A 53807-nucleotide genomic window follows, 5' to 3' on the forward strand; every position below is an offset into this window, starting at 1 on the left:
ACTATCCGGCCCCGGGCTGGGCTTGCCGGTTGCTTAACTGGACCCCCCGCGGGGGGGCGGGGGAGGGGGCCGCGGGGGGGGGGGGGCCGGCGGGGGGCGGCCCCCCCCCCCGCCCCCCGCCCCCGTCACCGACGCCCCGCGAGTGACTCAGGCGTCCCGTACGCCCCCGCCGTCCCGGTTTCCCCGGGGCCGGCGGGGGTACGGGGCGCCCCTTCCCCTGCCCTGATGCCGCTGACCGCCGACGCGGAGACCTCATGAACGTACTGCTCGACAATTTCCCAGAGTTCCGCGACGGCTTCATAGGAACCGTGTCGATCACCGCCGTCAGCTCGGTTATCGCCCTGGTCCTCGGTGTGCTCATCGCCGGATTCCGGGTCTCGCCGGTGCCGCCGCTGCGGTACTTCGGCACCGCCTGGGTGACGCTGATGCGCAACACCCCGCTGACGCTGCTCTTCCTGATCTTCTTCTTCGTCGTGCCCGAGATCCTCTTCCCGGGGATGAGCCCGTTCGTCCTCGGCTCGCTGGCGCTCGGCTTCTACACCTCCTCGTTCGTGTGCGAGGCGGTCCGCTCCGGCATCAACACCGTGCCGCTGGGACAGGCCGAGGCCGCGCGCTCGATCGGCATGACGTTCTCCCAGACGCTGCAGATCGTGGTGCTCCCCCAGGCGACCCGGACCGTGATCCCGCCGCTGAGCAGCATCTTCATCGCGCTCACGAAGAACTCCGCGATCGCCGGGGCCTTCAGCGTCGCCGAGCTGTTCGGCTGGCAGAAGCTGATGAGCGACAAGGGCTACGACATCGTCCCCGTCTTCATCTGGGTGGCCCTCGGCTATCTGGTCGTCACGTTTACCATCAGCGGCCTCTTCCGGCTGCTGGAGCGTCGCATGGAGGTCGCCCGATGAGCGCCAGCGTTCTCTTCGACGCCCCGGGTCCCAAGGCCGTCGTCCGCAACCGGATGTACGCCGTCGTCGGCACCCTCGCCATCGCGGCGCTGATCGCCGTCAGCATCGTGCGGCTCGCCGACAAGGGGCACCTCGCCCCCGAGATGTGGGACATCTTCAACTACACGGGCATCCGGCAGAACATCGCCGACGCCCTGATCGCCACGCTCAAGGCGTTCGGTCTGGCCGCGGTCGGCTCGCTGGTCCTCGGTGTGCTCCTGGTGGTGGGCCGGCTCTCCGACCACAAGCCGGTCCGCTGGGCGGCGACCACCTTCATCGAGCTGTTCCGCTCGCTCCCGCTGCTGATCACCATCTACGCCATCTGGGTCGGCTTCCTCACCGACTACTCGATGTGGGCGCTGGCGGCGGGCCTGTCCGTCTACAACGGCTGCGTGCAGGCCGAGGTGCTGCGGGCCGGCATCAACTCGGTGCCCAAGGGGCAGAGCGAGGCGGCGTACGCGCTCGGCATGAGCAAGACGCAGGTCATGGTCAGCGTCCTGATGCCGCAGGCCGTCCGGTCCATGCTGCCGACGATCATCGGCCAGCTCGTGGTGACCCTCAAGGACACCTCGCTCGGCTTCATCATCCTGTACCCGGAGCTGCTCCAGACCGCGCGTCTGATCGCCTCCAACACCCAGGTGAACGGCCAGTACCCGTACGTCTCCACGATCGTCGTCATCGGCACGATCTACATCGCGATGTGTCTGCTGCTCTCGGCGCTGGCGACGTGGATCGAGAAGCGCGGCCGTCGCGCCAAGACCGGTATCAAGGTGGCGCCCGGCGCCCCGGCCGCCGGCATCCCCACCGTGGGCGCGCTTCCCGGCGTGGACGTGGGGGGCGCAGGGGGCGCGGGCCCGACGGACGGCGGTGCCGGTGGGACCGGTGTGACGGGCAACTGACCTCCCCGGGGCCTTCCCGGCCCTTCCCGGCAGGAGCATTCGAGGCAGCGGCGCACGCGCCGCTGCCTCGGTCACTTGACGCAAGCACCACCAGTGGGTTGCATACGTTCTGTGATCACGCACCCGGCTTCCGCAGCCACGTTCCGCATGACCGTACGGGCCGGAGGGTACGCGCCGTGGACCCGGTGATCGTCGTCGGCGCCGGGCCCGTCGGCCTGACGCTGTCGCTGGCCCTCGCCGCCCAGGGCGTCCCCTCGGTCGTTCTCGACGAGGGCCCCGGCACGGAGGAACCCCGTCCCGCCCGCACGGTCGTGCTGCGCGAGGACACCGCCGGCCTGGTGGGCCGCCTCGGCTGCCGGGAGCTGGACCGGGTCGGGCTGCGCTGGGCCGGGTGGCGTTCGATGCGCCGGAAGCAGCTGGTCCGGAACGTGCCGCTGGTCGGGGGCCGGAGGGACGAGGAGGGCCGGGAAGACGGAGAAGGCGGGGACCCGCTCCCCGGGCTCCTTCCCGCGCCGCTCCATGTCCCGCAGCACGCTCTGAGCGCCGCGCTGCGTGCGGCGGTGGACAAGGCTCCGCTGATCAGGCTGGTGCCGATGAGCCGGATCGACACGCTGGAGCAGGACCCCGACGGCATCACCGTGCACACCAGGGAGCCGGGATCGACCTGGTGGCGCGGAAGCTATCTGGTCGGCTGCGACGGTGCCCGGTCAACCGTGCGCAAGCTGCTGGACATCCGGTTTCCCGGTCGTACGGCGGTGGAGCGGCATGCCGTCGCCGCGCTCCGGGCCGAACTGCCCTGGCCCGACGAGGCCGTCCTGCACCGGCAGCCGCCCTGGCGGACCGGGGGCGCCGAGGTCTCCGCCCGGCCGCTGCCGGACGGCGTCTGGCGGCTGGACTGGCTGCTGCCAGCCGGCGGTGAACTGGTCACCCCCGAAGCCCTGATCGCCCGCATCCGGGACACCCTGGCCGGCTGGTGCGGCGAGACCCCGGCGTACGAACTGCTGGACACCGGTGTCCACACGCTCCACCACCGGCTCGCCCGGCGCTGGCGCAAGCAGCGCGCCTTCCTGGCGGGGGACGCGGCACACCTGCTGGGCGCCCTGGGCACGCAGGGACTGGACGAGGGGCTCCGGGACGCCGAGAACCTGGCCTGGAAGCTGGCCCACGCCTGGCATCACGGCCCCGCCGAGCAGTTGCTCGACAGCTACCAGGCGGAGCGCCGGGCCGCGGTGGCCTCCCGGCTGCGCGCCGCCGACCAGTCGCTGCCGATACTGCGCGGCGGAGGCGGCCTGCGGACCCTGGTCCCGGGTGCCGTACGCGGTCACGACACCCTGCTCGCCGACGGCCATCTGGGCTGCGGAGCGCTGGGTGCGCCCCCTTCGTACTCGCACTCCCCCCTTTCACCTCCGCACGCCGAGGCGCACACCGCTGTCGGTACGCCCCCCGGTGCGCCGGTCGCCGACGTGACGGTGACCGCACCGGACGGAACGACGACGCGTCTGCGGGAGCGGCTCGGGCAGGGGCATCCGCTGGTGATCCTGGTCGCGCCGGGGACCGGCGTCTGGGACCGGCGGCACTGGCGGACCGCGGGCGTGATGCCCCGTCTCACGGACGCCGTGGCGGCCCTGCCGGGGACGACGGAGCTGCTGGTCACCGAGAACTACCCGGGGGCATCGGCCCATACCGTCCTGCTGGTCAGGCCGGACGGGCACCTGGTGGCGGCCTTCGGCGGCGTACGGCCGGCGGAGCTGTTCACCGCGGCACAGGCCGCTCTGGGCGGCGCGCCCCGGGGTGCGCGGGAGCCCGTGGAACCGGAGGACGGCGGGGACGAACGGGGTGCGGGGCGCGAGCAGCGGCCCCAGGCACGGGCACGGGTCCACGCCGACGGGACCGCCACGATCACCTGACCGATTGACCGTCACAGGCGCGCATGGTGTACTCCAGATCATGACCGACACCGATGTGCGCCTGTGGCGGAGGGTCCATATGGACCTCGTCCGTTACGCGGGCTGCGTGTGTCGCCCGTCCTGCTGAATCGCCTCCCTCCGGCCGGTCCGTGCCGCTTTCCGCACGGCCGGAACCCCGCGCGAACTCTCAGGACGGTCCTCGTGTCTTCCCCTCACTACTCCGCCGTACCCACGGCTGCCTCTGTGCCTTCCCCCGCCGCCCCCGTGGCCGCCCCCGTGGCCTCTTCTTCCGCTTCTTCTCCCGTTTCTTCTCCCTCTTCTTCCTCTTCTACTTCCGCCGCGCCGACGCTCGCGGAGCTGATGGACTTCGTCCGCGGCGCCGCCCGGGACGAGGAGCTCATCGCCTCGCTCCCCCTCGATCCGGAGGGCCGCACCTGGATCCGGCTCGACGGACCGGGCGGCAGCGAGGCGTGGCTGATCGGCTGGCCGCCGGGCACCGGAACGGGCTGGCACGATCACGCCGACTCGTTCGGTGCGTTCACCACCGCGGCCGGTGCCCTCAAGGAGCACTCGCTGGCCGTGCGGCTGCCCACCGACGGCTGGAAGACGCTGGAGCTGACGGAGGGGGTGGACCGGTCGAGGGAGCTGGCGACCGGTCAGGGCAGGGCCTTCGGGCAGAACCACGTCCACGAGGTCCTCAACGAGTCCGCCGACACGCACGCGGTCTCCGTCCACGCCTACTACCCGCCCCTGCCGCGGATCCGCCGGTTCAGCCGCACCGGTGCGGTGCTCCGGCTGGAGCAGACCGAGCGCCCGGAGGACTGGCAGTGAGCGAGGACCCCAGGACGAACGGGAGCGAGGCCGTGCGGGACGCCTCGGCGCCTGTGGGCATCGACGAACTGCTGGAGCGGGTCCGGGCCGGCTACGACCGGATCGGCCCGTCCGAGGCCGCCGCGGCGGCGGAGGCCGGGGCCCTGCTGGTGGACATCCGGTACGCGGCGCTCCGCGACCGGGACGGGCTGATCCCGGGCGCGCTGGTCGTCGAACGCAATGAGCTGGAATGGCGGCTCGACCCCCGAGGCAGCCACCGCGCCGCCGAGGCGGTCGGCCACGATCTCCGGGTCGTCGTCATCTGCAACGAGGGTTACGCCTCCAGCCTCGCGGTCGCCTCGCTGCGGCAGCTGGGACTGCACCGGGCCACCGACCTGATCGGCGGCTTCCAGGCGTGGCGCGGGGCGGGACTCCCGGTCACCTCCACCTGACACCAGGGACCTGACGCCTGACGCCTGAGTCCTGACGCCTGACACCTGAGCTCAGGTGTCAGGCGTCAGACCCGTTCGGGTGCCACACACCCGAACGCCACGTTCCACTAGAGCAATCGCCGTGCGTGACCGACATTCGCCTCACACAGAGGACCGAAATGTACGGAGATGACGCACTTATGGCGACGGCTCTCCTCACCCCCGAACAGCTCGACGGCCAGGCCTCCCGGCTGCACGACACCCAGGCGTGGCAGCAGATCGTCACGGGGTGGGAGTGCACCGCCCCCGAGCCCGCACTCACCCCGGCGGTTGTGGGGGAATCTTCGCCCGCCGGGCCCTCCGACTGGCGGAACCTGCTGTCCGTGCCCGTGGATCGGCTCGTCGACGACACCCTGCGGACGCTGCCCGCCGCGCCCCCGCACGAGCGCCCGCTGCCCGGGCGGCTGGGCGCGATGCTGCCCGACCGCGTCCACCTCTGGCGGCGGGTCGGGCAGGGCGACCTGCGCCCCTCGACCCACCTCGGCTACGCACGGCAGATCCTGGCCGAGTGGGGCTGGCAGAACACCCCGTACCGGCTGCGGAACGCCCGGGGCGCACGCTGCGTCTGCGGCGCCCTGATCTCCGCGCACCGCCTCGGCTACGGCTCCCTCGACACCGTGGACCGGGCCGGCGCCTGGCTGATCACGGAGCTGCGCGCGCAGGGGTGGCCCGGGCTGATCGGCCCCTGGAACCGCGCGCCGGGCCGCACCGCGGCGGACGCGCTGGCCCTCGTCGACGGGGCCGCCCGCCGCGCGGCCTCGGCCGGACACTGACCGGCCGGACGGACGGTCCTGATCCCCGCTCTCCTCAGAAAGGCTCGTCCAGGCCTTCCGTGTCCTCGCCCTCCTCCTCCAGCGCCTGACGCACCACCCGCAGGGCCATGCCCTCCCCGTATCCCTTGCGTGCGAGCATCCCCGCCAGACGGCGCAGCCGCTTGTCACGGTCCAGGCCCCGCGTGGAGCGGAGCTTGCGGGCCACGAGCTCGCGGGCCGTCTCCTCCTCCTGGTCCGCGTCGAGCTGCCCGACCGCCTCGTCGATCACGGCGGAGTCCACGCCCTTCGTCCGCAGCTCACGGACGAGGGCACGGCGCGCGAGCCCCCGGCCGTGGTGCCGGGACTCCACCCATGCCCCGGCGAACGCCGCATCGTCGATCAGCCCGACGTCCTCGAAGCGCGCGAGCACTTCCTCGGCCGCCTCGTCCGGGATCTCCCGCTTGCGCAGGGCGTCCGCGAGCTGCTTGCGCGTGCGCGGCGTCCCGGTGAGCAGGCGCAGGCAGATGTTGCGCGCCTGCTCGACCGGGTCACGCGGCTCCCCCTTCTCGGCCCTCGACGAGGAAGGGGAGCCGCTGCTTCTGGAACCGGAGCGGGCACGGCGACCCGCCCCTTCACCGAATGCAGGGCCGGACTCAGGGCTGAATTCGGGGTCGCCGCCGGGCTCGGCAGGGCTGCCCGGCCACTCCGTACGACGCGTCACGGCCTAGCTCTTGGCCGCCGCGGTCTTGGCCGGCTTGGCCTTGGTGGCAGCGGTGGTCGCCGGCTTCGCCGCCCCGTCGGCCGCCGGTGCCGCGGCGGCGTCCGTGGCGGGCTCGCCCGTCTCGGCGTCCGGACGGACACCGACACCCAGCTTCTCCAGGATCTTCCTCTCGATCTCGTTGGCGAGGTCGGGGTTGTCCTTGAGGAAGTTGCGGGCGTTCTCCTTGCCCTGGCCGAGCTGGTCGCCCTCGTACGTGTACCAGGCGCCGGCCTTGCGGACGAAGCCGTGCTCCACGCCCATGTCGATCAGTCCGCCCTCGCGGCTGATGCCCTGGCCGTAGAGGATGTCGAACTCCGCCTGCTTGAACGGCGGCGCGACCTTGTTCTTGACGACCTTGACGCGGGTACGGTTGCCGACCGCGTCGGTCCCGTCCTTCAGCGTCTCGATCCGCCGGATGTCCAGACGCACCGAGGCGTAGAACTTCAGCGCCCGGCCACCGGTCGTGGTCTCCGGCGAACCGAACATCACACCGATCTTCTCGCGCAGCTGGTTGATGAAGATCGCGGTGGTCTTGGACTGGTTGAGCGCACTGGTGATCTTGCGGAGCGCCTGGCTCATCAGGCGGGCCTGCAGACCCACGTGCGAGTCGCCCATCTCGCCCTCGATCTCCGCACGGGGCACCAGGGCCGCCACGGAGTCGATCACGATCAGGTCCAGGGCGCCGGAGCGCACCAGCATGTCGACGATCTCCAGCGCCTGCTCACCGTTGTCCGGCTGGGACAGGATGAGGTTGTCGATGTCGACGCCGAGCTTCTTCGCGTACTCCGGGTCCAGCGCGTGCTCGGCGTCGATGAACGCCACCGAGCCACCGAGCTTCTGCGCGTTCGCCACGGCGTGCAGCGTCAGCGTCGTCTTGCCGGAGGACTCCGGCCCGTACACCTCCACCACACGGCCGCGCGGCAGACCGCCGACGCCGAGGGCCACGTCGAGCGCGGTCGATCCCGTGGGGATCACCTCGATGGGCTCGTTCGGCCGCTCGCCGAGGCGCATCACCGCACCCTTGCCGAACTGTCGTTCAATCTGTGCGAGCGCGGCGTCCAGCGCCTTCTCGCGGTCGTTTCCTGCCATGGGTTCCACCCGATTTGCTTGAGTCGATCGCTTCACGTCTCAGACGCTAACCCCTGCCACTGACAATGGGCCTCGACGTCCTCCCGACCTGTGGACAACTCCACGGTCGGGCCCGGCAAAACCCGGCCGGAATCCCATCAGAATGGATGTTCGATTTTGGTGTCAAGCGCACCACGCGGCCCCCGCACCGACTGACGAGTGCCGCTCAGGACGCGATCGAGGGCCGCCCGGCCCGCCGGCCCCCAGGTCGGCTTGCCGCCGGGAAGGCCCTGGTCCCCGTTCCGGCCCACGAGCAGGAGGACCAGGCCCTTCAGGACGGCCAGCCCGCGGGCGCGCCGGATCGTCCCCTCGTCCGCCTGCGCGTACACGTCGAAGAACCGCGATGCGGCGCCCGCCGGAAGGATCACCCAGGCGGCCGCCAGATCCCAGGCCGGGTCACCGGCGAACATGTCACCGAAGTCGATCACGCCGGAGAGCGTCCCTTCCGCGACGACGACATTCGCGGGGTGAAGGTCACCGTGCACCCATACCGGCGGGCCCTCCCACTCGGGGGCCGCGACGGCGTCGGCCCAGACGGCCCGGACCTCGTCGGCGATGTCGTCGGGGGCGACGGCCTCGAAGAAGTGGTCGAAGCCCTCCGCGCACATCCTGGGGTGAGCACCGCGGTCCGTACTGACCGGCGCCCCGGCGGGCGCCTCCACGTGAAGCGCCCGGAGGAAGCCCGCCAAAGCGTCGGCCGCGTGGTCGCCGCGACTGATCGAGGTGTGGTCCAGGGGCTCACCGGGGACCCACGTCATGATCGTCCAGGGCTTCGGGAAGAGTGCGGACGGTTCACCGGTCCGCACGGGGTTCGGGACCGGGAGAGGAAGGCGCGGGGCCAGGACGGGCAGCCACTGCCGCTCCTTGAGCTGGAGACCGGGCGCGCGTTCGGTGCGCGGCATGCGCATGGCCAGCTCGTCCCCGACGCGCCACTGCTGGTTGTCCCAACCGCCTGCCACTTCGCGGACGGCCAGCCCCGCGAGGTCCGGATGCTGCTCCCGCAACAGGTCGCGAACCAGCTCTGCGGTGATCTCGATCTCGGCATCGGTCATGCGAAGCCACGGTACGGGAGCGGTCGGAGCGGCTCCCGCCCCTACCCGCCGGCACACGGCCGAGCCTGCGCACCGGAACGTATCGCCCTATATTCGATCGGTATGGGAGCGACTGCGGAACCCGGAACACCCCACGGAGGGCAGGCCCCCGGATCCGACCTGGCCGGCCGTGTGGCGCTCGTCGCCGGAGGCACCCGCGGGGCCGGCCGCGGGATCGCCGTCCAGCTCGGCGCCGCCGGGGCGACCGTGTACGTGACCGGTCGTACGAGCGGGTCCGAGCGCTCCGAGATGGACCGGCCCGAGACGATCGAGGAGACCGCGGCCCTGGTCGACGCGGCGGGCGGACGGGGCATCGCCGTCCAGGTCGACCATCTGGTTCCCGACCGGGTCAGGGCGCTCGTGGCCCGCATCGCGAGCGAGCAGGGGGCGCTGCACATCCTGGTGAACGACATCTGGGGCGCCGAGATCGAGTGGAACAAGCCGGTGTGGGAGTCGTCGCTCGACACCGGGCTGCACACCCTGCGGCTGGCCGTCGACACGCACGCCATCACCAGTCACTTCGCGCTGCCGCTGCTGATCGAGACACCGGGCGGCCTGGTCGTCGAGATGACCGACGGGACGGACGAGTACAACGCGTCCACCTACCGGGTCTCGTTCTTCTACGACCTGGCCAAGGCCGCGGTGAACCGGATGGCCTTCGCCCTCGGCCATGAGCTCGCGCCGCACCGCGCGACGGCCGTGGCGCTCACCCCGGGCTGGCTCCGGTCCGAGGCCATGCTCGAGGCCCACGGGGTGACCGAGGCCACCTGGCGCGACGCCGTCGCGCACGCACCCCACTTCGCGATCTCCGAGTCCCCCGCGTACGCCGGCCGCGCCGTGGCCGCCCTCGCCGGCGATCCCGAGGTGGCCCGCTGGAACGGCAGGTCGCTCTCCAGCGGGCAGCTCGCCCAGGAGTACGGCTTCACCGATGTGGACGGCAGCCGGCCCGACGCCTGGCGGTATCTGACCGAGGTCCAGGACCCCGGCCTGCCGGCCGATGTGACCGGCTACCGCTGAGGCGCCCCGGTGCGACGGCTCACCGCTGGGGCGGCCCCGGCTCCGGTTCGCCGCCGGCGGGGCGGGGCCCGTTCACCAGGCGGCGTATCCGTGACGGCAACGGCCTCCGGGGAACGCGGCTGCTGCCCCCGTGCACGCGTGGGTCGTCGGTGACGTCGTACCGCTTCACATAGGCGCCGAGGAACGCCTGGAGCGTGGCGACGGCGGGGATGGCGACCAGCGCGCCGACCGCGCCGAGCAGGGCCGTGCCGGCGATGACCGATCCGAAGGCGACCGCGGGGTGGATGTCGACGGTCTTCGCGGTCAGCTTGGGCTGGAGCACATAGTTCTCGAACTGTTGGTAGATCACGACGAAACCGAGCACCCACACCGCGTACCAGGGGTCGACCGTGAAGGCGATCAGCATGGGCAGGGCGCCCGCGAGATACGTGCCGATGGTGGGGATGAACTGCGAGACGAGTCCGACCCAGACCGCGAGCGCCGGGGCGTAGGGCACCCCGAGGATCACCAGCAGGATGTAGTGCGCGACGCCGGAGATCAACGCCATCAGACCGCGCGAGTAGATGTACCCGCCGGTCTTGTCGACCGCGATCTCCCAGGCGCGCAGCACCTCGGTCTGCCGGGCCGGCGGCAGGACGGAGCACAGGGCCCGGCGGAGCCGGGGGCCGTCGGCCGCGAAGTAGAAGGAGAACAGGAAGATCGTCAGCAGCCGGAACAGTCCGCCGAGGACCGTGGTGGAGACGTCGAGCACTCCGGTGGCGCTGTTCTGGACGTACTTCTGCAGCCAGTCGGAGTGCAGCAGGCTGTCCTGGACCTCGACCCGGGAGAGTTCGGTGTGGAAGGTCTGGTTGACCCAGTTGATCACCGAGTCGATGTACTTGGGGAACTCGTCGACCATGTCGACGATCTGGCCCGCGAGCATCGACCCCAGCAGCACCACGAATCCGACGCCGAAGATCATCAGGCCGAGGAAGACGAGGAACGTGGCCAGCCCGCGGCGTATGCCGCGACTCGCCATCCGGCCGACCGCGGGCTCGATGGCGAGCGCGAGGAAGAACGCGATCAGCACGTTGGTCAGCAGCCCGATGAGCTGGTCGAACGCCCAGCTGCTGAGCTGGAAGCAGGCGTAGAGCGCCAGGGCCATCACCATCGCACGCGGCAGCCAGCCGGGCATACGGACCCCGCCGGCGCCGGACGGCGGCACGGGTGGTGCGGCCGGCGGGGCGGGCGGGGAGGCGGACGGCTGGACCGGGACGGTCTCGTCTGTCGATGGCACGGGACAAGTCTGGCCTATGCCTCCGGCCACCGGTCCCCCGCCCCGAGTCGACCGTTCCGGTTCCGCTCCCGCCGCCCGGATCGGAGCTCCCGGGCGTTCAGCGCGGGTCCGCCGGGACCCGTACGACGTTCAGCGCATGTCCGCCGGGACGTCCGTGGCCGCGCAGACCCCGCGCCAGACATCCTTGGCGTCCCAGCCCGCGTCCAGGGCCTGGTGCACCGTGCGGCCGCCGAGTTCGGCCATCACATGGTCACGGGCGAAGGAGTCCGCGTAGGCCGCACCGAAGTGGTCGGCCATCCGCTCCCAGAAAATCGTCAACCGCATGCCACCAGTATCCCGCTCCTGAGAGTGCAGCCCGTCCGCCGGACATGTGCCCGGCTCCTTTCCCCTCTACGGTCGGTCCATGGCTGGAACCGGAGCAAACACCCTCGCCCGCGCCGAGCAGTTCATCTGGCTCACGGCCCGCGTCCTCGAACAGCGGAGGTTCGCCCACGGCTTTCTCGGCGGAGATCCGGACGCCGTCGAGACGGCCCTCTCCGCCTATCTGAACGAGGACGGCGGCTACGGTCACGCGCTGGAACCCGATCTCCGGGGTCCGGTCAGCCAGCCGCTGCACACCGCCCATGCGCTGAGCGTTCTTGATTCGATCGACCGCTGCGACGGACAGCGCGTGGAACGGATCTGTCGCTATCTGACCGATGTGTCGACCAAAGAAGGCGCGTTACCCGCTCTGCTCCCCACGCAGCGCGGCTATCCCGCGGCACCGTTCATCCCGATCGTGGACGACCCGCCGGCGGAGCTGCTCGCGACCGGACCGGTCGTCGGGCTGCTGCACGGCAATCAGGTGTGGCACGCCTGGCTGTTCCGGGCGACGGACTTCTGCTGGAGCGCCGTCGAGGCGTTGGAACAGTCCCATCCTTATGAGGTCGAGGCCGCGGTCGCCTTCCTGGACGGCGCCCCGGACCGGGCCCGCGCCGAGGCGGCGGCCGACCGGCTCGGCCGTCTGGTGCGCGAACAGCGGCTCGCCGTGCTCGATCCCTCCCGGCGGGCGGAGTACCCGGTGGCGACGGGTTACGCCCCGGGCGAGCATCACTTCCCGCACGACTACGCCCGTACGCCCGGGTCCCTGGCCCGCCGCTGGTTCACGGACGAGGAGCTGGAACGCTCGCTCGACCACCTGGCCGCCGAGCAGCGGGACGACGGCGGATGGCCCGTGACCTGGCGTCAGTGGGCCCCGGGAACCGCACTGGAAGGACGCCCCCTGGTGACGCTCAGGGCCCTGGGGACGCTCCGCGCGTACGGTCGCCCGCTCGGCTGACCACCGCGGAAGCGCGCGGCCGGCCGGGCGGATGGCACGGGGCCACTCGCTCAGGCCAGCGCGCGTACGCCCGCCGTGACCAGGACGCCCGCACCGACGACGACCAGAAAGGGAGCACGGAGGACCAGGGCGAGTGCCGCCGCTGCGAGACCGGCGGCACGGGCGTCGAGAACGAGCTGCTGGCCGTCGCCGAAGGTCTGCTGCGCGGTGAGAGCCGCCAGCAGCGCCACGGGCAGCAGCGCGGCCATCCGCTGGACCAGCGGTCGTTCCAGCGCGCCCGCGGGCACCAGCAGGCCCAGGAGCTTGGCGAGGTAGCAGCCCGCCACGGTCAGTCCGATGGCGATCCAGACGTTCATGAGTGTCGCTCCCCGTTCTTCCGCCGCGCGGCCGCGTCGTCCTTGGTCTCCGCTCCCCGCTTCGTCCGTCCCATCAGGAAGAGGACGACAGGCGCCGCGAGCGCCGACAGCAGGACGGGCACGCCCGCCGGCAGAACGGGCAGCAGCGTCAGGGCCAGCAGGACGGCCAGGCCCGCCGTGACGCGTTCGGTGGTGCTCTTGAGCATCGGCGCGAGCAGCGCGAGGAACACCGCGGGACTCGCCGCGTCCAGACCCCACGCGTCGGTGTCGCCCAGCGCGTCGGCACCCAGAGCCCCCACCAGGGTGGTGAGGTTCCACAGCACGTACAGGGTGAGCCCGGTGACCGTGAAGCCGATGCGCGCGGCCCGCCGGGTGGGCTGCGGCAGGGTGACCGCGGTCGTCTCGTCGATGACCCAGTGGGCGGCGAAGGGCCGTACCGCACGGGGAAGGGCGAGCTGCTGGGAGAGCCGCAGACCGTAGAACGCGTTCCGCACGCCCAGGAAGAACGCCCCGGCAGCCGCGGTGTAGGGGTTGCCGCCCGCGGCCAGCGCGCCGACCAGGGCGAACTGCGAGGCGCCGGTGAAGACGAGAAGACTCAGGACGCAGGTCTGGAGCAGGCTGAGGCCGGAACCGGCGGAGGTGACGCCGAAGGCGAAACCGGAGAGCCCGACGGCGATGCCGACACCGAGCGCGTCCCGGACGACGGCCGCGTCCGGCTTGTCGGGTCGGGCCTCGGCCGCCGGACCGGGCGGACCGGCGGATATGGCACCGGGTGCGCCGGCGCTCTCTGGGGGTGCTGTCTGTTCTGCCACGCCCGGAACGCTACGGGGATCGTTCGGGCCTGGTCTTGTACGTTCTTGCACACCCGCCGACACGTTCTTGCACACCCACCGACCACCGGTTCCCATTCCCGGCACCATCGGGTTTTCACCCACCGGCCACCGGGTTCTCACGCACCGGGCCGCAGCACCCCGCGCTCGCGCTGGTAGGCGCCGGGCGGCACCCCCACGATCCGGGTGAAGTGGCGATTGAGGTGCGGCTGGTCCGTGAAGCCGACGGCGGTCGCGGCCGCGGCGGGGGCGACACCGGCGTCGAGCAGGCGGCGGGCCCTGCGCACCCGGGCGTCGGTGAGCCAGGTGTGGGGCGGCATCCCGTACTCCTTCTTGAAGGCCCTCAGCAGCGCGAACGGGCCGGTGCCCAGCTCGGCGGCGAGCGTCTCCAGCGTGGGCGGGGCGGCCATGCGCTCCTCCAGCGCGGCGCGGGCGCGTACGGCGTGCCTCGCGCCCCCGGCGTGCGTGGTCAGACCGGGCAACGGGCTGCCGTGCCGACTGAGGAGCCGGGTGACCAGGACCCGCAGCAGGCTGTCGGCCGCCAGCGCGTTGCCCTCCTCCGCCGCGCGGTGCACCTCGGTGATCAGCCGGGACGCGTGGGGATCGGTCACCCGGTTCTCGGCGAAGCCGACCGTGCCGCGCAGGGACGTCACCTCGGCCGCGATGTCGTTGACGACCTGGGCCGACGGGTAGAGCGTGGCGTACGCCCAGCCCTCGGGCGCCCCGGAGCGGGCGGTGTGCGGCACCTCCGGGTTGATCATGACGACGGTGCCGGGGACCGCGTGGACGGTGCCGCCCGGCAGCCCGACGTCCTCCACCCCACCGGTGACCGCGCCGAAGACGTAGCCCTCGTGACTGTGCCGGGGGAAGGTGTGGCGGACGTACCGGGCGCGCAGCAGATCGAGGTCGGGCAGGGCGGCGTACTGCCAGTGCCGCGCCCATTCCGCCGTGCCGTCCGTTCCCGTCATGGGGACATTCTCGCAGGTCCCGGCCGTGTGCCACGGGGTGAGCGGGCCGTCGCGGGCGGTCGTTCCGGCCGGTTGTCAGTGGCGGGGTGCACGATGGGGGACATGACCGGCTCCGCTCTCGACGCCTTCTCGCCCGCGACCCGCAGTTGGTTCGCCGGGGCCTTCAGCGCGCCCACCGCCGCGCAGGAGGGTGCCTGGCGGGCCATCGGCGAGGGCAGCGACGTCCTGGTCGTCGCGCCGACCGGTTCCGGGAAGACGCTGGCCGCGTTCCTCGCCTCGCTGGACCGGCTGGCGGCCGAGCCACCGCCCGCCGAGGCGAAGAAGCGCTGCCGCGTGCTGTACGTGTCCCCGCTCAAGGCCCTCGCGGTCGATGTCGAGCGCAACCTCCGCTCGCCGCTGACCGGCATCCGCCAGGAGTCGGTGCGCCTGGGGCTGCCGGAGCCGGAGGTGCGGGTCGGCATCCGGTCCGGGGACACCCCGCCCGCCGAGCGGCGCTCCCTGGTGACCAGACCGCCGGACATTCTGATCACCACGCCCGAGTCGCTGTTCCTGATGCTGACGTCCGCCGCCCGGGAGGCGCTGGCAGGCGTCGAGACGGTGATCCTCGACGAGGTGCACGCGGTCGCCGGGACCAAGCGCGGTGCCCACCTCGCCCTTTCCCTGGAGCGCCTCGACGAGCTGCTGCCCCGCCCCGCCCGGCGCATCGGTCTGTCCGCGACGGTCCGGCCGGTCGACGAGGTGGCCCGCTTCCTGTCGCCGCAGCGCAAGGTGGAGATCGTCCAGCCCCGGTCCACCAAGGAGTTCGACCTCTCGGTCGTCGTCCCGGTCGAGGATCTGGGCGAGCTGGGCGGCTCCCCCGCCACGGACGGCGACTCCGGGCAGGCGGACAAGCCCTCGATCTGGCCGCATGTCGAGGAGCGCATCGCCGATCTCGTGCAGTCGCACCGCTCCACCATCGTCTTCGCCAACTCCCGACGGTTGGCGGAGCGGCTGTGCAACCGGCTGAACGAGATCGCGTACGAGCGGGCGACCGGCACCGCGTTCGACCCCGACAACCCGGCCCCCGCCCTGCCGGAGGCCCACGCCCCGGCGGAGGTCATGGCCCAGTCCGGGGCGGGCCGGGGCGCCCCGGCCCTGCTGGCCCGCGCGCACCACGGCTCGGTCTCCAAGGAACAGCGGGCCCAGGTCGAGGAGGACCTCAAGGCGGGCCGGCTCCCCGCCGTGGTCGCCACCTCCAGCCTGGAGCTCGGCATCGACATGGGCGCGGTCGACCTGGTGATCCAGGTGGAGTCCCCGCCCTCCGTGGCCTCCGGCCTCCAGCGGGTGGGCCGGGCCGGGCACCAGGTGGGCGCGGTCTCCACCGGCGTGGTCTTCCCGAAGTACCGCGGCGATCTGGTGCAGGCCGCCGTCGTCACCGAGCGGATGCGCGTAGGGGCCATCGAGGCGCTGCGCATCCCGTCCAATCCGCTGGACGTCCTGGCGCAGCAGCTGGTCGCCATGGTGGCCCTGGACAGCTGGCAGGCCGACGATCTGCTGGCCCTGGTCCGGCGGGCCGCCCCGTTCGCCTCGCTCCCCGAGTCGGCGTTCACCGCCGTGCTCGACATGCTCGCCGGACGCTATCCCTCCGACGCCTTCGCGGAGCTGCGCCCCCGGGTGGTGTGGGACCGCGTGGGGGGTACGGTCACGGGCCGCCCCGGCGCGCAGCGGCTCGCCGTCACCTCGGGCGGCACCATCCCCGACCGGGGGCTCTTCGGGGTCTTCCTGGCCGGGGCCGACCCGAAGAAGGGCGGCGGCCGGGTCGGCGAGCTGGACGAGGAGATGGTCTACGAGTCCCGCGTCGGCGACGTCTTCACCCTGGGCACCACGTCCTGGCGGATCGAGGACATCACCCGGGACCGGGTCCTGGTCTCGCCCGCCCCGGGCGTTCCGGGGCGGCTGCCGTTCTGGAAGGGCGACCAGCTGGGCCGCCCGCTGGAGCTCGGCCGCGCGCTGGGGGCCTTCCTCCGTGAGATCGGCGGCCTGTCCGACGAGGACGCCCGGCTGCGCCTGCTCGCCGCCGGACTCGACGCCTGGGCCGCGGACAACATCCTGGCCTACCTCGACGAGCAGCGCCGGGCCTGCGGCCATGTGCCGGACGACCGGACGATCCTGGTCGAGCGGTTCCGGGACGAGCTGGGCGACTGGCGGGTGGTCGTGCACTCCCCCTTCGGCGCCCAGGTGCACGCGCCGTGGGCGCTCGCCCTCTCCGCCCGCCTCGGTGAGCGGTACGGCATGGACGCCCAGGTCATGCACGCCGACGACGGCATCGTGCTGCGGCTGCCCGACGCGGACATGATGGGCCTGGATCTGCTCGACTTCGACGCCCCGCCGGCCCCGGACACCGGGAACGGCGGACCGGCGCCGGGAGGCGTGGCGTACGACAGCGACCAGCCTCCGGTAGCCGCCGCCGACGTCGTCTTCGACCAGGGCGAGGTCCAGCAGATCGTCACCGACCAGGTGGGCGGATCGGCGCTGTTCGCCGCCCGGTTCCGGGAGTGCGCCGCGCGCGCCCTGCTGCTGCCCCGGCGCTCCCCCGGCAAGCGGACCCCGCTCTGGCAGCAGCGCCAGCGGGCCTCCCAGCTCCTCCAGGTCGCCTCGGAGTTCGGCTCGTTCCCGATCGTCCTGGAGGCCGTCCGCGAATGCCTCCAGGACGTGTTCGACGTCCCCGGGCTCACGGAACTGATGGGCGACCTGGAGGCGCGCCGGGTCCGGCTGGTCGAGGTGACCACCCAGGAGCCCTCGCCGTTCGCCCGCTCGCTCCTCTTCGGTTACGTGGCGCAGTTCCTGTACGAGGGCGACTCCCCGCTCGCCGAGCGGCGCGCCGCCGCCCTCTCGCTGGATTCCCATCTCCTCGCCGAGCTGCTGGGCCGGGCGGAGCTGCGTGAGCTGCTCGACCCCGAGGTCCTCACCGAGCTGGAGCGGGAGCTGCAGTGGCTCACCGAGGACCGGCGGATCAAGGACGTCGAAGGCGTCGCGGACCTCCTGCGCGTCCTGGGCCCCCTGACCGACGCCGAGCTGGCCGAGCGGGGCGCCGAGCCGTCCTGGGCCCCGGAGCTGGCGGCGGCCCGCCGGGCGATCCAGGTCCGGATCGCCGGCGCCGACCACTGGGCGGCGATCGAGGACGCGGGCCGACTGCGCGACGCCCTGGGCACCGCGCTTCCGGTCGGCGTCCCCGAGGCGTTCACCGAGCCGGTGAAGGACCCGCTCGGCGACCTCCTCGCCCGCTTCGCGCGGACACACGGCCCGTTCACCGCCGCCCGGGCCGCCGAGCGCTTCGGGCTGGGCACCGCCGTCACCGACGGCGCGCTGCAACGCCTCTCGGCCTCCGGCAGGACCGTCCAGGGCGAGTTCCATCCGGCGGGCATCGGCCAGGAATGGTGCGACGCCACGGTGCTGCGCCGGCTCCGCCGCCGTTCGCTGGCCGCGCTCCGCCAGGAGCTGGAGCCGGTGCCGCCCGCGGCCCTCGCCTCCTTCCTCCCGCAGTGGCAGCACTTCGGCTCCCACAGCCTGCGGGGCATCGACGGGCTGGCCCGTGCCGTCGAGCAGCTCCAGGGCGCGCCCGTTCCCGCCTCGGCGCTGGAGAAGCTGATCCTGCCGAGCCGCGTCTCGGGCTACAGCCCGGCGATGCTCGACGAGCTGACGACCACGGGCGAGGTCGTCTGGGCCGGGGCGGGGGCGCTGCCCGGCAAGGACGGCTGGGTCTCCCTCTACCTCGCCGACAGTGCGCCGCTGCTCCTGCCTCCGCCGCACCCGCTGGAGCTGTCGGCGCTCCACGAGTCCGCGCTCACCACGCTCTCCGGCGGATACGGCCTCTTCTTCCGCCAGATCGCCGACCAGGTCCGGGCGACCACCCACCCGGACTGCACGGACCAGCAGCTGGCCGACGCCCTGTGGGACCTGGCCTGGTCCGGGCGGCTCACCAACGACACCCTGGCCCCGCTGCGTTCGCTGCTCGGCTCGGGACGGACGGCGGGCTCCACCGCCCACCGCTCCCGGCGGAGCGTCCCGCGCGGGCGTTACGGCTCGCTCACCGCCGCCGCCCGCCCCGCGTCGCGCACCGGCCCGCCGACGGTCTCGGGCCGCTGGTCGCTGCTGCCCCCGGTCGAACCGGAACGGACCCACCGCGCCCACGCCCTGGCCCGCACCCTCCTGGACCGGCACGGTGTGGTGACCCGGGGCGCGGTGCAGGCCGAGGGGGTGGAGGGCGGCTTCTCCACGACGTACCGCGTCCTGGCCGCCTTCGAGGACAACGGGCAGGCGCGGCGCGGCTATGTGGTCGAGGGCCTCGGGGCCGCCCAGTTCGCGATGGACGGCGCGGTGGACCGGCTGCGGGCGGCGTCCACGGCACGGGACCGCCGGGATCCGGACTCCGCGCCCCAGGCCCTGGTGCTCGCCGCCGCCGACCCGGCCAACGCGTACGGCGCGGCCCTGCCGTGGCCCGAGTCCCCGGACGGCGCCGGGCACAAGCCGGGCCGCAAGGCGGGGGCGCTGGTGGTCCTCGTCGACGGCGAGCTGGCGCTCTACATGGAGCGCGGCGGAAAGACTCTCCTGGCCTGGCCGTCCGACCCCGAGGCCCCCGCCCTGCGCGCGGCGGCCGAGGCCCTGGCCGCCTCGGCCCGCGCCGGCGCCCTGGGCACGGTGACGGTGGAGCGGACGAACGGCGTCTCCGCCCTCACCTCGCCGCTGGGCCGGACGCTGGAGGCGGCCGGGTTCCTCGCCACCCCCAGAGGCCTGCGCCTGCGCGCCTGACCGCCGCCGGATCGCGCCCCGGGCCGTGGGCGAGCCCGGGTCCGGCGCACAACCGCCCCGGCGCAGCCATCATGGAGGCATGCCCGAAGGAGACACCGTCCTGCAGACCGCCACCCGGCTGCACGAGGCACTGGCGGGGCAGGTGCTGACCCGGTCGGACCTGCGCGTCCCTCGATTCGCCACCGCCGACCTCACCGGCCGGACCGTCCTGGACGTCACCGCGCGCGGCAAGCACCTGCTGACCCGGATCGAGGGCGGTCTGACCCTGCACAGCCACCTCCGGATGGACGGTTCCTGGCGGGTGTACGCCCCGGACGAGCGCTGGCGGGGCGGTCCGGGGCACCAGATCCGCGCGATCCTCGGCACCACGGAGCACACCGCGGTCGGCTACCGGCTCCCCGTGCTGGAGCTGCTGCGCACCAGCGAGGAGAGCCGGGCCGTGGGCCACCTGGGCCCGGACCTGCTGGGCCCCGACTGGGACCCCGGCCTCGCCCTGGACCGACTGCTCGCCGCACCGGAGCGCCCCCTCGGCGAGGCTCTCCTGGACCAGCGCAATCTGGCGGGCATCGGCAATGTCTACAAGTGCGAGCTGTGCTTCCTGGCCCGCGTCACCCCCTGGCTCCCCGTGGGCGCCCTCCCCGACGGCGTACTCCTCCGGCTCGTCACCCTGGCCGAGCGCCTGCTGCACGCCAACCGCGACCGCCCCACCCGCACCACGACCATCACCTCCGAACTCCGCACCCCACCGGCCCCGCCGGACCCGTCTGCCCCGTCTGCCCCGTCTACCCATCCCATCCGGGCAGCCGTTCGCGTACAGGAGCGGCTGTACGTCTACGGGCGCGCCCGCCGCCCCTGTCCGCGCTGCGGCGCCCCGATCCGTCTCGCCGACCAGGACGACCGGCCCACCTACTGGTGCCCCGGCTGCCAATCAGGCCCGACCCCCTAGTTGACGCCCCGCCCTGGTTGACGCCCCGTCAGATCCGGTCGTACGGTCCCGTCATGTCCCTCTCCGCGTACGACCTCACGGGCCGCGCCGCGTTCATCACCGGTGCGGCGAGCGGTATCGGGCGGGCGAGCGCCCTGCTGCTCGCGGAGGCCGGAGCCACGGTGCACTGCGCGGACCGTGACGAGACGGGGCTGCGCCGCACGTACGACCTGATCACCGACGCGGGCGGCAGCGCCCGGACCCACCGCCTCGATGTCACCGACCGCGACCAGGTCCGGGCCGCCGTCGGCGCGGCCGGGCATCTCGACATCCTGGTCGCCGTGGCCGGGGTCATGCACACGAGCAGCGTGCTGGAGACGGCGGACGAGGATCTGGACCGGGTGCTGGCGGTCAATTTCAAGGGGGTGCTGTACGCCTGCCAGGAAGTGGCCCGCTCCATGACGGCCCGCTCCGCGCCCGGCTCCCTGATCACGATGGCGTCCGGTGCCGTGGACTCCGCGAGCGCGGGTCTGCTCTGCTACAGCGTCGCGAAGGCCGCCGTGGTGCAGCTCACCAAGACGCTCGCCACGGAGCTGGGGCCTCACGCCATACGGGTGAACGCCGTCGCGCCCGGCTGGATCCGTACGCCGATGACCGACCGGCACGATGCCGCCGGTCAGCACCGGGCGGAGGCGACGATGGCCCGGATCTCCCCGCTGGGCCGGGTCGGCGAACCGGAGGACGTCGCCCATACCGTGCTGCACCTGGCCTCGGACGCCTCGGCCTTCATGACCGGTCAGATCCTCCGGCCGAACGGCGGCGTCGCCATGCCCTGGTAGGCCACCACCCAGCCGAAGACCCCACCGGACTCACCGGACTCACCGGACCCACCGGCACGATCGACGCGACGTGCACCGGCAGCAGGCTCAGCCCCCAGCCGCCCGCCGCCACCGCGCCCTCCACCAGCCCCGCCTGTTCCGGATGCAGCACCAGCCGGAGCACCGCCCACCACCACAACCCGCCGAGGACCAGCGCCGGCACCCAACGCCGTTCCATCGCTGCCTCCCGCGGCCGACGTCCTTTCCGGCAGTTTCCCCCGGCAGCGGCGGCGGTGCATCCAGAACGTCCGGCCGAGGAGCCACCCACACAGGAGTGCCCCCGCCGATTCGGCGGGGGCACTTCGACTCACTCGAACCCTGGGGCAGGCGCCGAGAAGGCCGCAGGACTACCGGTCGTCGTCACCACCGAGAGAGTCCTTGACTCCCTTCACCTTGTCACCGGCCTCGTCCACCGCGTCCTTGGCCCGGCCCTTGGCCTGATCGGTCTTGCCCTCGGCCTCCTTGCGGTGGTCGCCGGTCAGCTTGCCGACCGCTTCCTTGCCCTTGCCCTTGAGCTTGTCCATGGCGCTGTCACCACTCACGATGTCGCTCCCTTTCACTCGGATCACGCAGATCGCACGGATCATGCGGGTCATGCGTGGGTCATGCGGGTCACTCGGGTTGCTCAGATCACTCGGACGCCCTTCGGGCGCCGGTCAAGCGCTTTCCGCCTGGAACATCCACGCGTGATGTCGCGGACTACGCCCTGAGCTGGGCGACTACCCCAGATCCAGACCGGGATTCCGGAATCCTTCCGCCCGTCCCAGAGGATTCCGTTCCGCCAGTCTCACCCGGCTCGGCCCACGCCGCATCCAGAACATCGCGCGTCCGCTCCTCCGCCTCCGCAAACAGGTGCGCGTACGTGCGGAGCGTGGTCATGACGTCCTTGTGCCCGAGCCGCTTCTGCACAACCTTCGGGTTCTCCCCGCCCGCGATGAGCACCGAGGCGTAGTGGTGGCGCAGCTCGTGCCAGTGCCGCGGGCCCAGCCCTGCCTTCTTGCAGATCGCCTTCAGGGCGAAGGCGATCGTCGACTCCCCGATCAGCCCGGCGGCCGGCATGGTGAAGATGAGCCCGGCCCCGGGCCCGGCGGTGGGTACCGGGTGCCGCTCGATGTACGCGGCGAGCACGTCGACAACCCGCTTGTTCAGGGGGAGGGTGCGGAGCCCGGCGCCCGTCTTGAGCTCGTCGAAGTACATCCCCTTCCCCTTTTCGTGCACGAGCTGTTGGTCGACGAGCATCGTGCGCCGCAGGAAGTCGACGCGCGCGAGGCGCAGGCCGCGGATCTCCCCGGAGCGGAGGCCGGTGAGGGCGGTGACCTCCAGCATGGTGCGCCACCGGTCGATGTTGGCGGCGGCGATGAGCTGCTTCACTTCGGTGACGTCGGGCGGCTGGACTGCGGTCTCGTCCAGGGCGGGAGCCGAGATCTGCTCAAACGGGCTGACGGGGATCACACGGTCGATGACGGCCAGGCGGAACACTCCGCGAACGTAGCGAGCGACCCGGTTCGGGTAGGTGCCGCTGAGTTCGTATTTGCTGATGAGGAGCTTCTGCCAGGCGCCGGCCTCGGATGGCTTGATGGATCGAATCTCCCGGTGCCCCCACTCGGGGAAACAGTAGCGCCGCAGCGCACCCAGGTACTCGGTCTCCGACCGGCCGATGATGGACTGGGCAGGCAGCCACGTGTCGAGGGCAAACCGTTCAACGGTGACGCGCCCGGCCTTCGGGTCCAGCCAGCTCCCGGTCTGCTTGGCCGCCTCCTGCTTGTTGATCTCCCGCTCGGCCTCGACCTTGGTGGCCCACAAGCTGGTGACCTCGCGTCCGTTCGGGGCGTCGTACCGGGCCTGCCACCGCTTGCCCTTCCCGTGAGCGGCCGAGGGCACCATGCCCTTGTGCTGCCCGCACTCTTCCTCGTCCGGGCCGGGCCGGGTCTTGTGCCAGCGGTCAGCGACGTACCCCATGGATGGCTCCCAGTGTGCGGCCGGCGTCCATGCCCGCACCGACCAGGGCGATGGCTGCCTCTGTGCAGATGCGGGGGTCGGTGCGGGCCAGAGTGTTGATGACGGCGGTGGGCCGCCCGTCGATGCGGCAGGTGAGCGCGGCCACGTGCGGGCCCAGGGCTACAGAGATCACGATCGGCTCAGGCATGAGGGTCCCCGTTCTCGTCCGGAGCGGCAGGCTCCGGGGACCAGTGAGAATATGCCGTGTGACCACTTGGTGACTATGGGTTCGTACTTTTTGTTGAAGGTTGCACGCCATTCGTCTCGGCAATCAGGCCTTGGCGACGGAAGGCGTCCAGGATCAGCCGCGTTGCCTCACGGATTTCTGCCGGGGTGGCGTTCTCCGTCGCTCGGACCATGGCGCTGGTAACGATCCCCTCCGCGACCTCCTCGTCCACCTGCCGCTGTACCGAGACGTCCCGCCACTCATCGGCGGGCGCGCCCACGGTCGGCTCGCCGCCGGCGAGTACCTCCTCGATGGCCCCCGCCTTCCATCCGAGCGCCGTGGCGATGGGGCCCAGCGTGATGGGCATGCGGGCTTTCGGGACGGTGCCAGCTTCTGCTGATTGGACGCTGGCGAGGCTGACGCCTGCGAGGTCGGCGACGTCGCCCTGCTTGAGGCCGCGGGCGAGGCGGGCTTGCTTGAGCAGGTGGCCGAGCCGGGCCCATGCGTGTGGGTCGCGGTTCATGGGGGTGGCCTTCCGTTTGTAGTCGACACCTATCGGCGGGCACCGATAGGCACCGTTGGGCACCAGATTAGAGGTAGGCGGCCCTTAGTGCCACGGCGCATCCAGCCACCTTGGGGTCGCACAGAGCGAACCTTCACGCGCCCTGCACACGTCAGGGCTCGTCAACTGTCCCTGCGTTTCAGCTTGCGTCGTTGGGCTTCGTTACGTATCGTTCTCGGTGTGCAGCCAGACGGAACAGAAATCCGGAGGCAGCGCGAACACCGCGGCTACGGCCTGCGTAAATTCGCCGCCGCCGCCGGAATCAGCCACACGCACCTGTCCCGCATCGAGCGAGGACTTAAGGGCGCGCAGCCCGAGGTCATGGCCCGCATCGCGAACATCATCGGATGCCGGATCAGCGACATCGAACGAGACCGAACGGAGCCCAACGATGAGCGTGACGAACACCGCCTCGCGCTTCATGACCACGAAGGAACTCGCCGCCGAACTGCGGATGACGCCTAACGCTGTCCGGATCATGCGGCACCGCGGGCAGGGCCCGGCCGGTGTGCGGCTCGGACAGGGCGTCTTGTACGACCGCGCGGTGGTGGAGGCGTGGATGGCCGCGAGGTTCGCGGCGGACCCGCTGGCGCAGCGCGCCGCCGCCTGACCCACCACATGAAGACGGGGCCGGCCCGGACGGCTATCCGGACGACCCCTCGGCACCCTCACCAACCAGAGAAATCGAGGACACCGTGAAGCACAACCTTACCTTGCAGGCGCAGGGCTCCCCTGTCCTGCTGCTGGCCTACCTCCATCGGGAGAACAGCTACCTGCCGGCCGCCGAGTTCCACCTGTCGCCGATCTACGCGGAGCGGCTGGAGATCTCGCTGCACGACGATCTGCCCGGGTTCGAGGTGTGGCGTGTGGCGTTGGGGCTGGAGGTGCCGATGCCGCGGAACCGGGACGAGACGTCGTGGGTGGTGGTCGACGGTGTTGTGGACGACGTGCGGGTTCGGCTGACGGGGTTCGCGTCGGCTGACGAGGTCACAGCGTACGACCTGGCCGAGTCGGCGGTGTCGGCGTGAACGCCCGTCGGGTGAACGCGGCGGCCGGGGTGGTTCTGGCGGCGCAGAAGCAGCGGCAGACGGCGGCGGGTATCGCGGCGGCGTTGGAGGCGGCGGGGCTGCTCCAGTCCCCGGAGTCGGCGTCCTCCCCGTGGGAGCGAGCGGTGGCCGGGCTCAACGCCCTGGTCGACGCGGACGTGATCTTCCACGTCGAGCCGGACGGGCACATCAGCGCCCCGTTCAGTGACGAGCACATCGAGTGGGACCTGAAGGCGAAGCGCTGGGTCCTCACCCACGACGACGAGGACGACGAGCTGCCCCCGGTCAGCTGCCGTGACCTGCGTCCAGGTGCCGAGGCGGCCCGCCGGATGCTCCGCGACCGCACCGTTGCCGAGGACCCGCACGACTCCCCGCTGCACCAGTCGTACGCGCTGGGCCGGGACCTCCCCGAGGTGACGTCGTGAGGACCACGGCCGAGGCCCGCCTGATGGTGCTCCGTGCGCTGGTCCGCGATCACGTCGGGGACATCACGACCCGCATGGTCCAGCACCTGTACGTCGCCAAGTTCGGCCCCGGTGACTGGCGTGGCAAGGCCCGCCAGGATCTCGCGCAGCTCGTCGGCGAGGGGCTGCTGATCTGCGACGACTCCGACCCGGGCCGCCGGGTCCACCGCTTCAACCACGCGAAGGGCGGCCACGTTCATGGGTGACTTCTACGAGCCCGGCCACACCTACTCCGAGACCAACCCGGCATACGACTGGGCGTTCCGCTGCGACACGGTCACCGCCCACCCCGAGGACGGCGAGCGCACCGCGCTGGGCTGGCGTCGCTTCAAGGGCGTGTGGGAGCCGTACGCGTACGGCGAGGACGACTGGGACCTGCACGCGCTCGTCGGTATCAACCACCCGCAGGAGGCTCCCCGTGGCTGACACGTTCGGCGGTCCCCACCGCCGCCCCCGCGCCGACGGTGTCGGCCACTCCCAGCGCGAGTTGGGCGAGCGGGCCAGCTTCGACCAAGCCCCCCGTGCCGGGGTGTCCTGCCTCCTCATCGCTCTCCCGATCAGCCTCGCCCTGTGGGCCGGGCTCATCGCCGGAGCGAACGCCCTGTACGGGGTGATCGCGTGAGTACCGAGACGGTCACCCGGCGGGAGTGGCTGGCCGCGTACCTGGCCGCGCACCCCGGGACGTACACGACGCAGACCGCCGCCATGGCGCTCAGCGACAGCCCGTTCGCCGCGCACCGCAACACCGCCCGCAAGGACATGCGGGCCCTCACCGCCGCCGGGATCGTCACCGCCCACGACACCGGCGGGCGCCGCACCTACCGCACCGGAGCCACCACATGAGCGCCGACCTCGAAGACCAGATCGACACCCTGAGCGAGCAGAACGACGAGCTCGCGAACCAGGTCGCCCAGCTCACCGACGAGCGCAACGAGCTGACGCGGGAGGTCGAGCGGCTCACCGAGAAGCTCGACACCGCCCGCGACGAGATCGAGGAGACGCTGCGGGGGCTGAACCGATGACCGACACCGCGCTGGCCGGGGCTTCGGCCCCGGCCGCCGGGATCGCTCCCGGCCTGTACCCCGACCTCCCGATCGACACGTACCACGGCGACCGCACGTCGCTCTCCTCGTCCGGCGCCCGGTCGCTTCTCTCTCCGTCGTGCCCGGCCCGGTTCCGGTACGAGCAGGACCACCCCCGCCCCCGCAAGGCCGTATGGGACTTCGGGACCGCCGCCCACCGCGTCGTCCTCGGAGACGGCCCCGACCTCGTCGCCATCGAGGCGAACGACTGGCGCACCAAGGCCGCCCGCGAGGAACGCATCGAGGTGGAAGCCGCCGGTGGTGTCGCGCTCCTCGCCGCCGAGTACGACCAGGTCCACGCCATGGCCGACGCGATCCGCCGACACCCCGTCGCCAGCGCCCTGTTCGCGCCGGGCTCGGGCCGGCCGGAGGTGTCGGTGTTCTGGGACGACGAGCGATCCGACGTTCGCCGCCGGGCCCGGTTCGACTGGCTGCCCGACCCGCGTACCGGGCGGCTGATCATCCCCGACTACAAGACGTGCCGGTCCGCCGAGCCGGGCGCACTGGCCAAGGCCGTGCACGAGTACGGCTACCACCAGCAGGCCGACTGGTACCGGTCCGCCGCACTCGCCGCCCAGCTCGGCGGTGAGGACACGGCGTTCGTCTTCGTCTGCCAGGAGAAGACCGCCCCGTACCTGATCACCGTGTTCGAGCCGGACATGCCCGCGTACCGCATCGCGGCGGCGAAGAACCGCCGCGCCATCACCACCTTCGCCGAGTGCACGGAGACCGGCTACTGGCCTGGCTACTCCGACGCCATCGAGTACCTGTCCCTGCCCCCGTACGCCGAGCGTCGGGACGAAGAGGAGTACCTGTGAGCTACCAGGAGATCGAGCGCATGACCCCCGCCACGGCACCGTCGCGGGTCGGGCAGGGCACCGCCGTGGAGCAGTCCCGCGCGGTCGCCGAGGTTCAGGCCGCGGTCCTCGTGGCCCGGCAGTTCCCCCGGAACGAGGCGGTGTGCATCGCGAAGATGCAGACGGCGTGCGCCCAGCAGGAGCTGGCGCAGCGGGCGTTCTTCCGGTTCCCGCGCGGCACGTCGAACGTGTCGGGCGAGACGATCCAGCTCGCGAAGGAGCTGGCCCGCTGCTGGGGCAACATCCAGTTCGGGGTTGCCGAGCTGCGCCGTGACGAGGAGTACGGCGAGTCGGAGATGCAGGCGTGGGCCTGGGACATGGAGTCCAACGAGCGCTCGTCGACGACGTTCATCGTGCCGCACGCCCGTTGGGCGAAGGGCAAGGCCGAGAAGCTCGCGGACTTCCGGGACGTGTACGAGAACAACGCCAACAACGGTGCCCGCCGCCTCCGGGAAATGATCTTCACGGTGCTGCCCGTCTGGTACATCGAGCAGGCCAAGACCGCCTGCGCCAATACCCTCGCCAACGGAGCCGGGGACGTCCCCCGCCCGCAGCGCATCGCCCAGGCGATCGGCTCGTTCGAGGGCATCGGCATCACCGCCGACCAGATCGAGACCAAGCTCGGCCGCAAGTCGGACAAGTGGACCGACGTCGACCTCGGCCAGTTGCAGGTCATCTTCCAGTCGATCCAGCGCGGCGAGGTCACCAAGGACGAGGAGTTCCCCGCCCCGCGCGTGACCACCGACGAGATCACCGGCGCGAAGGCGGGTGCGTGATGCCCGTCTCCCGCAGGAAGTACAACGCCCTCGCCGCCGACTACGAGCGGGTGTTGGAGCAGCGCGACGAAGCCCGTCGTGCCGCCCGCGCCGCTGGGTCCGTCAGCCGTACGGCGGCCGGCCAGTTCACCACGGCCGACGAGACCCTGACCCGCGTCCGTCTCGCCCGCATCCGGGACGCCGTGGTGTACCGGCAGCGGATCACCCGCCTGGTCCGCGCGGTCGTGACCCTCCGGGCGGCGTACGCCGCCGCCGAGCGCCGGGCCCGCCAGGTGCAGGCCGCGTACGACCACGCCGTCGGCCTCGACAACCCGTCGCTGGCACACGGCGCGAGCTGGCAGACCCGCCGCAGCGACAAGCCCCGCACGGAGGTGTCCTCGTGAAGATCCGCACCGACATCGCCGACATGCTCCGCAACGGCGCCACGCAGCAGGACATCATGCGCACCCTCCACGTCGGCTACAAGACCGTCACCGCCCACCGGATCGCGCTCCGCCTGCCCACCCCCAAGCGCGGCGGCCACATCCTCCGCCCCATCGAGACCGAGTTCTACGCCCGCACCGAGCCCATCGACGGCGGACACCTCCGCTGGGCCGGACACCACGCCAACGGGGTACCGCGGCTCGGCCGGCAGGGCAAGCACCCGTCCGCGTACCAGGTGGCGTTCCAGATGCACCACGGGCGCAAGCCGATCGGCCACGCCAAGCCCGGCTGCGGCTATCCGCAGTGTGTCGCTCCGGCGCACCTGGAAGACCGGCCGATGCGCGAGCAGCTCCAGTCCCAGATGAACAGCATCTTCGGAGGTGCCCTGTGATCCCCACGTTTCACGCGACGGTCAGCCACACCGCCCCCGACACCGGCGATCGCTCGGCCGACTGGCGCGACGGTGCTCTCTGCCGCAGCCACCCCGACCCGGAACTGTGGTTCCCGAAGGGCACCGACGCCGTGTCCATGGCCGACGAGCGGGAGGCCAAGCGGATCTGCCGCCGCTGCCCCGTCATGGCCACCTGCCTCCAGTGGGCCACCGAAACCCGGCAGGACTCCGGCGTCTGGGGCGGACTGTCCGAGCAGGAGCGGGCCAGCATCCGCCGCCTCGGCCGCCTCCCGAAGAAGCGCACCCCCATCCAGGCCTTCCCGTCGATCACCGACGCGTACCAGTCGCTCACGGAGAAGGACGGCGCCCACGTCCTGTGGCACGGCGGCTCCGAAGTGCGGATCGGATCGAACCGGCTCACGCCGAACCAGGTCGCCTGGCGAGCCACCCGCAAGGGCGCGCCGGTGGGCCGGATCTACAAGGGCTGCGAGGTCGGCAGGTGTGTCCGCCACCTCGTCGACCAGGCCACGCGAGACGCACACGCCGCCGCCTGACCCCTCGGCCCGGGGCCGCCGCGCCCCGGGCCACCACCCGCACCACCGCAACCGAGAGAAGCCGCACATGCCCTGGGTCAAGCTCGACGACCGGTTCCCGACGCACCGCAAGGTCGCGCTCCTGTCCGACCGGGCATTCCGGCTGTACGTCTCCGGCCTCTGCTGGTCCTCCGAGAACCTCACCGAGGGCCGCATCCTCACCCGCGAACTCCCCTTCATCGCCCGCGTCCGCGGTCTGAAGGCGGTCGCGAAGGAGCTCGAGGACGCAGGCCTGTGGGACCCGGCCGATGGCGGCGGCTGGATGATCCACGACTACCTCGAATACAACCCCGACCGGGCCAAGGTCCAGGCCGAGCGGAAGAGCAACGCCGAGCGGCAGAAGGCGTGGCGCGAGCGGAAGAGGGAGGAGCGGGAGGCTGCCCGTAACGCCGTTACGGGTGGGGCTTCTTCGCAGGGAAACAGCACGACGGCGACACGAACGCAGCACGACGGCGACACGACGGCGCTTCGAAACGGTGCCGAGAATCGATCGTCATCGCAGGTCAACGCATTTCGTAACGGCGTTAGTAACGGCACCCCGTCCCCTGCCCCCTCCCCTACTCCTTCTCCTACGGAGAAGGAGCTAGCAAGCAGGACGCACGCGAGCGGGATCCCCGACCAGGCCCGACCCCTCGTCGACCACCTCACCGCCGCCGGCGTCATCGTCCGCTGGCCCTTCCGCGGCAACGAGTGGTTCCCCCTCCTCGCCCTCATCGCCGACCGCGGCATCCCCGCGATGGTCGACCACGCCACCAAGGTCGCCGCCCGCACCTCAGTGGAGTCCGCGAAGTACTTCCTCAACGGCTGGGCCGAACTCCCGCCCATGCCCGAACCCGGCAACCGGCCCGCGCTCCGCACCGTCGGCACCCCCACCGCACCGGCCACACCGCAGGCAGCCCGACGCCAGGCCAGCCGCGACGTCCTCGACCAGCTCACCGAACAGCTCCGCGCTGGAGGCCAGCAGTGACCCCCGACCAGATCCCCCAGCTCCTCAAGCAGGTGTCGTACGCCGACCCCCGCGTCCTCCCCGAGGACCCGAAGGAAGTCGCCGGCCTCGCCGCGCTCTGGGCCACCGTCCTCGCCGACGTGCCCGTCCAGTTCGCCATGCAGGCCGTCGGCATCCACTACGCCCGCAGCCCGTACCCGATCAAGCCGTCCGACATCAGCACCCGGTGGCAGGCCGTGGTCCGCGACCGCATGCAGCGGGACGTCGACCCCGCCCCGCCCGTCGACCCCGACAACGAAGCTGCCTACCGCGAGCAGCTCGCCGCACACCGTCGCGCCGTTGCCACCGGCCAGCAGCCCCCTGTCGAGCACAAGGCGCTCACCTCCGGGCCCGCCGCGGCTGAGGCCGAGCGCCGCCTGAAGGCGTTCGGCCGGTACATCCCCCCGTCCGTCGATGACGTCCTCGCCGCGTACCGGCCCCGGCGTGCCGCCCGCATCGCCACCATCCGCGAAGGCCGCCCCGACGCCCTCGCAGTCGCCTGCCCCGTCGAAACCTGCCGGGCCGCGGTCGCCATGCCGTGCACCCGACCCGGCAAGGGGCAGACCCGGCACCGACTTGCCGGCCCGCACCCGTCCCGTGTCGACGCTGCTGCCGTGAGCGCCGTGTGACGGCCGCCCTGACCCGGGCCCGCGCCCTCCTCGACCAACCCCCACCGCAGCCCGTCCCCGGGCAACTCGACCTCCGGAGCAACGACGTGACCGCCCTCCCGCCCCGCGTTCCCAACGGGCTCACCGTCCTCGACGCCTGCTGCGGTGCTGGTGGCCTGTCCATGGGCTACTACCTCGCCGGATACGACGTCACCGGGGTGGACATCAACCCGATGCCGAACTACCCCTTCACCTTCCACCAGGCCGACGCCGTCCAGTACGTCACCGAGCACGGTGCCGACTTCGACCTAATCCACGGGTCTTGGCCTTGCCAGTACTTCGCCCGCGTCACCGCCTGGCGCGGCAACCGCGACGACCACGAGAACCTCATCCCCGCCGGCCGCGAAGCAATGCAGTCCACCGGCCGCCCCTGGGTCATCGAGAACGTCCCCGAGGCCTCGTGGTGCGGTGCCCTCCGACCCGACTACCTGCTGTGCGGATCCCAGTTTGGCCTCAACGTCCGCCGCCACCGCGCCTTCGAGACCTCGTGGGGCGGCGGCGGGGACCTCCTCCCCCCGTGCTGGCACCACAAGGGGCTGCTGCCGTTCGAGCACAAGGGCGAGCGGGCCTACGCGGACGCCATGGGCTGCACCTGGATGAACAAGACGGAGGCCCGCCAGGCGGTACCGCCCGCGTACACGGAGTGGATCGGCCGGCAGTACCTCGACCACCACCACACCGCGGCCACCGCCGCGTGACCACGTAGTGCGCCCGCCGGGTCGTAGCCGGCGGGCGCCCCACCACCGTACCGACCACCGAGGAGCCCTTGATGCCCATCACCCCTGACCGCCCCGCCGACCAGCTGCGCGCCGCCGCCGAGAAGCTGCGGGAGGAGGCCACCCGCGCGCACCGTGCCTCACCGAGCCCGTGGGCGGTGACCGACGAGCACGTTGTTCGCTGCGCCGACGGCATGATCGTTGCGGACCGGAGCGGCACGGACCACCCGGCCGAGCGCGCCGACCTGCCGTACATCGCCCTGATGCACCCCGGGGTCGGCCTCGCCCTGGCCGACTGGCTGGACCGTGCGGCTGTGGAGCACGACGCCACGGTGCACGGCGCGGCCGGGGTTTGGTCTGAGCCTGGCGAGGAGCGCGAGCGGGACGCCTGGGTAGAGCGGCAGACGAACCGGCACGCCCTGGCGGTGGCCCGGCAGCTCCTCGGCGCCAGCGTGTGCCCCGAGTGCGGGACCAGCGGGGCGTGCAACGGCGGCCCGTGCCCGCTGACCGCCGCCGACGAGGAGCTGGAGCCGGTCCAGCTGCGGTGGGGCCTCGACGACGTCATGTACGGCGACGACGACACCACCACCGTCCTGCTGTCCGGGCCCGGCCGTGAGCCGTACTGGGTGGAGCTGGACCCGGAGCGCACAGCGGCGCTCCGGGACGCGCTCGCGGGGACCGCCGTCCTGCCCGCGCCTGCCGACCGGGCCGCGATCCTCACCGAGGCCGCCGACATCGCCGAGTCCCTCCGCGAGTTCACCCCCGCCTACGGCCCCCGGAAGGACGCCCAGGTCTCCGAGAACGTCGGCATTCTCCGCGTCGCCGACCACCTCCGCCGCCTGGCCACCAAGAGCACGCCCGCCCACGAGCACGTGCCGGTGACCGCCCTCGACGGCGACGACCGCCCGGCATACGACGAGGCGGGGCGCACCTGGACGCACTGCGGGATCTGCGGGCAGAAGCTCGACGCCTCCGGGGTACGGCAGCCTGCGCCGCGCATCCGCTGCGCGCACACCGACGTGCTGTACGGACAGTGCGTCAGGTACCTCGACGACCACGACGGCGACTGCCAGCACGAGCACCAGCCCACCACCCCTGCCGTACCCGAGGAGCCCACCCCGTGAGCGCCGCCGCCTTGGCCCCGCACGCCGTGCTCCTCGCCGCCCTGGTGGCCGTCACCGTCCTCGTCCTCCGGGAGGGCCACCGCACCCGCCACCACCCCACACACGGGCGTACACGGCCACACCACCGCCACACCGGCACCGCCCACGACGACACAGCCGCCATCACGCGGCACGACAAGGAGCGCCCCATGTACCCCACCCTCTTCACCAACCCCGGCGTGAAGCAGTTCGCCGAGGAGGTCGACGCCGAACGCACCCGCCAGCTCGCCAAGTTCGGCGAACAGCACCACCCCGACATCGAGCCCCGCGACATCCCCGCCGTCACCCACCCCTACTACGCCCAGCGCGCCGACATCTGGAAGCAGGTCAACTCCGAACGCGCCACGCCGAGCAACAGCGGCCGGTGCCTCGCGCACTGCGCTGACAAGGACGGCGAACTCCACACCCACACCGCGTGGGACGGGGTCCTGCTGGAGGAGGTCTACGAAGCGCTCGCCGAGCCTGACCCGGCCAAGCTCCGCACCGAGCTGGTCCAGATCGCCGCCGTCTGCGCCGCCTGGGTCCACGACCTCGACAGCCGCACCGCGCCGACCACCCCCGCCGTCTGACGCCCCTGCCCCTGTGGCCGCCCCACCCGGCGGCCACCCCGAACCCGGAAGGACCCACGACATGGCCACCGAGCTAGACCACCTCGTCGACCGGGCCACCCGCAACGTCCTTCTCCCCGCCGAGGCCGACCGGCTCCGGGAGCTCGTCGGCCACCTCGTCGCCGCCCAGTGCACCGACCAGCTCGCCGTCTGCAACACCCACCACCAACCCCCGGTGGCCGGCTGCCCGTACCCCCGCTGCCAGGCCGCACGCGCCACCCAGCGCGCAGCCACCGCCTGACCACCACCCGCACCCGCCCCACCCCGCACGAGGAGCCCGCCGCGATGGACACCACCTGCACCCACTGCCACACCCCCGACCCCACCGGCAGCACCCTCTGCATCCCCTGCACCACCCGACTCACCGACCAACTCCACCAGCTGCCCCGGATGTACGCCGAGCTCGCCGGGCACCTCACCCCCGGATCGGCCAGCGGGCAGGGCCGCGCCGGGAAGGGCGGGCCCGCTCCGCTCCCGCTCCGCGTCGACGTCCTCGACCTCCGCAGCGAGTTCGAGACCGTGTGCGGCTGGCTGGGAGCCGTACACGACGACCGGCACCTCCCAGCCCCCCAACTCGCCGGAGACACGCTCACGCGCCTCCACACCGCCGTCGCCGGGCTCCTCGCCCACATGCCGTGGATCGCCGTATCCTGGCCCGCCGCCGGAGACCTCGCCCAGGAGGTCAACGACCTCCACCGCGCGGCCGCGTCCGTCGTCGACCCCGACCCCCGACCCCGCGGCCGGCGCATCGGCCACTGCCCCGCCGCCCACCCCGACAGCACCATCTGCGGAGCCGTGCTCACCCTCCAGCCCGGCGAGACAGTCGTGAGCTGCCCGTGGTGCACGGCGTCGTACCCACCCGCACTGTGGGCCGGGCTCAAGCAGCTCATCGACGCAGACGAACGCGTTGCCGCATGAGCGAGCAGCACAGGATCCGGGCAACACCCGGGTGGCCGCCCATCGCGATCCCCGGAATCCCCGGCTGGTACCGCCACCACATCAACGGCCAGCAGGTTGACCTACCGACCAGCACGCCACCAGACAGCAAGGACGGACCCCAGTGACCATGCGGCTCACACCACAGAACGCCACGATCACCACAGCTACCGTGGCCGTGAAGACCCTCACGATCGGAAGCAAGCAGGTCACCCTCGCGGTCTACCGGCAGCTGCAAGAGCAGCGGATGGCTTCCACGGCTGTTCCGTGGGGGCGGATCAACCACTGCCCCAACAACGCTTGCAGGCAGCCTGCGCGAGACCGCGGCTTCGGCTTGTGGCCCGACCACTGCCACGTGGTGTGGCAGCAGGGCGACGAACTGAGGCGGGCCACCGTTTGGCGGAACGCCATCTCAGCCGACTACGCGCGAGACAGGCCGAGCACGGGGCAGGTTGCGGACCCCGAAGGTTGGCAACGGGTCATGGCCCTTCCGCAGCTCTTTATCGCCGCCTGACTCACCCCTGGCTCGGCTGAGCTACCCCACTAGCTCAGCCCTCACAAACCGTGACGAAGCATCAACTACCGTGCTATAGTCCCGCGTTAGAACACAAAAAAGCGGCCCCCGCCCAGTGCTACCAACACCGGACGAGAGCCTCACCACCGAGAGACCTGGAGATCTCGCCGTGGCTATCCGTGATCGTATCTCGCACCTCACGCGCCGTGACAACCCCGGTGCCGTCCTTGCTCAGCCCCTTGCTCGCACCCCCTGGTGGGTCCGCGCCTTCACCGCCGCCGGCCGACCCATCGTCGCCGTCGTCGTCCTCATCATGTGCGCACCCGGCGAACACCACCTCGCCGTCCTCGCCGGATGGGACGACCGCCTCGCATGGGGCATGGCCGGAGTCCTCGCCGCCTACGCCGGGATCGCCGCCGCCGTCGCCAGCGCCCGCCCCGCCGGCGCCCCCGGGCAGAAGTCCGCCGTCGCCGGAGCGATCCTCTCGCTCGGTGCCGCCATGGCCGCCCAGCCCGTCAGCCACATGTTCGTCACCGGGCATCTCAGCAGCGAGCCCCGCACCCCCCTGTGGCTCGTCGTCGCCGTCTCATGCGTCCCGCCGCTCGTCCTCGGCCACCTGCTCCACCTCGCCGCCACCCCCATCAAGGCCGCGACCCCCGTTCCGGCCGAGCAGGCCCCCGAGCAGCCCGCCACCGAGCCCGAGCAGGACGAGAAGGACGCTGAGCCCGCCGAGTCGGAGCCCGAGCCGACCGAGCAGCACGACGAGACGGCTGAGCCGCCCCGCTTCCTCACCACCGGCGAAGTCGCCGACCGCTTCCACGTCAGCCCCAGCACCGTCGGCACCTGGAAGCAGCGCGGCAAGATCCGCCCCGCCCTCGTAGACCCCTCGCTGGGCAACCTCTACGACCCCGAGACACTCCCCGCCGCAGGCTGAGACCCCCACCCGTCTCATGGCCCTCTTCGGCCTGCTCTGCGCGCTCGCAGCTGTCTCAGCGCTGCTCGGTCTGGCCTACGTGGCCGCCGACGCCGTCCCACCCGTCACCGGGACCGTCGCCCTCGTACTCACCATCGCCGCCCTCGGGCTGGCCATCCTCCACTGAGGACCCCATGAACCTCGCACCAGCCGGCGTCAGCCTCGGCGGCGCCGTTATCGGCAGCATCATCCTCATCCTCGTCCTCCAACGCTGGTGGCTGAAAGGCTCCAAGGGAAAGGGCAAGGGTGATGACGGCGGCGGTGGCCGCTCCCTGAAGGCCTTGATCCCGTTCGCCCTCGGCACCCTCTACGGCATGCTGATCATCCTGTGCGCTGGAGGCATCGTCGCCGCCATCGCGGGCTTCGCACTCTGGGGCGCCAACGGGCTCGGCGACATGGCTCTCATCTGGGGCGTCGGTGGTGAAGCACCCATGGTGTCCCGCGCCCGACAGATCGCCCTCACCAACGGCGGCTACGCCATCGTCCTCATCGCCACCGCCCTTATCGGCGGCGCCTGGCGCTGGTCGAAGAAGTTCCCCCGTCTACAGGTCGCCCTCGGCGTGCTCTGCGGAATCTGCCTCGGCCTCAACGGCGGCGTCGCCGGAATGATGGCCCTGCCCCTCGCCAACACCGTGAACATCGCCGGTGGCTGGTGGACGGGAACGATCCTGTGAGCGCCCTGGACCGGCACTGCCGGCGCACCGTCACCGGGTCCAACCACCTGCTCCGCACCTACGGCCAGTGGCTCACCCCGGGGGAGTGGCGGCAGACCGCCGCCCGCGTAGCCGGGTCCGCCTGCACCGGCCTGTTCGTCAGCTCCATGGCCTACGGCTCCCCAGGCCTCCTGTGGCCGCTCACCGGGTGGTGGGCGGTCGCCGGGTGGCGTGCTGGACGACAAGCCGAAGCGGGAGACGAGTCCGACGACGACACGGTGGAGATGACCGCCGACGACATCACCGCCCTCATCCGGGCCCTCGTCGGCGACGCGAAGGGCGTCCTCCTCACCGCGGTCCGCGACCACCTCGAACAGCTCGCGCCAGCCGGGTGGACCACCAAGGACGTACGGGAGCTCCTCAACGACTGCGAGATCCCCATCCGCCCCGGCGTCCGCACCCCGGCGGGCAACGGGCCGGGCATCCACCGCGACGACCTGCCCCCGCTCCCCGCCACTCCCCCGACCCCTTCCGATGTTGTTGCCGCAGGTCAGGCCGCCAACACCAACACCAACAACGTCCGCGTGGAGTCCCACGCGGGAGGGGCTCACATCACCGTCACCCCCGCCCGACAGGAGGCCACCCGATGATCTGGACCCTGCTCCGCAACACGTACTGCGCCAAGTGCGGCTGGTGGACCACCGGCTGCGGCCACTGACTGTCACACCCCCGCAGTAGCCTGAGCCCATCAGCACCACCCATCCGGATCGCGAGCTGGCTGCCGCGCTACGGGACCGAGGCCCCGGCCGTCATGACGACGACCGGGGCCTCACCCACGAGAGGATGACCCCATGGACGACCTCGTGCAGTTCCTTCGTGACCGCCTCGACGAAGACGAGCAGGCGGCCCGCGCCGTCGGCTACGAGCAGATCGAGACGGCAGACCACCTATGGGGCACCAAGTACCTCGTGCTCTCGGCCGAGCTGGGCGGCCTGAGGGCCACCACGGAGTTCGACGCCGACCTCGCTGAGCACATCGCCCGCCATGACCCGGCCCGCGTCCTCGCCGAGGTCGACGCCAAGCGGCGGATGATCGAGACCTTCATGCGCCGGTACGAGGCCAAGATGGCCAGCACTACCTCCACAACCCTGGGACTTGAATGGGCAGTACGCGCCGACGTGCTGCGCCTGCTCGCCCTGCCCTACGCCGACCACCCCGACTACCGGGGCGACTGGCGGCCGTAGAGCACACTGAGCCCATGACCCTCGTCGACCTCTACGCCGCCCACGCAGCGACCGGCATCCGCCCCGGCACCCTCCGCGTCTGGCTCCACCGAGGCAAGATCACCCACCACGGCCACGACCGAGCCGGACGCACCCTCGTCGACCTCGACGAACTCACCACCACCACTGTCAACGCCGCTTGACGCGCACGATCACCGGGTGTAACACTCAAGGGGCGTTCGGCGTGCCCACCTACCGCCAACGCCCCAAGGCCTCGCTCCTCACGGACGGGGCCTTCGTCGTATCCCGGACACCAACACCCCCAATGCCCGATGATGACCCCCTCATCACGCAACGTCCTGGGGGGACCATGCGCACCAGAACCACTCTCGCCACGCTCACCGCAGCTGGCCTGCTCGCCACCCTCACCGGCTGCGGCAGCAGCGACGACCAGGAGGCGAAGAACGTGGACACACCGAAGCCGCCGGCCTACACCGTCGCCAACAAGACCGAGAAGACGAAGACCGGCAGCGTCGACCTGATCGTCCTCGACGCCACCGTCGACCAGGCCAAGGCCGCCATCCACGACTACGCCAAGAGCATCAACGGCCCGCTGAACTACAGCATCACCGTCATCCGCAGCGACACCGACAAGGTGTACGTCTGCATGGGCGAGTGGGCCAAGGACCAGCAGGCCTCCGACACCTACACCGGCGGCCGCATCAAGGGCGACACCTGGCCCGCCATCCTCATGAACTGCCCCGACCCCAAGGGCTGATCACGCACACCACCAGGCCCGGCCGCGCACACCGCGCCGCCGGGCCTCGGCACGCCAGGAGGCAGCCATGCCCCCACGCAAGGCCATGCAGGTCTGCCCGACACCAGGCTGCCCGACCCTCACCCCCCAAGGCCGATGCCCCCCATGCCAGGCCCAGGCCACCCAGGACAGACCCCCCCACCGCAACGCAGGACGAGGCACACGCTGGATCAACGCCAGCGCGCGCTACCTCGAAGACCACCCGTACTGCGAGTGCGACGCATGCGCCCCCCTGCCTCCCCTGCAACGCGACCTCGCAACAGAGGTCGACCACATCGACGGCCTCGGCCCCCTCGGACCACGAGGCTTCGACCCCACCAACTGGCAGGCGATGAGCAAGCGCCATCACAGCCGCAAGACCGCAATCGAAACCTTCGGACACTAAAACCGCAGGTCACACACAGCGACCGAACCCAGGGGGGTACCCCCGGCGGCTCAGGGGGGCCCAGACGCGGGGGAGGGCGCTAGGAAGTCTGTCAGGTCAAAAGGGTCCCCAGATCCATTAAGCCGTCACGCAATGTGATGGCTCTCTGTGCTGCGCAATGCAGCCGGTGAGGAGTGATCAGTTATGGCCCGAGGTGGGCATGCGGCGTCCGGTCCGGCCCCCGATCCGAACGCGCTGCGGCGTAATCGGCCCTCCGACAAGGCGGGGTGGCGGACGCTGCCGGCGGAAGGGCGCTCTGGTGAGCCGCCCGAGTGGCCTCTGACCGAGCCGACAGAGCGCGAGGAGGACCTCTGGGCCGAGCTCTGGGAGTCTCCGCAGGCCCTGATGTGGGAGGAGCTGGGGCAGGCGCTGGAAGTGGCGCTCGCGGTGCGGACGCTGGCCGAGGCCGAGCGGGCCGACGCCCGGATCGACATCAGGAAGATGGTGCGCCCGTACCTCGACAGCCTGGGGCTGACGGTTCAGGGGATGCTGCGGAACCGGTGGAAGATCGCCCCGGCCGCCGAGCAGGATGAGGCGCCCGCGATTGCTGGGCCCGAGGTTCCGCGCCGGCCTGGTCCGCGTAGCCGGTTGAAGGTCGTTCGCGATGGCGACGGGGCCTGACGCCGGGGCCGAGTTCGTCGTCGACTTCCCCACGTTGTGGGTGGTGCCGTACTGGATCGAGGCGCATTGCCCGGTCCCGGACGGGTTCCGTGCCGGTGAGGACATGGAGCTCTACCCGTGGCAGCTGTGGTGCACGGTCAACCACTACCGGATCAAGCCGTCGGCGGCGCCGGGGCAGTTGGCGCCCGCGTTCGTCTACCGGCGGTCGCAGGTTGTGGCCCCGCAGAAGACCGGCAAGGGCCCTTGGTCTGCGTCCGTCGTACTCGCCGAGGCGGCGGGGCCGGTGGTGTTCACCGGCTGGGCGAAGGGCGGGGAGCGGTATCGGTGCGCGGATCACGGGTGCGGGTGTGGGTGGTGGTACGACTACGAGCCCGGTGAGCCGATGGGCACGCCGTGGCCGACGCCGCTGATCCAGCTGACGGCGACGTCGGAGGATCAGGTCGCGAACGTGTACCGGCCGTTGCAGTCGATGGTGAAGCGCGGCCCGTTGTCCGAGATGCTGCGGGTGGGCGAGGAGTTCACCCGGGTTGGCGAGCAGGGCCGCATCGACGTTGTCACCTCGTCGGCGCTGTCCCGCCTGGGTAACCCGATCATCTTCGCGATGCAGGACGAGACCGGCCTGTACAACACGGCGAACAAGCTGCGCCGGGTCGCCGAGACCCAGCGCCGCGGTACGGCCGGCATGGGTGGTCGGTCGATGGAGACGACGAACGGGTGGGACCCGTCGGAGAACTCGGTGGCGCAGACGACGTCCGAGGCGAAGGCCCGGGACATCTTCCGGTACCACCCGCAGGCGCCGAAGACGCTGTCCTACGCGAACAAGCGGGACCGGCGGAAGATCCACACGGTGGTGTACGCGGGGTCGACGCACGTTGACCTGGACGCGATCGAGGCCGAGGCCGCCGAGATCATGGAGAAGGACCCCGCCCAGGCGGAACGCTTCTTCGGTAACCGGTGCGTGGCTGGGTCGGCGGCGTGGCTGGACGGCGCGAAGTGGGCGGCGAAGGCAGCCCCACGCAGGGTCCGGCCGATGACCCGGATCGTTCTCGGCTTCGACGGGTCCGACTCGGACGACTGGACGGCGATCCGCGCCGAGACGATGGACGGCTACCAGTTCACCCCGCTGTACGGGCCGGACGACCAGCCGACGATCTGGAATCCGGCCGACACGGACGGGCAGGTCCCGCGGGCCGAGGTCCGAGCGGCGATGGACCAGCTGATGAACCGGTACGACGTGGTCCGGCTGTACGCGGATCCGCCGTACTGGGACACGGAGATCGACGAGTGGGTGGACCTGTACGGCGAGGAGCGGGTGATTCGGTGGCACACCCGCCGCATCGTCCAGATGCACTCAGCGGCCGAGCGGTTGAAGACCGACGTGATCAAGCGGAATTCGGAGGGTGCCGCATTCACGCACGACGGGTGCGAGATCACCGCGTCGCACATCGCGAACACCCGAGCGTCAGCCCGGCCGATGGAACGGTACGTGCTCCGCAAGGCATCGCCTGCCCAGAAGATCGACGCGACCATCCCGAGCATCCTCGCCCACGAGGCGCTCGGAGACGTCATCGCGGCCGGCCTCGCCGAGCTGGAGACGTCCTACTACTACGGCGGATAAGGGAGGGCCCATGGCTACGGAGGGGCAGGCTCTCCAGCTGGTCGGGCTGCTGGAGAACGAGTTGATCCGGCGGCGCGGCGACATCGACCGGCACAACGACTACTACCGGGGCAACCAGCGGCTGAAGTTCGCGTCGGCCGAGTTCGCGAAGTTCCACGGTGACCGCTATCGGGACTTCTCCGACAACTGGACGCAGGTGGTCGCCGACTCCCCGGTGGAGCGGCTGACCGTGACCGGGTTCCAGGCGTCCGGGGAGATCACCGCCGACAAGGATCTGTGGGAGGTGTGGCAGGTCAACGGCCTGGACGCCGACTCGCAGTTGGGGTTTCTCGGCGCGGTGACCGGGTCCCGGTGCTTCGTGCTGGTGTGGGGCGACCCCGACGACCCGGACATGCCCGTCGTCACGTTCGAGGACGCCTCGCAGTGCATCGTGGCCTACGAGCCCGGGTCTCGGCGGCACCGGCGGGCGGCGCTGAAGCGGTGGCAGGACGGCAACCAGGACTACGCCACCCTGTACCTGCCGCACGAAGTGTGGAAGTTCTGCCGGCCGCTGGCTCAGCAGGACAAGTCTCCGCAGATGGCGGATGTGGACGAGGAGCTGAAGCGGTGGCGGCCGCGCGAGTTGGGCGACGAGCCGAACCCGCAGCCGAACCCTATGGGCGTGGTGCCGATGGTGGAGCTGCCGAACAAGCCGATGCTGGTGGACGAGCCGATCAGCGACGTGCACGGCGTGATCGCGATGCAGGACGCCATCAACCTGGTTTGGGCGCAGCTGTTCACCGCGTCGGACTACGCGTCCTTCCCGCAGCGTGTCGTCATGGGAGCCGAACGGCCGATGATCCCGAAGCTGAACTCGGCCGGGGAGATCATCGGGAAGCAGCCCGTCGACCTCGACAAGTTCCAGATCGACCGGGTCGCGTGGATCACCGGCAAGGACGCCAAGATCGCCGAGTGGCAGGCCGCGAACCTGGCCGCGTACACCGGCATCATCGAGGTCGCCGTCGGCCACCTCGCCGCCCAGACCCGCACACCCCAGCACTACTTGATCGGGAAGATGGCCAACCTCAGCGCGGACGCGCTGCTCGCCGCTGAGACCGGTCTGGTGCAGCGGGTTGACGAGAAGAAGCTGTGGTTCGGGCAGGGGCTGCGGGAGGTTGCCCGGCTGATCGCCTTGGCCCGCGGGCAGGACGGCCTGGCGCGCGCGTTGCGCTCGGGCCGCGTGCTGTGGGCCGACTCCGAGTCCCGGTCGCACGCGCAGATGGCGGACGCGCTGCTGAAGCTGAAGCAGCTCGGCTTCCCTTTCGAGTGGCTGGCCCTGCGGTACGGGCTGACGCCGACCGAGGTGGCCGACGTGGTCGCGATGCGAGAGCGGGAGATGGAGATGGACCCGGTCTCGGAGATCACCCGTCAGCTCACCGGTGCTGCTGCACCGGAACCGACCACGCCCGAGGAGGAAGAGACGGAGGAGGTGGTGGTGTGAGCCCGTCCCCGATGGCGGTGGCGCACGCGCTCGCGCGCCTGCGCCTGGCGGCCGCCGCATCCCGTGCCGCGCGTACTGCGTGGCGGGGTGTCGACCGGGACGCGCCCGGCCTGTCGTGGGTGGCGGCGCTCGGACCGGTCGTCGCCGCAGTGGCCGGTGCGCAGCTGGCCGCCGCGCGCAGTACGGAACCGTGGCTCGGCTCGCTCCTCGGTGATGACCCGGGCCAGGCGCAGTCGGACCGGCTCGTGCCGGAGTCGCTGGCCGGGGTGACCGGTGACGGTGTGCCGCTCGCGCAGGCGTTGCAGGTCCCCGTGTTCACTGCTCTACGACTCGTCACGCAGGGGCTACCGATCGTGCAGGCGCTCGCCCGCGGGCAGCTGCTCCTGGACTTGATGGTGCGCACGGCGGTCGCCGACGCAGGCCGCGCTGCGGACTCGGTCGGCATGACCGCCCGCCCGGCGGTGACGTCCTACATCCGCGTCGTGGAGGCCGGGGCCTGCTCGCGGTGCATCATCCTCGCCGGTGCCGAGTACGGCGTCTCCAGCGGCTTCCTGCGGCACCCCCGGTGCCATTGCGGCATGGAGCCTGTCACCCGGGCCCACCGGCCCAAGGCCCAGGACCCCCGCAAGGTGGTCGACGCCATGTCGGCCAAGGAGAAGCAGCGGGTGTTCGGACAGGCCGGGGCCCAGGCGCTGAACGAGGGTGCCGACCTCGGGCAGGTTGTGAACGCCCGCCGGGGCATGGCCACCGCCACCGCGTTCGGCCGCCGTCTCCAGACCACGACTGAGGGCACCACCCGCCGTGGCGTGGCTGGCCGCCGGGCGCAGGACTTCCGGCGCCTGCCGGGCCAGCGCTACGAGCGGTCCCGGTCTCCGCGGCTCATGCCCGAAGAGATCTTTCGTCTCGCCGACGACCGCGCGCACGCCATGCGTCTGCTGCGGCTGCACGGCTACCTGTACTGACCCCTGCCCGCGCGCAACGCACGGGCCCTTCACCCGCAACGGGAGAACCCATGAACCCCCGCACCCTGCCCCGTCACGCCCGCGCGCACGCGCCCGGCTGGGCCCATTCCTACGCCGACCCGTTCACCCTGTATGCCGACGGCGGCGAGGAGGGCGGCGACGACGGCGAGGAGCAGCCCGAGGGCGACGAGCCTGAGGACGAATCCGGAGAAGGCGATGAGCCGGACCCGGATGGTGCCGACGAGCTGGGCGACAAGGGCAAGCGCGCCCTGGCCAGCATGAAGGGGAAGTGGCGGGCCGAGCGGGACCGGGCGCGGGAGCTAGCCGAGCGCCTGGCCGAGAAGGACGGCGCCGACGAGGCCGAGCAGGTCCGCCGCCAGGCCGAGACCGCGGCACTCTCGAAGGCCAACGCCCGCATCATCCGCGCCGAGGTGAAGGCCGCCGCGAAGGGTGTGTTGGCCGACCCGGCGGACGCCTACAAGTTTCTCGACCTCGACCAGTTCGAGGTTGACGAAAACGGCGACCTCGATTCCGACGAGGTCACCGAAGCGATCAACGAGCTCATCAAGTCCAAGCCCTACCTGGCTGCCGCAACGGCGAAGAGGTTCCAGGGCACTGGCGACGGCGGGGCAGCGCGCAAGGCGGGCCGGCCGAAGCAGCTCACCCGAGCAGACCTCAAGTCCATGTCCCCTGAGGCGATCGACAAGGCCCGTGAAGACGGCCGGCTCGACGACCTCATGGGCGGCAAGTAACCAGGGAGAACACCATGACCGTCCGGAACTTCGTTCCCGAAATCTGGAGCTCGCGACTGCTCGTCGCGGTCCGGAAGAACCTCATCTACGCGGGCCCGACCGTCGTGAACCGCGACTACGAGGGCGAGATCAGCGAGGCGGGTGACACCGTCCGTATCACCTCCGTGTCCCGGCCCGCGGTCGGCAACTACGTGCCCGGCTCCACCGTCATCACGCCGGAGAAGCTGACCACCGGGCAGCGCACGCTGACCGTGGACCAGTCGAAGTACTGGGCGTTCAGCATCGACGACGTGGACGCCCGGCAGGCCAAGGGCGGCCTGGTCCCGCAGGCGATGTCCGAGGCGGCCTACGCCCTGGCGGACACCGTCGACCAGTACGTGGCCGGTCTGTACACGCAGATCCAGACGGCCAACTTCCTGAACGGGCAGGGCTCGCCCATCGACACGTACAGCACGCCGACCGAGGCCTACGACAAGGTCCTGGTCCCGCTGCGGACCCGCCTGACGAAGGCGAACGTCCCGACCGCGGGCCGCTACGCGATCGTGTCCGCCGAGTTCTACGCCTCGCTGCTCCTCGACTCCCGGTTCATCAAGGTCAACGAGTCGGGCACCAGTGACGGTCTGCGCAACGGCATGGTCGGCCGGGCCGCCGGGTTCGACATCTACGAGTCGAACAACATCCCGAACCCGACCGGGGACACGCAGGTCGTCACCGCGGGCACGAACGCGGCGATCACGTTCGCCGAGCAGATCAACAAGACCGAGGCCTACCGCCCCGAGTCCAGCTTCTCCGACGCGGTCAAGGGCCTCGCCCTGTACGGCGCAAAGCTCGTCCGCCCGGACCACATGGCCGCCGCGTTCATCAACCCCGCTGCCTGATCGAGGAGTCTGACCCATGGCAACCACACAGCTCGCGTACTCCAATCTCGTGCCGAACGGGAACCTCGCGCAGCCCGCGGGGACCGCGCTCGTCGCGGCACCGACGAACGACATGCAGCTTGCGGACGCGTTCCCCGAGCTGACCGTCCTCCGTGTCACGAACAGCGACGACGACACGGCGCTCACCATCACGGTCAAGGCGGGCGACCACCCGCCGGCCCTCGCTGCCGGGCAGGGCGACCTCGCCGTGTCCGTCGCGTTCGGGGCGACGCAGTTCATCGGCCCGTTCGAGTCCGGCCGGTTCGTGCAGAACGACGGCTCGATGCTCATCGAGTCGACCACGACCACGGGCACGATCACCGCACTGCGAGTCCCGAGGAACACCTGACATGGCCGAGACGATCCATGTCCGGGGTGAGGGCGGCATGGTCTTCGCGATGGACCTGCCGCTGCCCGAGGGCATCGCAGAGCGGTACGAGCGGGGGCTGCTCGTCCGCGTGAACGAGGACGGCTCCCCGTATGCGGGCGCCCCCGCGGGCGCACAGGAGGAGAGCGGCAGCACATCCTCGGACGGCTCCGATCTGGCGGCCGGCCGGACACCGCGGCCCGGGGTGAACGCCTCGAAGGCCGAGTGGGTTGCGTTCGTCGTCAGCCAGGGGCACCTGTCCGCTGACGATGCGGCGAACTACACCAAGGCCGACCTCATCGAAATGGGGTCGTGATGGCGCTGGGCCGCTACACCGAGGTGGCCCGGGCGGCGAACGGTGACCTCATCCGTGCGGGTGAGGTCACCGTGTACGCCGCGGGTACCACCGATCTGGCCGAGCTGTGGCAGGACGACGAAGGCACCGTCCCGGCCCGGAACCCGGCCGTGACGGATCTGGCGTCCGGAGCGTGGTCGGCGGTGGCCGAGGCCGGCCTGTACGACCTCCTGTACCCGGGTGGCCGGACCGTGCACAACGTCCCCGTCGTCGCGGGTGCGTCCGGCGGTTCGGCGGTCGCGTGGGGCGACATCACCGACAAGCCGACCACGTTCGCCCCGACTATCAACGCCACTGCCTCGGGTGCGGTTGCGGGCAACGACCCCCGGCTCACAGCGGCGGCGGCGGGCACGGCGAGCGTGCGCGCGCTCGCGGGCGGAACCGCCACCACGGCGTCCGCTTCCGACCACACCCACACCGGGCTCCTCTCCGGGACCACAGCCGCGCTGAACGATGAGGCCGAGTTCGCCGACCTGGCGGCGGCGACGACCGCCTACAACGTCCTGCTGGCGGCGCTGCGACTGCGCGGCATCATCAGCGGGGCCTGAGGAAAGGGGGCGTCGTGGCGCTCGATCCGCTCGCAACTCTGGCTGACCTGGCCGCCCTCGGCCTGGCCGTGGACGACGACGAGACCACGATTGCCCAGCGGTACCTCGCCGTCGCGTCGGCGGCGGTCCGGGAAGCCGCTGGTTCGCCGATCTCCGAGACGACATCGACGGTGGTGGTGGAAGGGGAGGCGGACCAACGGCTGCGGTTGCCCGGCTCGCCGATCCGGACGGTGGACGCGGTCGCCATCGACGGCGTCACGGCCACGGACTGGCGGCTGCGGTCGGACAGGCTGTGGCGGTTCGCTGGCTGGACCGCGACCAGTGGTCCGTCTGAGGTGGAGGTCACCTACACGCACGGCCTGCCGACCGTGCCCGACGACATCATCGACCTGGTGTGCAGGCTGGTCGCCGGGGCCATGGCCTCGTACCGGGCTGCGGACGACGGGGCGAGCCTCGGCACGCAGGTCATTACCTCGGAGCGGATCGGCGACTACGCCGTGACGTTCGGCGGTGACGGCTTGGCCACCGACATGGAACTGCCCGCGTACCTGCGCGACCGCCTGGCCGCACGGTTCGGCGGCGGCTCCGGTCTGGTCCGGTCCCGGTGAGCGGCCCGGGCCGGTACCTGAACCGGCGCCTGAAGGTGTGGCGGCCGACCACCACGGACGACGGGTACGGCGGGCAGGACACCGTCTACGTCCAGCAGCCCGGCACGGTACGGGCAAAGGTCGACCAGCCGTCCAACGCCGACCGCATGCTGGCCGCACAGGCCCAGTCCAAGCACGACCACACCGTGTACCTCCTGCCGCGCGCGGACGTCCGCCGCGGCGACGAGCTGCGCGGCACGGACGCGCTCGGGCAGGCGCAGGTCTTCCGGGTCCTGGCCACGGTCCAGCCGTCCACCCCCGTCTACACGAAGGCCCCGTGCCAACTGATCCAGAAAGCAGGTGGCTGACATGGCCGCGCTCGCAGTAGCCCCGGTCCCGGTGAACGGCGGCCTGCCCGACCTCGAAGGTGCCGCGGTCGCTGCGGCCGCGCTCGGCGACACCGCCCCGTGCGGGCCGGGCCGGTTCCTCGTCATGGTGAACGGCGACGACGAACCGCACACTGCGACGGTCGTCACGCCGGGCACCGTCTCCGGGCTTGCCATCCCCGACGCGACGCTCGTCGTTGCCGCCGGGGAGACCGGGGTACTTCCCCTCGCCCCTCTGTTCCGCGGCACGTCGGGCCGTGCGGCGATCACCTACGACGCCGTGACCTCCGTGACCGTCGCAGTCCTGGAGCTCGGCCAGTGACCGGCCAGGCCCCCCGGATCCCGCAGACCGAACCGCAGGAAGCCCGGTGCCGGGCAGAGAACGAGCTCGGCGCCGAAGAGCCGGACGCCCCTCTGGCTATCGCCTGGGCGCTCGTCGCGGTGGCCGGTGAACTCCACGCGATTCGGCGGCGCATGAAGTAGGAGGCGCTCATGGCCAGACGGCGAAGAGGCGGCGGGCGCGGCGGTGGAACCCGCAGCAGCGAAATCACGGTCAGCATCGAGGGCCTGGACGCGTTGCGCGACCAGCTCGCCGATCTCACCCCGACGATCCGGGCCGCCGGATTCAAGGCACTGGAGGCGTCCGCGGACGCCATCCGCGCCGATGCGTCCAGAGGCGTTCGGGTCGACACCAGGAACCTTCAACGCAGCGTGAAAGCCCGGCTCCACAACAACCGGCTGCGCGCCGAGATCGGGTGGTGGGACCGGGACGACTTCTACGCGATCCTCCACGAGTTCGGCACCCGGAAGATCCCTGCCCGGCCGGCACTCGGCCCGGCCCTGGCCGCCGAACGCTCGAAGCTCCCGCAACGTATCCAGGCTGAGGTGAGGAGGGCCCTGTCGTGACGACCGCCCCATCCCCCATGCTCGGTGTCCAGGGCGCGCTGCACGCTGTCCTGTCCACCGACGGGGAGCTCAGCGCACTGATCGAGGGCATCTACGACTACCTGCCCGAAGAGGTGCCGTACCCGTTCGTCCAGATCGGCGAAGTACTGGAGACGCCGGACAACCGGCACGGCGGGTTCGGCCGGGAGACCGTCCCGACGCTCCACGTGTGGGACCGGTACCGCGGCTACGCCAGGGTCCTGAGGATCGGGGAGCGAATCACTGCGCTGCTCGACCACCAGCCGCTGACGATCCCTGGCGTCGACTGGATCGCGACCCGGTTCGAGTTCTCCCAGACCCTCACCGATCCGGAGCCGCCGGGCAACATCCGGCATCTGGTGCTGCGGTACCGGATCGTCACCGAGAAGCACTGACCCCCCCTTTCCCCGCCCCGCGCCGTCGGCCGGGGCTTCTTCATGCCCAGGAGGCACCTCATGGCCGGTATGGACGGCTTCGGAGTACAGCTGCAGCGCGGTGACGGCGAGTCGCCGGAGGTCTTCACGGCCATCGCCGACGTCACCAATCTGTCCGGGCCGGGCCTGTCCCGGGAGACTCTCGACGTCACGTCGCACGGGTCGCCGGACGGGTGGATGGAGTTCCTCGGCGGTCTGAAAGACCCGGGCGAGGTGTCCGCGGACATCAACTACCAGCCCGCCCTGCACGACACGCTCGTCGCGGACTTCGACGACACGGACCCCCGCAACTACAAGATCGTGTTCCCCGACACGGGGGCCACGACGTGGTCCTTCCCGGCGATCATCACTGGGTTCGAGCCGGAGGCCCCCTACGACGACAAGGCCGCCGCGTCCCTCACCTTCAAGGTGTCCGGCAAGCCCACCATCTCCTGAACGGACACACGAACATGGCACTGCTCAACAAGGACCAGATCACCGCGGCGGACGACCGGCAGTGGGAGGACGTGGACGTACCCGAGTGGGGCGGCACCGTCCGCGTCCTCGGCATGTCCGGCACCGACCGCAACGCCTACCAGAGCTCCCTCGTCGTCCTCGGCTCCAACGGGTCCGTGCAGCGCATGAACATGGCCGACCAGCTCGCGAAGCTCTGCGCCAAGTGCCTGGTCGGCGAGGACTTCGAGCGGCTCTTCACCGACAAGGAGGTAGCCGGGCTCGGCCGGAAGAACGGGGCCGTCCTCGAACGCGTCGGGCAGGTCGCGCAGCGTCTGTCCGGGCTCCGCAAGGAAGACGTGGAGGCGAAGGCGGGAAACTCCGAAGCGCCCCCGAGCGGCGCTTCTACCACCGACTAGCCCTCGAACTCCGGTGTACCGTGCCCGAGCTCCTGGCGCGCTGCTCGTCGGACGAGCTGGCCGAGTGGATGGCCTACGAGCACGTTGCCGGCCCGATCGGCCCGGAACGCCAGGACATCCTGCACGGCATCCTCGCCGCGACCGTCGCCAACGCCGCCCGCGGCAAGGGCAAGAAGGCCGAGCCCAAGGACTTCGTGCCCACCTGGGACCAGGGCGCCAAGCGGCAGCCCGGCAACTGGCAGCAGATGCTCGCCAAGGTCCAGGCGATGAACGCCCGCTTCGGCGGCGCTGATCTCAGAGAAGGGAGACCGTGATGGCCACGCTCGAAGAGCTCCTCGTCTCGATCGGGATCAACACCGACGACCTCACCGGCGGGGCCCAGGGCGCCGCCGATGACGTGGGTTCGAGCCTGGGCGGCATCCAGACGGCTGCGGCCGGTGCCGCAGTCGGTGCGTTGTTCGTGGCCGGGCTCAACGCGGCCATGGACTTGCAGGCCGTGGAGACCAGCCTGAAGAACCAGCTCGGGCTGAACGAGGCCGAGGCGGCGCGCGCCGGGGACGCGGCCGGGCGGGTGTACGCGGCCGGGTGGGGCGAGTCGATGAAGGAGGTCGGCGACGCTCTCGGTGCAGTGGCGCAGGCCATGGGCGGTGTCGGCGATCTGACCGACGCCGAGATGGACGACATGACCAAGAAGGCGATGATGCTCGCCGAGACGTTCGAGCTGGACGTCGCCGAGTCCGCCAACGCCGCCGGAAAAATGATCAAGATGGGGATGGCGAAGGACGGCGAAGAGGCCTTCGACATTCTCACCGCCGCCGCGCAGGAACTCCCCGCGATGATGCGCGACGACATCCCGAAGGTCATCGAGGAGTACGGCAAGCACTTCCAGCGCATGGGCATCGACGGCAAGACCGCGTTCGGGATGATGTCGCAGTACGTCAAGGCCGGCGGCCGCGACATCGACCAGGCCGCCGACGTCATTCACGAGTTCGCGCGCATCACGTCCGAGGAGACCGACAAGGCTGGGGCGGCGTTCAAGGAACTGGGCCTGCCCGCCAAGCAGATGTTCGCCGAGATCGGCAAGGGCGGGGACAGTGCTGAGGCGGCCCTCGGCAAGACGCTGCAGGCGCTCCGTGAGGTGAAGGACCCGGCCGAGCAGTCCGCCCTCGCCGTGGAGCTGTTCGGTGACATGGCGGGCGAAGGCGCGGACGCCCTGTGGGCGATGGACCCGGCAACCGCCGCCGCGTCGGGGGGCATGGCCGATGTGGCGGGCGCCGCCGACAAGGCAGTGGGGGCGGCCGAGGCGTCGAAGTCTCTGGAAGCGATCTGGCGGACCATGTCGGTCACGCTCGGGGAGCTGCTGCAGCCTGCCCTGAAGTTCCTGTCCGACTTCATGCAGGAGAACCCGGGCCTGGTGAAAGTCCTCGCGGTCGCCCTGATCGCGCTGGCTCTCGCGATCGGTATCGCGGTGATCGCCCAGTGGGCGTGGAATGCCGCGCTCTGGGCGTTCCCCGGTACGTGGATCATCGCGGGGATCATCGCCCTGATCGCGATCATCGTATTGATCGTCGTCTACTGGGACGAGATCGCCGCCGCCACCGGCCGCGTCTGGGACTGGATCGTCGGGAAGCTCGGCACCGCCTGGCAGTGGATCAAGGACGCGGTCGCCGCGGCGTGGAACTGGGTGGTGCAGAAGACGACGGCGGCGTGGGACTGGGTCGTCGCCGACATCAGCAAGGCCGTCTCGGACGTCATGGCGATCGTGGGCTGGCTGGCCGCGATTCCGGGCCGGGTCGCCGGGTGGTTCGGGCAGGTCGTGTCCTGGATCGGCGGTCTCCCGGGGAAGATCCGGTCCGCCGCCTCGGGCATGTGGGACGGGATCAGCTCGTCGTTCCGCAGCATGGTCAACCAGCTGATCAGCGGCTGGAACAACCTGTCCTTCACCATCGGCGGCGGCTCGATCATGGGCGTCAGTATCCCGTCCCTGACCCTGTCCACCCCGAACATCCCGATGCTCGCCGAGGGCGGCATCACCACCGGCGCCACGCTCGCCATGATCGGTGAAGGCACCGAGCAGGAAGCGGTCCTGCCGCTGTCGAAGCTCGACAGCATGCTCAACCCGCCTCGCGGCGTAGAGCGCACGGGCAACGGGGCCAGCCCCACGATCCGCGTCATCTACGACGCCACCGGCGGCAGCTCGGCGCTGCGCACCGCGCTCCAGGAGATCGTCCGCATTGAGGCGGGCGGCGACGTGCAAGAGGCCTTCGGCCGGTAAGGAGGCCAGGGTGGTTGACCGGCGCACAGAGTTCCAGATCGGCGGCACGTGGACCGACGTCAGCAGCGACGTTCGGGAGAGCGAGCCGATCACGATCGAGCGGGGCGCGAAGAACGAGTCCGCGAAGGGCAGCCCGTCCAAGTGCACCCTGAAGCTCAACAACCGGGACGGCCGCTACTCACCGCGCAACCCCATGTCGCCGTACTACGGGCTGATCGGCCGCAACACCCCGATCCGCGTGTCCGTGAAGGGCCCGGAGTCCTACCTGCGGCTGGAGGGCAACACCTCCTCCTACGCCCGCACACCGGACATCGCCGACCTGGACATCACCGGGGACATCGACGTGCGGGTGGAAGCGACAGCCGACTGGTACGGGACCACGTCTCAGGCGCTGCTCGGGAAGTGGGACTCGGATGGGAATCAGCGCAGCTACCTCCTGAGGATCCTTGACGGCACGATCGTCTTCAACTGGTCGACCGCCGGGTCGGCGACCCTGTTTGCTCAGCGGCCTCTGCCTGCCCTGCCGAAACGGGCCGCGCTACGAGCCACCCTCGACGTGAACAACGGCGCCGGTGGCTTCACGGCCCGCTTCTACTGGGCGCCCACCATGGACGGCCCGTGGTCCCAGATTGGCGACGTGCTGAGCAGTACCCCTGCCACGAGCATCTACTCGGGATCAACCCCGCTGGAGATTGCGCCGGTTCTTGCGAGCGGGGTCACCCCGCTCGAGGGTCAGGTGCACCGGGCTGAGGTCCGGGCAGGCATCAACGGAACCGTGGTTGCGGACTTCGATGTTCGCTCCCTGCCGGAGGGGACGACCGGGTGGACGGACAGTGTGGGCCGCACGTGGACCGTCGGCTCAGACGCGACCATCACCGACCGGCAGTACCGCTTCCACGGAGAGATCAGCGCCTGGCCCACCCGGTGGGACGTGTCCGGCTCCGACATCTGGGTCCCGATCGACGCCGCTGGGATCCGCCGCCGCCTCGGGCAGGGCCAGAAGGCTCTCGCCAGCACGCTGCGCCGTCGTATTCCCGCGTTCGCCCCGCTGGCCTACTGGCCGTGCGAGGACGAGGACGGGGCCACCCAGGCCTACTCACCGATCGAGGGAGTAAGACCGCTCAAGGTGACCGGCGGCTGGCGGTTCGGGCAGGACAACACCCTCGCCGGATCCTCCGCCCTTCCCGCCGTGGACGCCGGGGCCCACATGGTCGGCAACGTCCGCGCCCCCGGCGGCACCTCCACCCAGTGGTCCGTGCACATGGTGTACACCGTCGATTCCCCGCCGGCGACGGACGCCGTGTTCCTGTCGTGGCGGACCACCGGCACCGTCCAGAGATGGCAGATCGTGCAGCGCGAGAACCTCGCCACGATCCAGGGGTTCGACGAGGACGGGGCTACTGTCGTCAACCAGTTTGCCGCGATCGGCGACGACGTGTTCGACGGGTGGCAGCGGTTCTACTTCTGGGCGTCCCAGTCCGGCGGCACCGTCACCTGGCGGCTCGACTGGTACAACATCGGCGGCTCGGCCGGCGGGATCGGCTCGACGTACAGCGG

72 protein-coding genes and 1 pseudogene (1 of these 73 running past the window's edge) are annotated in these 53807 nt (G+C 71.3%); 60 read left to right on the forward strand and 13 right to left on the reverse strand.

Features of this window, described 5'->3' with window-relative positions; translation table 11 throughout:
- Nucleotides 1-254 precede the first annotated feature (254 nt).
- From ACIQPT_RS34520 to ACIQPT_RS34550, 7 genes are all read left to right on the forward strand, one after another.
- Nucleotides 255-902 (forward strand): amino acid ABC transporter permease, encoded by a 648-nt coding sequence (locus ACIQPT_RS34520; protein WP_401161876.1) that lies wholly within the window; start codon nt 255-257, stop codon nt 900-902.
- Entirely contained in the window at nt 899-1840 is a 942-nt protein-coding gene (locus tag ACIQPT_RS34525) for an amino acid ABC transporter permease (RefSeq protein WP_401161878.1), read from the forward strand. Before ACIQPT_RS34520 ends, ACIQPT_RS34525 begins: the two co-directional genes overlap by 4 nt.
- A gap of 176 nt (nt 1841-2016) precedes the next feature.
- Complete coding sequence (locus ACIQPT_RS34530; protein ID WP_401161880.1) at nt 2017-3747, forward strand: FAD-dependent monooxygenase; 1731 nt, start codon at nt 2017-2019, stop codon at nt 3745-3747.
- Nucleotides 3748-3787: 40 nt separating this feature from the next.
- Entirely contained in the window at nt 3788-3874 is an 87-nt protein-coding gene (locus ACIQPT_RS34535; protein ID WP_311605579.1) for a putative leader peptide, read from the forward strand.
- A 74-nt stretch (nt 3875-3948) separates the two neighbouring features.
- A complete protein-coding gene (locus ACIQPT_RS34540) occupies nt 3949-4578 on the forward strand; it encodes a cysteine dioxygenase (RefSeq protein ID WP_401161882.1) in 630 nt (209 codons plus the stop codon).
- Nucleotides 4575-5009 carry a rhodanese-like domain-containing protein gene (locus ACIQPT_RS34545; protein ID WP_401161884.1) on the forward strand — a complete coding sequence of 145 codons (435 nt, stop codon included), beginning with the start codon at nt 4575-4577 and terminating at the stop codon, nt 5007-5009. Before ACIQPT_RS34540 ends, ACIQPT_RS34545 begins: the two co-directional genes overlap by 4 nt.
- Nucleotides 5010-5188: 179 nt before the next feature.
- A complete protein-coding gene (locus tag ACIQPT_RS34550) occupies nt 5189-5821 on the forward strand; it encodes a hypothetical protein (RefSeq protein ID WP_401161885.1) in 633 nt (210 codons plus the stop codon).
- A gap of 34 nt (nt 5822-5855) precedes the next feature.
- Here ACIQPT_RS34550 and recX read toward each other — a convergent pair whose 3' ends face one another.
- From recX to ACIQPT_RS34565, 3 genes are all read right to left on the reverse strand, one after another.
- Nucleotides 5856-6521, reverse strand: a complete 666-nt coding sequence (recX, locus tag ACIQPT_RS34555; RefSeq protein ID WP_401161887.1) for a recombination regulator RecX — start codon at nt 6519-6521, stop codon at nt 5856-5858.
- Between the two features lie 3 nt (nt 6522-6524).
- The gene (recA, locus tag ACIQPT_RS34560) at nt 6525-7649 is read right to left on the reverse strand and encodes a recombinase RecA (RefSeq protein ID WP_401161889.1); all 1125 of its coding nucleotides are present in this window, start codon (nt 7647-7649) and stop codon (nt 6525-6527) included.
- Between the two features lie 137 nt (nt 7650-7786).
- Nucleotides 7787-8740 carry an aminoglycoside phosphotransferase family protein gene (locus tag ACIQPT_RS34565; RefSeq protein WP_401161891.1) on the reverse strand — a complete coding sequence of 318 codons (954 nt, stop codon included), beginning with the start codon at nt 8738-8740 and terminating at the stop codon, nt 7787-7789.
- Between the two features lie 102 nt (nt 8741-8842).
- Here ACIQPT_RS34565 and ACIQPT_RS34570 point away from each other — a divergent pair, with 102 nt between their 5' ends.
- On the forward strand, nt 8843-9796 hold the full coding sequence (locus tag ACIQPT_RS34570) for an SDR family oxidoreductase (RefSeq protein ID WP_401161893.1): 954 nt from the start codon (nt 8843-8845) through the stop codon (nt 9794-9796).
- Nucleotides 9797-9815: 19 nt separating this feature from the next.
- Here ACIQPT_RS34570 and ACIQPT_RS34575 read toward each other — a convergent pair whose 3' ends face one another.
- Both ACIQPT_RS34575 and ACIQPT_RS34580 read right to left on the reverse strand, forming a co-directional pair.
- Nucleotides 9816-10970: an AI-2E family transporter gene (locus ACIQPT_RS34575; protein WP_401162021.1), complete on the reverse strand. Its 1155-nt coding sequence runs from the start codon at nt 10968-10970 to the stop codon at nt 9816-9818.
- A 231-nt stretch (nt 10971-11201) separates the two neighbouring features.
- Nucleotides 11202-11396, reverse strand: coding sequence for a DUF3046 domain-containing protein (locus ACIQPT_RS34580; protein ID WP_401161895.1), 195 nt, complete (start codon nt 11394-11396; stop codon nt 11202-11204).
- 79 nt (nt 11397-11475) lie between these two features.
- Between ACIQPT_RS34580 and ACIQPT_RS34585 the strand changes: the two genes are divergently transcribed.
- Nucleotides 11476-12390 (forward strand): hypothetical protein, encoded by a 915-nt coding sequence (locus tag ACIQPT_RS34585; RefSeq protein ID WP_401161896.1) that lies wholly within the window; start codon nt 11476-11478, stop codon nt 12388-12390.
- Nucleotides 12391-12440: 50 nt separating this feature from the next.
- Here the strand turns inward: ACIQPT_RS34585 and ACIQPT_RS34590 are convergent, their stop codons facing one another.
- The 3 genes from ACIQPT_RS34590 to ACIQPT_RS34600 all read right to left on the reverse strand — a co-directional run bounded on the left by ACIQPT_RS34590 (nt 12441) and on the right by ACIQPT_RS34600 (nt 14544).
- Nucleotides 12441-12746 (reverse strand): AzlD domain-containing protein, encoded by a 306-nt coding sequence (locus tag ACIQPT_RS34590; RefSeq protein WP_401161898.1) that lies wholly within the window; start codon nt 12744-12746, stop codon nt 12441-12443.
- The gene (locus ACIQPT_RS34595) at nt 12743-13558 is read right to left on the reverse strand and encodes an AzlC family ABC transporter permease (protein ID WP_401161900.1); all 816 of its coding nucleotides are present in this window, start codon (nt 13556-13558) and stop codon (nt 12743-12745) included. Before ACIQPT_RS34595 ends, ACIQPT_RS34590 begins: the two co-directional genes overlap by 4 nt.
- 137 nt (nt 13559-13695) lie before the next feature.
- A complete protein-coding gene (locus ACIQPT_RS34600; RefSeq protein WP_401161901.1) occupies nt 13696-14544 on the reverse strand; it encodes an AraC family ligand binding domain-containing protein in 849 nt (282 codons plus the stop codon).
- Nucleotides 14545-14646: 102 nt separating this feature from the next.
- Between ACIQPT_RS34600 and ACIQPT_RS34605 the strand changes: the two genes are divergently transcribed.
- The 3 genes from ACIQPT_RS34605 (at nt 14647) to ACIQPT_RS34615 (ending at nt 21096) form a co-directional block, all read left to right on the forward strand.
- On the forward strand, nt 14647-19332 hold the full coding sequence (locus tag ACIQPT_RS34605; RefSeq protein WP_401161903.1) for a DEAD/DEAH box helicase: 4686 nt from the start codon (nt 14647-14649) through the stop codon (nt 19330-19332).
- A 79-nt stretch (nt 19333-19411) separates the two neighbouring features.
- Nucleotides 19412-20278 (forward strand): Fpg/Nei family DNA glycosylase, encoded by an 867-nt coding sequence (locus tag ACIQPT_RS34610; protein ID WP_401161904.1) that lies wholly within the window; start codon nt 19412-19414, stop codon nt 20276-20278.
- A 53-nt stretch (nt 20279-20331) separates the two neighbouring features.
- Nucleotides 20332-21096, forward strand: coding sequence for an SDR family NAD(P)-dependent oxidoreductase (locus ACIQPT_RS34615; protein WP_401161906.1), 765 nt, complete (start codon nt 20332-20334; stop codon nt 21094-21096).
- Here the strand turns inward: ACIQPT_RS34615 and ACIQPT_RS34620 are convergent.
- The 5 genes from ACIQPT_RS34620 to ACIQPT_RS34640 all read right to left on the reverse strand — a co-directional run bounded on the left by ACIQPT_RS34620 (nt 21044) and on the right by ACIQPT_RS34640 (nt 23822).
- Nucleotides 21044-21313 carry a hypothetical protein gene (locus tag ACIQPT_RS34620; protein ID WP_401161907.1) on the reverse strand — a complete coding sequence of 90 codons (270 nt, stop codon included), beginning with the start codon at nt 21311-21313 and terminating at the stop codon, nt 21044-21046. The genes ACIQPT_RS34615 and ACIQPT_RS34620 overlap by 53 nt on opposite strands.
- 169 nt (nt 21314-21482) lie before the next feature.
- The gene (locus tag ACIQPT_RS34625; protein ID WP_401162023.1) at nt 21483-21659 is read right to left on the reverse strand and encodes a CsbD family protein; all 177 of its coding nucleotides are present in this window, start codon (nt 21657-21659) and stop codon (nt 21483-21485) included.
- A gap of 175 nt (nt 21660-21834) precedes the next feature.
- The gene (locus ACIQPT_RS34630; RefSeq protein ID WP_401161909.1) at nt 21835-23019 is read right to left on the reverse strand and encodes a tyrosine-type recombinase/integrase; all 1185 of its coding nucleotides are present in this window, start codon (nt 23017-23019) and stop codon (nt 21835-21837) included.
- Nucleotides 23020-23077: 58 nt separating this feature from the next.
- A complete protein-coding gene (locus tag ACIQPT_RS34635) occupies nt 23078-23281 on the reverse strand; it encodes a hypothetical protein (protein WP_401161910.1) in 204 nt (67 codons plus the stop codon).
- Nucleotides 23282-23354: 73 nt separating this feature from the next.
- Nucleotides 23355-23822, reverse strand: coding sequence for a helix-turn-helix domain-containing protein (locus tag ACIQPT_RS34640; RefSeq protein ID WP_401161912.1), 468 nt, complete (start codon nt 23820-23822; stop codon nt 23355-23357).
- Nucleotides 23823-24041: 219 nt separating this feature from the next.
- Here ACIQPT_RS34640 and ACIQPT_RS34645 point away from each other — a divergent pair, with 219 nt between their 5' ends.
- The 48 genes and pseudogenes from ACIQPT_RS34645 to ACIQPT_RS34880 all read left to right on the forward strand — a co-directional run.
- Nucleotides 24042-24326, forward strand: coding sequence for a helix-turn-helix domain-containing protein (locus ACIQPT_RS34645; protein ID WP_401161914.1), 285 nt, complete (start codon nt 24042-24044; stop codon nt 24324-24326).
- The gene (locus ACIQPT_RS34650; RefSeq protein WP_318196869.1) at nt 24283-24471 is read left to right on the forward strand and encodes a helix-turn-helix domain-containing protein; all 189 of its coding nucleotides are present in this window, start codon (nt 24283-24285) and stop codon (nt 24469-24471) included. The genes ACIQPT_RS34645 and ACIQPT_RS34650 overlap by 44 nt, the downstream gene beginning before the upstream one ends.
- An 85-nt stretch (nt 24472-24556) precedes the next feature.
- Nucleotides 24557-24889, forward strand: coding sequence for a hypothetical protein (locus ACIQPT_RS34655; RefSeq protein WP_401161916.1), 333 nt, complete (start codon nt 24557-24559; stop codon nt 24887-24889).
- A complete protein-coding gene (locus tag ACIQPT_RS34660) occupies nt 24886-25332 on the forward strand; it encodes a hypothetical protein (RefSeq protein ID WP_401161918.1) in 447 nt (148 codons plus the stop codon). The genes ACIQPT_RS34655 and ACIQPT_RS34660 overlap by 4 nt, the downstream gene beginning before the upstream one ends.
- Entirely contained in the window at nt 25329-25577 is a 249-nt protein-coding gene (locus ACIQPT_RS34665) for a hypothetical protein (protein WP_401161919.1), read from the forward strand. Before ACIQPT_RS34660 ends, ACIQPT_RS34665 begins: the two co-directional genes overlap by 4 nt.
- On the forward strand, nt 25570-25797 hold the full coding sequence (locus ACIQPT_RS34670) for a hypothetical protein (RefSeq protein WP_401161921.1): 228 nt from the start codon (nt 25570-25572) through the stop codon (nt 25795-25797). The genes ACIQPT_RS34665 and ACIQPT_RS34670 overlap by 8 nt, the downstream gene beginning before the upstream one ends.
- Entirely contained in the window at nt 25790-25993 is a 204-nt protein-coding gene (locus tag ACIQPT_RS34675) for a hypothetical protein (protein ID WP_401161922.1), read from the forward strand. Before ACIQPT_RS34670 ends, ACIQPT_RS34675 begins: the two co-directional genes overlap by 8 nt.
- Entirely contained in the window at nt 25990-26214 is a 225-nt protein-coding gene (locus ACIQPT_RS34680) for a hypothetical protein (RefSeq protein WP_401161923.1), read from the forward strand. The genes ACIQPT_RS34675 and ACIQPT_RS34680 overlap by 4 nt, the downstream gene beginning before the upstream one ends.
- Nucleotides 26211-26393: a hypothetical protein gene (locus tag ACIQPT_RS34685; protein WP_401161925.1), complete on the forward strand. Its 183-nt coding sequence runs from the start codon at nt 26211-26213 to the stop codon at nt 26391-26393. Before ACIQPT_RS34680 ends, ACIQPT_RS34685 begins: the two co-directional genes overlap by 4 nt.
- Nucleotides 26390-27271 carry a PD-(D/E)XK nuclease-like domain-containing protein gene (locus tag ACIQPT_RS34690; RefSeq protein WP_401161927.1) on the forward strand — a complete coding sequence of 294 codons (882 nt, stop codon included), beginning with the start codon at nt 26390-26392 and terminating at the stop codon, nt 27269-27271. Before ACIQPT_RS34685 ends, ACIQPT_RS34690 begins: the two co-directional genes overlap by 4 nt.
- Nucleotides 27268-28086: a hypothetical protein gene (locus tag ACIQPT_RS34695; RefSeq protein WP_401161929.1), complete on the forward strand. Its 819-nt coding sequence runs from the start codon at nt 27268-27270 to the stop codon at nt 28084-28086. The genes ACIQPT_RS34690 and ACIQPT_RS34695 overlap by 4 nt, the downstream gene beginning before the upstream one ends.
- The gene (locus tag ACIQPT_RS34700; protein WP_401161930.1) at nt 28086-28469 is read left to right on the forward strand and encodes a hypothetical protein; all 384 of its coding nucleotides are present in this window, start codon (nt 28086-28088) and stop codon (nt 28467-28469) included. The genes ACIQPT_RS34695 and ACIQPT_RS34700 overlap by 1 nt, the downstream gene beginning before the upstream one ends.
- On the forward strand, nt 28466-28900 hold the full coding sequence (locus ACIQPT_RS34705) for a hypothetical protein (RefSeq protein ID WP_401161932.1): 435 nt from the start codon (nt 28466-28468) through the stop codon (nt 28898-28900). The genes ACIQPT_RS34700 and ACIQPT_RS34705 overlap by 4 nt, the downstream gene beginning before the upstream one ends.
- Nucleotides 28900-29178, forward strand: a pseudogene (locus tag ACIQPT_RS34710) (WhiB family transcriptional regulator); the annotation flags it as partial. The gene ACIQPT_RS34705 and the pseudogene ACIQPT_RS34710, both read left to right, overlap by 1 nt.
- 343 nt (nt 29179-29521) lie before the next feature.
- Entirely contained in the window at nt 29522-30460 is a 939-nt protein-coding gene (locus tag ACIQPT_RS34715; protein ID WP_401161933.1) for a hypothetical protein, read from the forward strand.
- Complete coding sequence (locus ACIQPT_RS34720; RefSeq protein WP_401161935.1) at nt 30457-31107, forward strand: hypothetical protein; 651 nt, start codon at nt 30457-30459, stop codon at nt 31105-31107. Before ACIQPT_RS34715 ends, ACIQPT_RS34720 begins: the two co-directional genes overlap by 4 nt.
- A gap of 86 nt (nt 31108-31193) precedes the next feature.
- A complete protein-coding gene (locus ACIQPT_RS34725; protein ID WP_401162025.1) occupies nt 31194-31844 on the forward strand; it encodes a DNA cytosine methyltransferase in 651 nt (216 codons plus the stop codon).
- 71 nt (nt 31845-31915) lie between these two features.
- Nucleotides 31916-32986: a hypothetical protein gene (locus tag ACIQPT_RS34730; RefSeq protein WP_401161936.1), complete on the forward strand. Its 1071-nt coding sequence runs from the start codon at nt 31916-31918 to the stop codon at nt 32984-32986.
- On the forward strand, nt 32983-33594 hold the full coding sequence (locus ACIQPT_RS34735; protein ID WP_401161938.1) for a hypothetical protein: 612 nt from the start codon (nt 32983-32985) through the stop codon (nt 33592-33594). Before ACIQPT_RS34730 ends, ACIQPT_RS34735 begins: the two co-directional genes overlap by 4 nt.
- A 61-nt stretch (nt 33595-33655) precedes the next feature.
- Nucleotides 33656-33874 carry a hypothetical protein gene (locus ACIQPT_RS34740; protein ID WP_401161939.1) on the forward strand — a complete coding sequence of 73 codons (219 nt, stop codon included), beginning with the start codon at nt 33656-33658 and terminating at the stop codon, nt 33872-33874.
- A 44-nt stretch (nt 33875-33918) separates the two neighbouring features.
- Nucleotides 33919-34551 carry a hypothetical protein gene (locus ACIQPT_RS34745; RefSeq protein WP_401161941.1) on the forward strand — a complete coding sequence of 211 codons (633 nt, stop codon included), beginning with the start codon at nt 33919-33921 and terminating at the stop codon, nt 34549-34551.
- Nucleotides 34552-34693: 142 nt separating this feature from the next.
- Nucleotides 34694-35083, forward strand: coding sequence for a hypothetical protein (locus tag ACIQPT_RS34750; RefSeq protein ID WP_401161942.1), 390 nt, complete (start codon nt 34694-34696; stop codon nt 35081-35083).
- A gap of 169 nt (nt 35084-35252) precedes the next feature.
- A complete protein-coding gene (locus tag ACIQPT_RS34755; protein WP_401161944.1) occupies nt 35253-36017 on the forward strand; it encodes a hypothetical protein in 765 nt (254 codons plus the stop codon).
- 16 nt (nt 36018-36033) lie between these two features.
- Nucleotides 36034-36183 (forward strand): hypothetical protein, encoded by a 150-nt coding sequence (locus ACIQPT_RS34760; protein ID WP_401161946.1) that lies wholly within the window; start codon nt 36034-36036, stop codon nt 36181-36183.
- 7 nt (nt 36184-36190) lie between these two features.
- On the forward strand, nt 36191-36730 hold the full coding sequence (locus ACIQPT_RS34765; protein ID WP_401161948.1) for a hypothetical protein: 540 nt from the start codon (nt 36191-36193) through the stop codon (nt 36728-36730).
- Nucleotides 36727-37359, forward strand: a complete 633-nt coding sequence (locus tag ACIQPT_RS34770) for a hypothetical protein (protein WP_401161950.1) — start codon at nt 36727-36729, stop codon at nt 37357-37359. The genes ACIQPT_RS34765 and ACIQPT_RS34770 overlap by 4 nt, the downstream gene beginning before the upstream one ends.
- Nucleotides 37360-37572: 213 nt before the next feature.
- Nucleotides 37573-37953, forward strand: a complete 381-nt coding sequence (locus ACIQPT_RS34775) for a DUF6221 family protein (protein ID WP_401161952.1) — start codon at nt 37573-37575, stop codon at nt 37951-37953.
- 14 nt (nt 37954-37967) lie between these two features.
- Nucleotides 37968-38135: a hypothetical protein gene (locus ACIQPT_RS34780; RefSeq protein ID WP_401161953.1), complete on the forward strand. Its 168-nt coding sequence runs from the start codon at nt 37968-37970 to the stop codon at nt 38133-38135.
- A 167-nt stretch (nt 38136-38302) separates the two neighbouring features.
- Nucleotides 38303-38710, forward strand: coding sequence for a hypothetical protein (locus ACIQPT_RS34785; protein ID WP_401161955.1), 408 nt, complete (start codon nt 38303-38305; stop codon nt 38708-38710).
- Nucleotides 38711-39317: 607 nt separating this feature from the next.
- Nucleotides 39318-39794, forward strand: coding sequence for a hypothetical protein (locus ACIQPT_RS34790; protein ID WP_401161957.1), 477 nt, complete (start codon nt 39318-39320; stop codon nt 39792-39794).
- Nucleotides 39778-41412, forward strand: a complete 1635-nt coding sequence (locus tag ACIQPT_RS34795) for a hypothetical protein (protein WP_401161959.1) — start codon at nt 39778-39780, stop codon at nt 41410-41412. The genes ACIQPT_RS34790 and ACIQPT_RS34795 overlap by 17 nt, the downstream gene beginning before the upstream one ends.
- A gap of 10 nt (nt 41413-41422) precedes the next feature.
- Entirely contained in the window at nt 41423-42892 is a 1470-nt protein-coding gene (locus ACIQPT_RS34800) for a phage portal protein (RefSeq protein WP_401161961.1), read from the forward strand.
- Nucleotides 42889-43854, forward strand: a complete 966-nt coding sequence (locus ACIQPT_RS34805; protein ID WP_401161963.1) for a hypothetical protein — start codon at nt 42889-42891, stop codon at nt 43852-43854. The genes ACIQPT_RS34800 and ACIQPT_RS34805 overlap by 4 nt, the downstream gene beginning before the upstream one ends.
- Nucleotides 43855-43904: 50 nt before the next feature.
- Entirely contained in the window at nt 43905-44606 is a 702-nt protein-coding gene (locus ACIQPT_RS34810) for a hypothetical protein (protein ID WP_401161965.1), read from the forward strand.
- Between the two features lie 14 nt (nt 44607-44620).
- On the forward strand, nt 44621-45484 hold the full coding sequence (locus ACIQPT_RS34815) for a P22 phage major capsid protein family protein (RefSeq protein ID WP_401161966.1): 864 nt from the start codon (nt 44621-44623) through the stop codon (nt 45482-45484).
- Nucleotides 45485-45500: 16 nt separating this feature from the next.
- Nucleotides 45501-45872 carry a hypothetical protein gene (locus ACIQPT_RS34820; protein ID WP_401161967.1) on the forward strand — a complete coding sequence of 124 codons (372 nt, stop codon included), beginning with the start codon at nt 45501-45503 and terminating at the stop codon, nt 45870-45872.
- Between the two features lies 1 nt (nt 45873).
- Complete coding sequence (locus ACIQPT_RS34825; RefSeq protein WP_401161968.1) at nt 45874-46206, forward strand: hypothetical protein; 333 nt, start codon at nt 45874-45876, stop codon at nt 46204-46206.
- Nucleotides 46206-46793, forward strand: a complete 588-nt coding sequence (locus ACIQPT_RS34830; protein ID WP_401161970.1) for a hypothetical protein — start codon at nt 46206-46208, stop codon at nt 46791-46793. Before ACIQPT_RS34825 ends, ACIQPT_RS34830 begins: the two co-directional genes overlap by 1 nt.
- Nucleotides 46794-46807: 14 nt before the next feature.
- On the forward strand, nt 46808-47401 hold the full coding sequence (locus ACIQPT_RS34835) for a hypothetical protein (protein WP_401161971.1): 594 nt from the start codon (nt 46808-46810) through the stop codon (nt 47399-47401).
- On the forward strand, nt 47398-47748 hold the full coding sequence (locus ACIQPT_RS34840) for a head-tail adaptor protein (RefSeq protein ID WP_401161972.1): 351 nt from the start codon (nt 47398-47400) through the stop codon (nt 47746-47748). Before ACIQPT_RS34835 ends, ACIQPT_RS34840 begins: the two co-directional genes overlap by 4 nt.
- A 1-nt stretch (nt 47749) precedes the next feature.
- A complete protein-coding gene (locus ACIQPT_RS34845) occupies nt 47750-48088 on the forward strand; it encodes a hypothetical protein (RefSeq protein ID WP_401161974.1) in 339 nt (112 codons plus the stop codon).
- A 170-nt stretch (nt 48089-48258) separates the two neighbouring features.
- A complete protein-coding gene (locus ACIQPT_RS34850) occupies nt 48259-48672 on the forward strand; it encodes an HK97-gp10 family putative phage morphogenesis protein (RefSeq protein ID WP_401161976.1) in 414 nt (137 codons plus the stop codon).
- The gene (locus tag ACIQPT_RS34855; RefSeq protein WP_401161977.1) at nt 48669-49085 is read left to right on the forward strand and encodes a DUF3168 domain-containing protein; all 417 of its coding nucleotides are present in this window, start codon (nt 48669-48671) and stop codon (nt 49083-49085) included. Before ACIQPT_RS34850 ends, ACIQPT_RS34855 begins: the two co-directional genes overlap by 4 nt.
- Before the next feature lie 60 nt (nt 49086-49145).
- Nucleotides 49146-49559 (forward strand): phage tail tube protein, encoded by a 414-nt coding sequence (locus tag ACIQPT_RS34860; RefSeq protein ID WP_401161979.1) that lies wholly within the window; start codon nt 49146-49148, stop codon nt 49557-49559.
- Between the two features lie 14 nt (nt 49560-49573).
- Nucleotides 49574-49975, forward strand: coding sequence for a hypothetical protein (locus tag ACIQPT_RS34865; protein WP_401161980.1), 402 nt, complete (start codon nt 49574-49576; stop codon nt 49973-49975).
- Nucleotides 49976-49995: 20 nt separating this feature from the next.
- Entirely contained in the window at nt 49996-50289 is a 294-nt protein-coding gene (locus ACIQPT_RS34870; protein ID WP_401161981.1) for a hypothetical protein, read from the forward strand.
- A complete protein-coding gene (locus ACIQPT_RS34875; protein WP_401161983.1) occupies nt 50289-52250 on the forward strand; it encodes a phage tail tape measure protein in 1962 nt (653 codons plus the stop codon). Before ACIQPT_RS34870 ends, ACIQPT_RS34875 begins: the two co-directional genes overlap by 1 nt.
- Before the next feature lie 10 nt (nt 52251-52260).
- A protein-coding gene (locus ACIQPT_RS34880; RefSeq protein WP_401161985.1) for a hypothetical protein crosses the window boundary here: on the forward strand, nt 52261-53807 show its 5' end (the start). The gene runs 2866 nt beyond the window's last position; 1547 of the gene's 4413 nt are visible here — the first part of the coding sequence; it begins with the start codon at nt 52261-52263; its stop codon lies off the right edge, out of view.

Origin of the sequence: Streptomyces sp. NPDC091289, assembly GCF_044757365.1 — a bacterium.
Taxonomy (GTDB): domain Bacteria; phylum Actinomycetota; class Actinomycetes; order Streptomycetales; family Streptomycetaceae; genus Streptomyces.

Bases quoted from the DNA above. Each gene is read 5' to 3' on its own strand.
- recA (WP_401161889.1), bottom strand. From the start codon at position 7,649: ATGGCAGGAAACGACCGCGAGAAGGCGCTGGACGCCGCGCTCGCACAG.
- ACIQPT_RS34745 (WP_401161941.1), top strand. From the start codon at position 33,919: ATGGACACCACCTGCACCCACTGCCACACCCCCGACCCCACCGGCAGC.
- ACIQPT_RS34765 (WP_401161948.1), top strand. From the start codon at position 36,191: ATGAACCTCGCACCAGCCGGCGTCAGCCTCGGCGGCGCCGTTATCGGC.
- ACIQPT_RS34635 (WP_401161910.1), bottom strand. From the start codon at position 23,281: ATGCCTGAGCCGATCGTGATCTCTGTAGCCCTGGGCCCGCACGTGGCC.
- ACIQPT_RS34780 (WP_401161953.1), top strand. From the start codon at position 37,968: ATGACCCTCGTCGACCTCTACGCCGCCCACGCAGCGACCGGCATCCGC.
- ACIQPT_RS34700 (WP_401161930.1), top strand. From the start codon at position 28,086: ATGCCCGTCTCCCGCAGGAAGTACAACGCCCTCGCCGCCGACTACGAG.
- ACIQPT_RS34520 (WP_401161876.1), top strand. From the start codon at position 255: ATGAACGTACTGCTCGACAATTTCCCAGAGTTCCGCGACGGCTTCATA.
- ACIQPT_RS34525 (WP_401161878.1), top strand. From the start codon at position 899: ATGAGCGCCAGCGTTCTCTTCGACGCCCCGGGTCCCAAGGCCGTCGTC.
- ACIQPT_RS34815 (WP_401161966.1), top strand. From the start codon at position 44,621: ATGACCGTCCGGAACTTCGTTCCCGAAATCTGGAGCTCGCGACTGCTC.
- ACIQPT_RS34810 (WP_401161965.1), top strand. From the start codon at position 43,905: ATGAACCCCCGCACCCTGCCCCGTCACGCCCGCGCGCACGCGCCCGGC.
- ACIQPT_RS34550 (WP_401161885.1), top strand. From the start codon at position 5,189: ATGGCGACGGCTCTCCTCACCCCCGAACAGCTCGACGGCCAGGCCTCC.
- ACIQPT_RS34760 (WP_401161946.1), top strand. From the start codon at position 36,034: ATGGCCCTCTTCGGCCTGCTCTGCGCGCTCGCAGCTGTCTCAGCGCTG.
- ACIQPT_RS34730 (WP_401161936.1), top strand. From the start codon at position 31,916: ATGCCCATCACCCCTGACCGCCCCGCCGACCAGCTGCGCGCCGCCGCC.
- ACIQPT_RS34670 (WP_401161921.1), top strand. From the start codon at position 25,570: ATGGGTGACTTCTACGAGCCCGGCCACACCTACTCCGAGACCAACCCG.
- ACIQPT_RS34865 (WP_401161980.1), top strand. From the start codon at position 49,574: ATGGCACTGCTCAACAAGGACCAGATCACCGCGGCGGACGACCGGCAG.
- ACIQPT_RS34715 (WP_401161933.1), top strand. From the start codon at position 29,522: ATGCCCTGGGTCAAGCTCGACGACCGGTTCCCGACGCACCGCAAGGTC.
- ACIQPT_RS34785 (WP_401161955.1), top strand. From the start codon at position 38,303: ATGCGCACCAGAACCACTCTCGCCACGCTCACCGCAGCTGGCCTGCTC.
- ACIQPT_RS34685 (WP_401161925.1), top strand. From the start codon at position 26,211: ATGAGCGCCGACCTCGAAGACCAGATCGACACCCTGAGCGAGCAGAAC.
- ACIQPT_RS34875 (WP_401161983.1), top strand. From the start codon at position 50,289: ATGGCCACGCTCGAAGAGCTCCTCGTCTCGATCGGGATCAACACCGAC.
- ACIQPT_RS34640 (WP_401161912.1), bottom strand. From the start codon at position 23,822: ATGAACCGCGACCCACACGCATGGGCCCGGCTCGGCCACCTGCTCAAG.
- ACIQPT_RS34610 (WP_401161904.1), top strand. From the start codon at position 19,412: ATGCCCGAAGGAGACACCGTCCTGCAGACCGCCACCCGGCTGCACGAG.
- ACIQPT_RS34830 (WP_401161970.1), top strand. From the start codon at position 46,206: ATGGCGCTGGGCCGCTACACCGAGGTGGCCCGGGCGGCGAACGGTGAC.
- ACIQPT_RS34820 (WP_401161967.1), top strand. From the start codon at position 45,501: ATGGCAACCACACAGCTCGCGTACTCCAATCTCGTGCCGAACGGGAAC.
- ACIQPT_RS34585 (WP_401161896.1), top strand. From the start codon at position 11,476: ATGGCTGGAACCGGAGCAAACACCCTCGCCCGCGCCGAGCAGTTCATC.
- ACIQPT_RS34790 (WP_401161957.1), top strand. From the start codon at position 39,318: ATGGCCCGAGGTGGGCATGCGGCGTCCGGTCCGGCCCCCGATCCGAAC.
- ACIQPT_RS34570 (WP_401161893.1), top strand. From the start codon at position 8,843: ATGGGAGCGACTGCGGAACCCGGAACACCCCACGGAGGGCAGGCCCCC.
- ACIQPT_RS34825 (WP_401161968.1), top strand. From the start codon at position 45,874: ATGGCCGAGACGATCCATGTCCGGGGTGAGGGCGGCATGGTCTTCGCG.
- ACIQPT_RS34575 (WP_401162021.1), bottom strand. From the start codon at position 10,970: ATGCCCGGCTGGCTGCCGCGTGCGATGGTGATGGCCCTGGCGCTCTAC.
- ACIQPT_RS34605 (WP_401161903.1), top strand. From the start codon at position 14,647: ATGACCGGCTCCGCTCTCGACGCCTTCTCGCCCGCGACCCGCAGTTGG.
- ACIQPT_RS34620 (WP_401161907.1), bottom strand. From the start codon at position 21,313: ATGGAACGGCGTTGGGTGCCGGCGCTGGTCCTCGGCGGGTTGTGGTGG.
- ACIQPT_RS34535 (WP_311605579.1), top strand. From the start codon at position 3,788: ATGACCGACACCGATGTGCGCCTGTGGCGGAGGGTCCATATGGACCTC.
- ACIQPT_RS34650 (WP_318196869.1), top strand. From the start codon at position 24,283: ATGACCACGAAGGAACTCGCCGCCGAACTGCGGATGACGCCTAACGCT.
- ACIQPT_RS34625 (WP_401162023.1), bottom strand. From the start codon at position 21,659: ATGGACAAGCTCAAGGGCAAGGGCAAGGAAGCGGTCGGCAAGCTGACC.
- ACIQPT_RS34845 (WP_401161974.1), top strand. From the start codon at position 47,750: ATGGCCGCGCTCGCAGTAGCCCCGGTCCCGGTGAACGGCGGCCTGCCC.
- ACIQPT_RS34860 (WP_401161979.1), top strand. From the start codon at position 49,146: ATGGCCGGTATGGACGGCTTCGGAGTACAGCTGCAGCGCGGTGACGGC.
- ACIQPT_RS34630 (WP_401161909.1), bottom strand. From the start codon at position 23,019: ATGGTGCCCTCGGCCGCTCACGGGAAGGGCAAGCGGTGGCAGGCCCGG.
- ACIQPT_RS34800 (WP_401161961.1), top strand. From the start codon at position 41,423: ATGGCTACGGAGGGGCAGGCTCTCCAGCTGGTCGGGCTGCTGGAGAAC.
- ACIQPT_RS34795 (WP_401161959.1), top strand. From the start codon at position 39,778: ATGGCGACGGGGCCTGACGCCGGGGCCGAGTTCGTCGTCGACTTCCCC.
- ACIQPT_RS34580 (WP_401161895.1), bottom strand. From the start codon at position 11,396: ATGCGGTTGACGATTTTCTGGGAGCGGATGGCCGACCACTTCGGTGCG.
- ACIQPT_RS34590 (WP_401161898.1), bottom strand. From the start codon at position 12,746: ATGAACGTCTGGATCGCCATCGGACTGACCGTGGCGGGCTGCTACCTC.
- ACIQPT_RS34615 (WP_401161906.1), top strand. From the start codon at position 20,332: ATGTCCCTCTCCGCGTACGACCTCACGGGCCGCGCCGCGTTCATCACC.
- ACIQPT_RS34600 (WP_401161901.1), bottom strand. From the start codon at position 14,544: ATGACGGGAACGGACGGCACGGCGGAATGGGCGCGGCACTGGCAGTAC.
- ACIQPT_RS34565 (WP_401161891.1), bottom strand. From the start codon at position 8,740: ATGACCGATGCCGAGATCGAGATCACCGCAGAGCTGGTTCGCGACCTG.
- ACIQPT_RS34850 (WP_401161976.1), top strand. From the start codon at position 48,259: ATGGCCAGACGGCGAAGAGGCGGCGGGCGCGGCGGTGGAACCCGCAGC.
- ACIQPT_RS34690 (WP_401161927.1), top strand. From the start codon at position 26,390: ATGACCGACACCGCGCTGGCCGGGGCTTCGGCCCCGGCCGCCGGGATC.
- ACIQPT_RS34740 (WP_401161939.1), top strand. From the start codon at position 33,656: ATGGCCACCGAGCTAGACCACCTCGTCGACCGGGCCACCCGCAACGTC.